We start from the raw sequence: 56,116 nt of genomic DNA on the forward strand, positions 1-56,116 counted from the left end.
TGCCCCGCAGTTTGCAGAACACCGTGGCGGCTTCGATGGCCTTGTAGGCAACGCTGTTGAGTTTGCCGAATAACGCGGCGCGACTGATTTCACCCATGCTCCGGGCTCCTTGAATGGTGGGCCGAGGTGGCCTGATCGGCGTAGTGCCGGGCCAGGATCAGGTCCTTGGCGTCTTCTTGGGGTTGGCCGAGCCAGGTGTTGAAACCCAGGCGGAATTGGCCGTTGAGTTGCAGCTTGGGCACTTGCGGTTGTTCCAGGACCAGGTTCAGGTCCCAATCCAGCTCGTGCCCCAGGTATTCGGCGACCCAGGCCACCAGGTGGCGGAAGGGTTCACCGTCGGGCAGCAGGCCCATGTAGTCGGCCAGCTTGAGCGGGCCGACGCGGATGCGGAATTTGTGCTGGCGGTCCCAGACATGCCGGCCCAGGCAGAAGTCGACACCCAACTGATTCGCGCTGACACCGACGCGGCTGCGCTCCGGCAGGTGCAGCCATTGGCCGACGTATTCCTCGATCTGCACCGGCAGCCCGAAATACTCCTGGAGGATGGCACGCAGGCCGTCCGGGTAGCGGGTCTGGGCGGCGAGGTGGCCGCTGAAATGCAGCTTGGCGGTGTCCGGGATCAGCCCCTGTTTCAGCAGGCTGGGCATGCCCCGGCCACTCAGGGCGGCGAGCCGCGCGGACCAGTAGTCGTCGTCCGGGCGGTCATGGCTGACGGTCGGCCGCGCCTCGGCCCAGGCCCGATAGAACAGGCTTAGCAGGCGATGGTGGAACACATCGAGGAAACGCTTGCTGGTGCTGTCGGCGTTGTTGCGCTGGCGCTCGCGCATGTACTCGGTCAGGTGCAGCGGCAACGGGCCGTTGGGCCCGCCGAGGCCGAAGAAGAACTGCTCCAGCCGGGCCGGCGTGGTGTCACTGGCCGGGGTCATGGAGGCCAACGTGGCCGGGGCGAAGGCACAGTCAAGCTGCTGGCCGAGGCGCAACGGGTCGTCGGCCAGGCGCTGGGAATGACCGAAGCGCGGCAGCTGCGGCGATTCGCACTCGATACGGCGCAATGCCTGGAAGAAATCGTACTCCCAGGGTTCGGCCTGCATCGCTGTGAGCGTGCTCACAGGGTCGGACGGCGTCCGGGCTTGGCTTTCCATCGCATGATCTCGCCGCGTTCGGTGGTACGGATCACCGTCTCGGTAAAACTGTTGATCGACACATAGCGTGCCAGGAAGCGTTCGAACACCGCGCCGAGGAGAAACACCCCGGTGCCGCGAAACGCGTTTTCATCGAATTCCAGGGTGATCTCCAGGCCACGGCCGAAGACGATCGGCCCGGGCATCGGCAGGCGCCGGGTGCAGGGCTTGCTGCTGACCTCGCGCAGGCCCTCGATTTGCAATTGCAGGGCGGCGTCGTTGCTTTCGCCATACAGGCGCAGCAGTTCGCGCAGAGCGGCGGCACCCTGGCCGGCTTCACTCAGCGACAGGTAGTTCAGTGACAGTTGGCTGATCAGGCGCCAGGCCTGGTTGTCGTGGGCATGGCTGGCCTTTGGGCGGCTGGGCCCGGCCAGGCAGCGGATCGCCGAGACCGGGGCGCTGTCGGCCAGGGTGAAGTCGCTCTTGCCGCTGCCGACGTTCATGAACAGCGGCAGGTCGCGGTTGGTGCACAGCGCGCTGACGCCCAGTTGGCGCAGGTCGTGACCGTAGGGCGCCTGGCGGTTGTCCACCAGGCTGATGAAGGTTTCACTGCCGACGTAGGTCGAGCGGGTGCCTTTGCGTCGTTGTTCGCTGGACAGCACCCGCGGTTCGCGGCGCAGGCTGTAGTAGGCCTGGTCACGACCGTAGCGGGACGGATCGCGCACGGCATAGAACGGCAGGAACGGCTGGTCGGGCCCGGTGCCGTGGCCGGTGACGGCGGTCAGCGAGTGGATCTCGAAGTCCATGGGCCGGGTGCGGTCGGCGATCACATGGTGTTCATTGACCCGTTCGGATAGGTGGATACGGTCCACCCGACGCGGAAACAGGTTGATCGCCGGGGTGCAGAACGGCACGAACTGGGCGGCACCGACGCTGCTTTCCAGGCTCGGGTCGAAGCGCTCGAACAGCACGATCAGTTCCAACTCCTGGCCGGCGCAGCGTTTGACCGCGCGACCCAGTTCGGCGAATTCGACGAACAGGTAACGCTGGGGCAGGGCGAAGTATTCCTGCAGCAATCGATAACCCTGGAAGGCTTGGGCCACCACCGGCATCGCCGCTTCGCGGTCGTCGAAGCCACAGGCGCGCAGGGCATCGGCGGGCAGGCGTTCGACCCAGTCGCCGCCCGGGGCACGGGCGAACACCGCGCAGGCATTGCCCAGCAGTTGCTCGTAGAGGCGAAACGGTTGCTCGTCGGCACCGTTGAGGTACAGCGGCAGGCTGTCCAGTTCGAGCTGGTTGAACGGCAACTCGGCGCCGGTACGCAAGGTCAGGCGCAGGCCGGCCTTGGCTTTCGGCTCGCTGGCGGCCAGGCGCCCAAGCACCGCCGACGGGTTGCCGAAGTACTCGGCCTGGCTGACCTGCAATGGCCACAGCGTCACCGCATGGGCGCTGCGGTATTCGCAGGAGGTCTGGGTGTCCTTGCCCAGGGTGGCGCGCAATACGCTGTCGCGGGGCAGGGTGAAACCGCCAGCCAGGGAGCCTTCGTCCGGATCGGTCTGCAGTTGCACCACGGTCATCGATGGCGTTGGCGCCAGGTAATGCGGGTAGGCGATTTCCAGCAGGTTGTGGGTGAAGGTCGGGTACTCGGCATTGAGCTTGAGCTGGACCCGCGCGGTGAGGTAGGCGAAGCCTTCCAGCAGGCGCTCGACATAAGGGTCGGCGCAGTCGAGCCCGGACAGCGTCAGGCGCCCGGCGATCTTCGGATATTCCTTGGCGAACTCGGCGGCGCTTTCGCGCACGTGTTGCAGCTCCTGGTTGTACAGGTCGAGCAGGCGCGGGTTCATGAGCGTCTCCGTTGCTCGGCGGGGACCACGCGCACATGGCCGGATTCCAGATCGAGGTCGGTGCGCAGCAGCAGCGGCAATGAGGCCGGCAATGCCCAGAGATCGCCTTCGATCTCGAAGCTCAGGGCGTTGTGGTTCATCTCGCCGTGGGCGACCTGGGCCCGGACCCGCAGCGTATGGCTGAGGATGCGCGGTTCGAAGGTGGTGATGGCGGTGTGGATCAGGCCTTCGAGGGCGACCACATCGATGCTCGACGCACTGTTGCCCGCCAGCGCCGGCAGGCCGTAGTTGATCACCGAAGTGCCGGCCGGGGTGTGCAGGGTGGCGTCGGCGTCGAGCAGGCTGGTGCTGTTGAGCAGCCAGGTCAGGTCACGCAGCACTGAGGCCTTGAGTTGACTCAGGGACAGCACGCGCTTGTCGCTGCCTTCCTGGAGAGTGCCCGGCTCGTCGTCGGTCAGGCGGTCGAGCAGCGACGGCTGCAGGCGTTCGCGCAGGGTGAGGTCGCCCGGCACGTTGCTCATCGCGCGACGTCACAGGGGCTGGACACTGCGGGGCGGCAGCGCCACTGAACGGGAAACGAAGGCTTGGCCATGCTTGGACACCGGCAATGAATCGAATTCGGGGTAACGCCAGATGCCCCCGACACTGAGCGTCGGGGGCACGGGGATCAGCGCTTGGTGTTCGAGCGGATGTTCCAGCCGAACTTGACCGGGCCGCCTTGCTTGGAGCCGTCGGCTTTCTGTTCCTGATACTCGACCATGACCTGGGCGAAGTTCAGGGTGACGTTTTCGGTCAGGCGATCATCGCTGCCCGAACCGCCGGTGCTCAGGGAGGTGACCAGCACTTCTTCCAGGTCGATTTTCATGTACTCGACCTGGCTTTCGCCACCGGCCTTGCGCACCACCAGGGTGACCTTGTCGATGTGCTTGCCGCTGGCGCAATGCATCATCAGGTTCGGCGAGGCCTTGTCGACGTACTTGGTCAGCGACAGGTCCTGGATATTGACCTTGCCGGCGCCGCCGCCACCGCCCATGTGCATGTTGCCGGACTGGGACATGCCCCAGCTCCAGTTGAGGACATCGATTTCCTCTTTGTGGGCCTTGTCCTGGGACTCGCCCTTGATGTCGCCGATCTTGATGAAGATATCAACAGCCATGTTTTCTCCAGTGTGGTCTTCACCACGATGTTGTTAGCCAGGACCCGCCGGGTAGGGGTGGGTTCACTGTTGTTGCGGATGACGCGGTCCCTTGTAGGAGCCAGCTTGCTGGCGATCGACCGCGAAGCGGTCGTAAATCCTGAGTACAGGGTCTTTCAGGAAGACCGCGTTCTCCGGTTTTGCGAGTGCTGCGCACTCGATCGCGAGCAAGCTCGGCTCCTACAAGGCGTGGTGTTGCCCACAAGGTTCGGGGTTATGCCCCTTTCGCCGACGGCAGTTTCGACACCAGGCGCAACGACACCGTCAGGCCTTCGAGTTGGTAGTGCGGGCGCAGGAAGAACTTGGAGGTGTAGTAACCCGGGTTGCCCTCGACGTCCTCGACCACCACTTCCGCCGCCGCCAATGGGTGCTGGGCCTTGGTGGTTTCGGTGGAGTGGGCCGGATCGCCGTCCACGTAGTTGAGGATCCAGTCCTGCAACCAGCGCTGCATCTCGTCCTTCTCTTTGAACGAGCCGATCTTGTCGCGCACGATGCACTTGAGGTAATGGGCAAAGCGGCAAGTGGCGAACAGGTACGGCAGGCGCGCGGCCAGGTTGGCGTTGGCGGTGGCGTCCGGGTCGTCGTATTCGGCCGGTTTCTGCAGCGACTGGGCGCCGATGAACGCGGCGAAATCGGTGTTCTTCTTGTGCAGCAGCGGCATGAAACCGTTTTTCGCCAACTCGGCTTCGCGACGGTCGGAGATCGCGATTTCGGTCGGGCACTTCATGTCCACGCCACCGTCGTCGGTGGGGAAGGTGTGGGCCGGCAGGTTCTGCACTTCGCCGCCGGATTCGACGCCGCGAATCCGCGAACACCAGCCGTAGTGCTTGAACGAACGGTTGATGTTCGCCGCCATGGCGTAGGCCGCGTTGGCCCAGGTGTACTTGGCGCTGTCGGCGCCGTCGGTGTCTTCTTCGAAGGCGAAGGCTTCCACCGGGTCGGTCTTGGCGCCATAGGGTAGGCGCGCCAGGAAGCGCGGCATGGTCAGGCCGATGTAGCGCGAGTCTTCCGATTCACGCAGCGAGCGCCAGCCGGCGTATTCCGGGGTGGTGAAAATCTTGGTCAGGTCGCGCGGGTTCGACAGCTCCTGCCACGAGCCCATGCCCATCACGGTCGGCGAGGCGGCGGCAATGAACGGCGCGTGCATCGCCGCGCAGACCTTGGACAGCTCGCCGAGCAGCTCGACATCCGGCGGCGACTGGTCGAAGTAGTAGTCGCCCACCAGGCAGCCGTAGGGCTCGCCGCCGAACTGGCCGTATTCTTCTTCGTACATCTTCTTGAAGATCGGGCTCTGGTCCCAGGCCGTGCCCTTGAATTTCTTCAGGGTCTTGTGCAGTTCCGGCTTGGCAATGTTCAGCACGCGGATCTTCAGCTGTTCGTCGCTTTCGGTGTTGTTGACCAGGTAATGCAGACCGCGCCAGGCGCTTTCCAGTTGCTGGAACTCAGGGTGATGGATCACCTGGTTGACCTGCGCGGTGAGCTTGGCGTCGATGGCGGCGATGATCGACTCGATCGACTTGATGGCGTCGTTGGACACCAGGTCGGTCTGCGCCAGGGCCTGTTCGGCCAGGGTGCGCACGGCGCCCTCGACGGCTTCGCGGGCACGCTCGGTCTTGGGTTTGAATTCCTGCATCAGCAGGTTGGCGAATTCGCTGGGCTCGGTGGTGGTGCCGGGCAACGTCTGATTGTCTTGCTGCAACTGGGTCATGATCGTTCGTCCTGATTAAGCGCTGGGCTCGGAGTCCTGGGGCTTTGGCGCACTTGCCAGGGCCTGGAGCAACGCCGGATCCTTGATGGCCTTCATGATGATTTCTTCGGCGCCGGTCTTGCCGTCCATGTAGGTCAGCAGGTTGGCCAGTTGGGTACGGGCTTCGAGCAGCTTGTTCAGGGCATCGACCTTGCGCGCGACGTTGGCCGGGCTGAAGTCGTCCAGGCTTTCGAAGGTGATGTCCAGGCTCAGGTTGCCTTCACCGGTCAGTTCGTTCGGTACGTGGAACGCCACCCGTGGCTGCATGGCCTTGAGGCGCGAGTCGAAGTTGTCGACGTCGATTTCCAGGAACTTGCGGTCAGCCACCGGTGCCAGGGGCTCGACGGGCTTGCCGGCGAGGTCGGCCATCACGCCCATGACGAAAGGCAACTGGACCTTTTTCTCGGCGCCGTAGAGTTCTACGTCGTACTCGATCTGGACCCGTGGCGCGCGGTTGCGCGCAATAAATTTCTGAGAGCTGGTGTTCGCCACGTTGTTGCTCCTGGTCGCTCAAGCGACGGTGTTGGCGTTATCGGTGGTTGCCGTTAACTAAGCGGCGCGGTCTCGACGGGCTTATTCGCCCTCGGGGCCCCGCAGGTTTTCAAATTGGGACAGACCGTCGGGAATCAGGTTGCGCACAATGGTCGCGAAGTCGGCGTGCACCAGGTTCTTGGCCCGGTTCAACAGCACCGGCAACGGGCTCGAGGGCTCGTGGCGGGCGTAGTAACTCAGCAGCCGTTCCAGGCTGCGCAGGACGTCGTCGCGGTTGCCGATCTCGCCCGGCGGCGCGCTGCGCGTGACGATCGGGGCGGCGCTGTCGCTGCCATGCACGGCGGGCTCCGCCTCGTATTCGGTCACGGTCGATTCGCCGGTGTCAGTGCCGGGCGCGTATTCGGCAAGGATCTGCAAGGCCAGCTTGAGCGGTTGGCGCAGGGCGCCAAGATCCACGCCCTCGGCCGAGCCGACCTGGTCGCTGACGAAACGCTCGATGGCGTCGACGGCGCTGCGGGCTTCGCTGAGCGCCGCGCGCATGGCGACCAGTTGCTCGGGGTCGCTGTCGCGCAGGGCGCCGGACAGTTCGTCGGTGTTCAGGCTTTCGTCGGAGAAGCCTTGCAGGCCGCTGGCATTCAACGCGGCGCGCAGGGTCACGGTGCCGAAGGCCCGGGAGCGGGTCAGCACACTTTCGCGCAGCAGGCGGATATTGGTCTCGCAGGCCAGACCCGAGAGCGCGTTGATCCGCACCGTGGGGTCGTTGTCGTCATCGGCGTCAAGCAGCGGATAGAGTTCGGCCCAGTATCGCTGGAGCATCTGGCTGACCAGGGTCAGGGCGTTGGCGAACCCGGGCAGGCCGTCGAGGGCCAGGGCACTTTGCACGAGGAAATGGGTGATGCGCAGGTCTTTGCTGCGTTGCAGGAGCGCCGTGCTCGACTGCTCGATGGCGCGCCACGCCGGTGGTTCGGCCGCTTGCACTGAGTCGCCCATGATGCGCTCGGGTTTACCTTGGGCATCACGCTCCAATTGCAAGAATTGCGCGTCATATTCCAGGTCCTCGCCACAGGGCGAGTTCGCTGAAACAGCGGCGAGCAACAACGACACATCCACCAAATTCGATCTCCTTATCGGCCTGCTGGATAGTCAGGCATCTGTCCCGAAAGTTCCTTCGGAAAGCTCTCATATTTCTTGTTGGCATATACAGCGTGATATCATTGAGCTATCACTTGTAAACAAGAAGTTGTGCATTTTTGGTGTAGTAGTTATAGCTTGTCAAGGTAAGCTATCGGCCCTTTGTTACCGTTGTGACACAATCGTCAAGGCTGTCGACCGCTGAGTCGGACCGTGTGCGTTTTTCATCATTTTGTAGGTAGAATCCGCTAGATTCGGCGAACTGGCTGAAATAGATAGGTTTTTTCCAGGATTCTCATGGCCCTGGCGAGGCCTGGCGCAAGGTGTTTGCGCTGGGTGGCTCGTGCGTGGATGTACTGCAAGGAGGCGCAATGTCGCTGTGTTTGACTATCACTAGTTATCACAAGATCACCCCTGGTCAATGTCCGGAGAAATCCATGGATACCGGGATGATGGCGATTGGCCGTAGTTCCGAGAATGACTGGGTTCTACCTGATCCGGAGCGGCTAGTTTCCTCGAAACATTGCGTTATTCAATACAAGGACGGTCGTTACTATCTGACCGATAACAGTACCAATGGCGTGGAGTTGGTTCAGGCCGGTATTCGTTTGCGTCGAGGTAACAGCGAACCGTTGCAGGACGGCGAAATCATCCGCATCGGTGAGTACGAGATCCGCGTGCGCATCGATTTCAACCTGCAACTGGCCCATGAAAGCCTGTCGGGGGGCGATTCGTCCAACAGTTTCGAAGCGCTGATGGGGCGGGCGGCCGCGGTGCCGGTAGTATCGCCGGTGAACATTCCGGCCGCGCATTTCCAGGGCGGTTCGGCGATGGACACGCTGCCTGATCTGTTCGATTTCCTGGCGCCGTCGAGCGTTCCACCGGCGACCCAGTCGGACCACGTGCCGGCCCAGCAGCATGACTTTCGTCCGCCGACTCCGGTGATCAGCCCGGCCCCGCTGGTCGTGCCGAAAGCGCCGGGTGCGGGGGTGATTCCCGAGGATTGGGATCTGTTCGGCGACACGCCCAAGGCGCCGGTCAGTACGCCGATAGCCATGCCTGTTGCCGAGGCTATCGTCGAGCCGACACCGACACCGACACCGACACCGATTCCCACGCCCACGGTCACGCCGGCAGTGGCCCCGGTTAGTCCGCCGGCCCCCGTGGCGGTGTCGAGCGGTACCGCTCAAGCCGATCTGCTGCAAGCCTTCCTGCGCGGTGCCGGCCTTGACCAGTTGCGACTCGACACCGCCCAGGTGGAGGCGCAGATGGAAGCCATCGGCCGCAGCTACCGGCTGATGGTCGAGGGCCTGATCGATGTGCTGCGGGCCCGTAGCAGTCTCAAGGGCGAGTTCCGCATGCAGCAGACGCTGATTCGCCCGGTGGAAAACAACCCGTTGAAATTCGCCCCGAATGCCGATGAAGCGCTGCTCTTGCTGCTGCGTCACGGCAACCAGGCGTTCATGGCTCCGGACCAGGCGGTCAGCGACAGTTTCGATGACCTGCGGGCGCACCAGATGGCGGTGATGGCTGGGGTGGAGGCGGCGATCAAGCACCTGCTCAAGCGTTTCGAACCGTCGGAGCTTGAGACCCGCATGGGCAAGCCCGGCGGTTTGTCGAACCTGTTCAGCGGTTCGCGCCAGGCCCAGTACTGGCAGCAGTTCACCGAGCTGTACACGAATATTTCCCGTGAGGCCGAAGAGGATTTCCAGGATTTGTTTGGGCGGGAGTTCAGTCGGGCGTATGAGGAACACAGTGCGCGGTTGCGCAAGAGTTTGTAGCTGCGGGGGTTGTCTGAGCGGTGGGAGGCGGGCTTGAGGGCCTCTTCGCGGGCAAGCTCCGCTCCCACAGTAGAACGAGTCGTACGCAGGTTTTGTGTACGGCTCAAAACCTGTGGGAGCGGAGCTTGCCCGCGAAGAGGCCAGTACCGCCACCACAGTTCCAACGGTTGGTCGCAAAACAGGATTTAACGGAAAGTTCATAACGTCATTGAGGACGCAGGATGATTCACCGAGTTTTACTGGCCGCAGCCCTCACGCTGCTGCTCGGCGCATGTGCCAAGGACGCGGCAGCCCCAACCCCAGCGCCCGCCGACGCGCCTGTTGCCGATAGCGCTACCGCTTCTCTGCATTTCCATGCCATTGCCGGGCTCAACCCCGGTGCCGATGGCGTGCCCGCCCCCGTGCGCGTGCGGATTTTCGAGCTGAAGAACAGCGCCAACTTCAACCGCGCCGACTACTTCGCCCTGGCCGACCGCGCCCAGGCGACCCTCGGCGTGGACCTGATCGATCAGGATGAAGTTCTGGTCCAGCCCGGCGAGCAGTTGGACATCGAGCGGGTACTCAACCCCGCGACCCGCCAGGTCGGCCTGGTGGTGGGCTACCGCGAAATCGACCAGGCGCTCTGGCGCACGTTGCTGACCATCGTGCCCAAGCAGCTCAACGACTATCAGATCAGCCTCGATGTGCGCGCCGTGCGCAGCGCCATCGTCGTGACCCCAACCCGCACCGCCCCCTAGGCAAACGGAGAAGCCATGTCCTGGAACAATCGAGTGGTCTGGTCGGAAGGCATGTTCATTGGAACGCAGCACTTCCAGCAGCATGACCGTTATCTGGAAAACCTGATCGACGCGCGCAGCCGGCCCCTGACCGTCGGCGCCTGGGGTTTTTCCGAGCTGCTGATCGACCAGGGCCTGCTGGCCCAGGGCAAGCTGGCCATCGTCTCGGCCCGGGGCCTGCTGCCGGACGGCACGCCGTTCAACATCCCTCACGATGATCTGGCGCCGAGCCCGCTGACCATCGATGCAAGCCTGCGCGACGGCCTGGTCTACCTGGCCTTGCCGCTCAAGCGTGCGGGCTCGCGGGACACCGTCGACGAAGGCGAGGCACTGGGTGGCGCACGTTACCTGAGCCAGGTCCGCGAAGTCCGCGACGACAACGCGCCATTCGAGAACCGCGCGCCGGTAGCCTTGGGTTCGCGGGCCTTGCGCCTGCTGACCGCCGAGGATGGCCTGGGCGACTACGCCGCCATCGGTCTGGTGCGGGTCAAGGAGAAACGCGCCGACCGCGCCCTGGTCCTCGACGACAGCTATGTGCCGCCAGTGCTCGATGTGGCCGCGAGCAAACCGCTGACGGCGTTCCGCAGTGAACTGCTGGGCCTGCTGCACCAGCGTGGCGAAGCCCTGGCCGGGCGGGTGGTGGCCTCGGGCGCCGGCGGTGCCTCGGAGATTGCCGATTTCATGCTGTTGCAACTGGTCAACCGCGCCCAGCCATTGATTAGCCATTTGAACCAGATCAGCCCCTTGCACCCGGAGCGCTTGTACAGCGAACTGGTGAGCCTGGCCGGCGAGTTTTCCACGTTCTCCAGCAGCGCTCGGCGCCCGGCCGCGTTCCCGGTGTATCAACACGACGACCTGGCGTTGAGCTTTGCGCCGGTCATGCAGGCCCTGCGCGAAGCCCTGTCGATGCTGATCGACAGCAAGGCGACGCCGATTCCGATTGTCGAGAAAGCCTACGGTATCCACGTGGCGATGCTGGCCGATCGCAGCCTGATCGACAGCGCCAGCTTCATCCTCGTGGTGCGCGCCGATATCCCCAGCGAAACCCTGCGCGGGCGCTTCGCCCAGCAGAGCAAGGTGGGTTCGGTGGAGCACATCCGCGACCTGGTCAACCTGCAGCTGCCGGGCATCGGCCTGCTGCCGTTGCCGGTGGCGCCGCGGCAGATTCCGTTCCATGCCGGGTCCACCTACTACGAACTCGACCGCGGCAGCGAGCACTGGAAGCAACTGGTGAACTCCGGCGGTTTCGCCTTCCATGTCGCCGGCGATTTTCCCGGCTTGAACCTGGCCTTCTGGGCAATCCGAGGATAAGCCGCGATGAATGCCAATGATGATCCGTCGGGCCAAGCGCTGCCCGCCAACGACCGTACCCAGTTCATGCCGCGTCCCGGTGGCCGGGCGCCGGAGCCCGCCCGCGCCGAACCGGTGGCGCCACTGTCGGTGCCGGCCGCGCCGCTGCCGATCGGTCAGTCCCAAGGCCTGAACCCCTTGGAGAGCGCCGCCGGCCCCTTGCTGGCCTTGCTGACGCGCCTGCGTAACACCATCGCGCACCCGGCGCCGGCCAGCCTGCGGGCGCAGTTGCTGGCTTACCTGCGCCAGTTCGAGGAACGTGCCGAAGGCGCCGGGGTGGCGCGCAACGATGTGTTGCTGGCGCGCTACGCGCTGTGCACGGCCCTTGACGAGGCGGTGCTGAGCACGCCTTGGGGCAGTGCCGGCGACTGGGGCAAGCAGAGCCTGCTGATCACCGTGCACAACGAAGCCTGGGGCGGCGAGAAGGTCTTCCAGTTGCTCGACCATTGCCTGCAGAGCCCGCGCGAGCGCCTGTACCTGCTGGAGCTGTTGTACCTGTGTATCTGCCTGGGCTTCGAAGGCCGTTACCGGGTGATGATCGACGGTCGCAGCCAGCTCGATGCCCTGCGCGAACGGACCAGCGCGGCGATCCGCAGTGCCCGTGGCGAGTATGAGCGCGAGCTGTCGCCGCATTGGCGCGGCCTGACGGTGGTGCGTGATCGCCTGAGTCAGTTCATGCCACCTTGGGTCGGCATCGCCATTGGCTTGGCGCTGTTGCTGGCCCTGCTGTTCGGTCTGCGCCTGAAGCTGGCCGCTGACGCCGAGCCGGTGTTTCGCAATATCCATGCCCTGGGCGAGATCCCGGTGCAGACCATCGACCGTCCGGTGGTACAGCCCAAGGTGGTGGAGCGACCACGTCTGGCCGGTTTCCTCGCCGATGACATCAAGGCCGGCAAGGTCGCCGTGGAAGACAAGGTCGACCGCTCGGTGGTGACTATTCGCGGCGACGAACTGTTCGCCTCGGCCAGCTCCAGCATCGTCGACGACTACCAGCCACTGATGCTGCGCATCGCCGATGCCATTCGCAAAGTGAAGGGCCAGGTGCGGATCACTGGGCACAGTGATAACCGGCCCATCGCGACCCTGCGCTTCCCGTCCAATTGGGCGCTGTCCCAGGCCCGAGCCGAGCAGGTGTTGCAGATCCTCGTGGCGAAGACCGGCCAGCCGGAGCGCTTCGGCGCCGAAGGGCGTAGCGACACCGAGCCGCTGGCTTCGAATGCCACGGCCGAGGGCCGGGCGAAGAATCGTCGGGTGGAAATCACAGTCTTGGCGGAGGGAGTCGAGTGAAGGCGTTTTTCGGTTTTGTCATTCGCTGGGTGATCCCGCTGCTGGGGCTGATCGCCCTGAGCCTGATCATCTGGTTCGTCGGTCCGCTGCTGGAAGTGCTGGTGCCGGAAGGTCGGCGCTGGACGCTGATCGTGCTGATCTTCGCGGTATGGATCGGCTACCGCGTGTTCCGTCTGATCCAGGCCCGGCGCCAGGCAGCCAAGGTCATGCAGAGCCTGGCCGCGGAAACCCCGCCGGACCCCGCCAGTGTCGCCACCGCCGAAGAGTTGGCGACCCTGCGTCAGCGCATGGCCGAGGCCCTGGCGCTGCTCAAGAAAGCCAAGCTCGGCGGCGACGAACGCCGCAACCTCTACGAGCTGCCGTGGTACGTGATCATTGGCCCACCGGGTTCGGGCAAGACCACCGCGCTGGTCAACTCCGGGCTGCATTTTCCCCTGGCTGCGCAGTTCGGCGCCGGGGCGATTCGCGGTGTCGGCGGTACGCGCAACTGCGACTGGTGGTTTACCGACGAAGCCGTGCTGCTGGACACCGCCGGCCGCTACACCACCCAGGACAGCCATGCCCAGGTGGACAAGGCGGCCTGGCTGGGTTTCCTCGATCTGCTGAAAACCCAGCGTTCGCGGCGGCCTATCGATGGTGCCTTTATCGCCATCAGCCTGTCGGACCTGTTGCTCAGCACCGAGGCCGAGCGCGCCGCCCATGCCACGGCGATCCGTGCGCGGATCCAGGAGCTGTATACCCAGCTCGGCGTGCGTTTCCCGATCTACCTGATGTTGACCAAGCTCGACCTGGTGCCGGGGTTCATGGAGTTCTTCGATGCCCTGAGCAAGGAAGAGCGGGCCCAGGTCTGGGGCATGACCTTCGAGCTGGACGACGGCAAGAACGCCGCCGGTCCGCTGGTGCGTTTTCAAGAAGAGTTCATGGGGCTCGAACAACGTCTCAACGCACGGCTGGTGGAGCGTCTGCAACAGGAACGTGACCCGGCGCGGCGCGACCTGATCTACGGTTTTCCGCAGCAGTTCGGCGCGTTGAAGACCTGCCTGGAGGATTTCCTCGACGGCGTGTTCAAGCCCAATGCCTATGAAGATCGCGCCTTGTTGCGTGGGGTGTACTTCACCAGCGGCACCCAGGAAGGCAGCCCCATCGACCGCCTGATCGGTGCCATGGCCCAGAGCATGAACCTGGATCGCCAGCAGCTGGCGCGCCAGAGCGGTAGCGGGCGCAGCTACTTCATCGAGAAGCTGTTCACCGCCGTGGCTTTCGCCGAGCGTGGGCTGGTGGGGGTCAATCCCAAGGTCGAGCAGCGCCGCAAATGGCTGGCTCGCGCGGTGCTGGCGACCACGGTCGCGGTGGTGCTGGTGGTCGGCGCCCTCTGGTGGGTGAGCTTCCGCGCCAACGAGGCCTATATCGCCCAGGTCGACCAGAAGGTCGCGCCCCTGGGCCAGAGCGTGCAGAACCTCAGCCCGGCGCAACGCGAGGTGCTCGCGGTGTTGCCGTTGCTCAATACGGTCAAGCACCTGGCCGGTGATGCGCCGGGCTGGGCCGAAGGCCTGGGCCTGTACCAGGGCGACATGCTTGAAGCCGAGTCCGCCAGCGTCTATCGCAAATTGCTGATCGCGGTGTTCGCGCCGCGCCTGCTGACCCGGGTCGAGGAGCAACTGCACGGCGGCGGCAATTCGGACTTCCTTTACGAGGGCCTGAAAGCCTACCTGATGCTGGCCGACAACGAGCATTACGACCCGCAGTTCATCAAGGCCTGGATCGCCCTCGACTGGGACCGCAGCCTGCCGCGGGATCTGCCGCCGGAGCAGCGCGTGGCCCTGGGCGAGCACCTGCAAGCGCTGTTTGATCGCCGTCCACCGAATGCTCGGTTGGACGAGCGGCTGATCGACGACCTGCGCCGCCAACTGCAACAACTGCCGGTGGCGCAGCGGGTCTATGACCGGGTCAAGCGCCAGAAGCTGCCGGACGGCGTGCCGGACTTCCGTCTGAACGAGGCCGCCGGGCGTGATGCGGCGCTGGTGTTCAGTCGCAAGAGCGGCAAGCCCCTGGGCGATCCGCTGAGCGGCTTCTTCACCGTCAAGGGCTATCGGCAGGCCTTCCTGCTGACCAGCCTGAACCAGGCCAATACCGTGGCCGAAGAACAATGGGTGCTGGGCCGTGACCCGGCCGAACAGCAGAATGTCGCCAGCCTGGCGGCGGATGTGCGGCGCCTGTATTTCCAGGACTACCTGCGCCAGTGGGATGCCTTGCTCGCCGATATCGACTTCGTGCCGATCACCAGCGTGGCCCAGGCCTCCGATGTGCTGCGGGTGATTTCCGGGCCGACCTCGCCGCTGAAGAAGCTGCTGCTGGCGGTGGCCAAGGAAACCGATCTGCAACAGGAAGAACGCTTGCTGGCGGCCCAGGGCAAACCGGTCGAAGGCAATGTCGACCAGCTCAAGCAACGCCTGGGCTCTTTGTTGGGTCAGGAACAGCCGGCGGGCAACAGCGCGCCAGTGGAAACGCAGGACCCGGTGAGCGCGCACTTCGCCGAACTCAATGCCCTGGTCAACAAGGGCGAAGGCGAGCCAGCGGCGATCGATGCCTTGCTGGCGGACCTGAATGCGCTCTATGTGCAGGTCAGCGCCATGTCCGGCGCCAGCGGCGATGCCCTGCTCGGCGAGGCGAAGAACCAGGCCTCGGCCGCCGCCACGCGGGTCAGCCTGAACGCCGAGCGCCAGCCGCCGCTGGTCCAGGGCTTGGTCAAGTCGGTGGTCAGCTCGACCACCAACAGCATGATGGGCGGGGTGCGCAACCAACTGAACGCGGCCTGGACCAGCGAAGTGGTCAACGTCTACCGGCAATCCCTCAGCGGCCGTTATCCGTTGGCCCCCGGCAGTGCCCGGGATGCGACGCTGGAGGACTTCGGCCTGTTCTTCGGGGTCGGCGGGGTGATGGACAACTATTTCCGCAAGTACCTGCAGCCTTACGTCGACACCTCGGCGACCCCTTGGCGCTGGCAGCCGGGGGCGGCGCAGAAACTCGGTATTGCGCCGGGCGTGCTGCAGACCTTCCAGCGCGCCGCGGCGATTCGCGATGCGTTCTTCCGCTCGGGCGGCACCCAGCCGACCGTACGTTTCGAACTCAAGCCGGTGGCGATGGACGCCTCCATCACCCAGTTCCAGCTCGAACTCGACGGCCAGCAGGTCGGCTATGACCACGGCCCGAGCCGGCCGGTGGCGATGCAATGGCCGAACCCCGGCAGCGTCGGCGTGGTGCGTTTGTCGATTTCGCCACCTTCGTCCAGCGGGCGCTCCGCGATCACCCTGGACGGACCTTGGGCCTGGTTCCGTCTGCTGGAGCAATCGGACCTGGTGGCCGGCAATGCGCCGGATCGTTTCAACCTGCGGTTGCGGGTGGACGGCGCGAGCATCTCCTACGAGTTGCGTGCCAGCAGCGCCTTCAACCCTTTCAAGAGCCGCGTGCTCAATGGCTTCAGCCTGCCGGAGCGGTTATGACGACGGTGGGTTTCTACGGCAAGCTGGCCAGTCGCGGCGACTTTGTCAGCCGCGGCCTGCCGCAGAGCTTTATCCAGCCTTGGGATGCCTGGCTGGCTTCGGGGTTGCTCGCCAGCCAGCAGCAACTCGGTGCTGACTGGCTGAACGTCTACCTGGTCAGCCCGCTCTGGCGCTTTGTGCTGGCGCCGGGTGTCTGCGGGCCGGACGCGGTGGCCGGGGTGTTGATGCCGAGCATCGACCGGGTCGGCCGCTACTTTCCGTTGACCGTGGCCCAGTCCCTCGATCCCGGCCACGCCCTGGCGGCGGTGGTCGGCGGCGCGGACGCCTGGTTCGAGCAGGTCGAGGTCCTGTTGCTGGCGACCCTGGAAGAAGGCGCCGGGTTCGAGGTGTTTGATCAGGCGATCGAGGCGCTGGGTGGTCTGCCGTTCGCCAACCGGGCACCCTCCAGCGATTTTGCCGGGTTGCAACGCCTGGCTGCGCTCGATGCGTTGAGCCGCGTCAACGCCCTGGCCGAACAGGCCTGTATCGGCAGCAGCCTCTGGTGGGGACGTGGTTCGCAGCGGATCGAGGCGGGCCTGATGCGCTGCGCGGGTCTGCCGGCGACCGTCGATTTCGGCAGTTTCCTTCTGGGCAAGGGGGCATCGACCTAGATGGCTCACGCACCTGCAATCACTTACCAGTCGGCCAGCTACAGCCATGTCGGCATGGTCCGCCAGATCAACGAAGACGCCTTCCTGGAATTGCCCGGCGCCGGGCTCTGGGTAGTGGCCGACGGCATGGGCGGGCACGCGGCGGGGGACTATGTCAGTAGCCTGATTGTCGACACCCTGCGCCGCATCCCACCTTCGGACTCCCTGGCGGTCTACACCTCGGCCTTGCGTACGCGGCTGGCCGAGGTCAACGCTGCCGTGCGCGAGGAAACCGCCAACCGCGGCGTGGCGATGATGGGCAGTACCGTGGTGCTGTTGGCGGTACGCGGGAGCGAGGGCGTTTGCCTGTGGGCCGGCGACAGTCGCCTGTATCGCCTGCGTGACGGTCAGTTGGAGGGCGTTTCCCGCGATCACAGCTACGTCCAGGACCTGCAGGACAGTGGCCTGCTCAGCGAGGCCGAGGCACGGGTGCACCCACGGGCGAATATCGTCACCCGGGCGATTGGCGTGGAAGCGCAACTGGAGCTGTCGATGGTGCCGTTTCAGGTACTGCCCGGCGACACCTATCTGTTATGCAGCGACGGCCTGAACAAGACCGCCGAAGACGCCGAGATCCGCGATGTACTGGTGCATGCCGACCCCTACGACGTGGTCCGCAGCCTGGTGCACCTGGGCCTGACCCGGGGCGCCCCCGACAACATCACGGCGATTGTCGTCAAAGCCATCTGAAGACCCCCGACACCATGGAAATTCTGATTCCCGGATTCGATATAGGCGAGGAGATTGGCGAAGGCGCCATGGCAACCGTCTACCTGGCGACCCAACGGTCGCTGGAGCGCAAGGTGGCGCTGAAAGTGATGGCGGCCGCGCTGGCCGCCGACTCGACCTTCTGCGAGCGTTTCCTGCGCGAAGGCCGGACCCTGGCGCGGCTGTCACATCCGAACACGGTGACCATCCACGACATCGGCAATGTCGGCGAGCTCTACTACATGGCCATGGAGTACCTGCCCAACGGTACGCTCAAAGAGCGGATCGCGGCCGGGTTGAACCCGGAGCATGGCCTGGTGTATGTCCGCCAGATCGCTTCGGCCCTGGGCTATGCCCATGCCCTCGGGCTGGTGCACCGCGATGTGAAACCGGCCAACATCCTGTTTCGCGCCGACGGCGCGGCGGTGCTCTCGGACTTCGGTATCGCCAAGTCACTGGATGACCGCACCCAGTTCACCCAGGCCGGGTTTGCCGTGGGCACGCCAAGCTATATGAGCCCGGAGCAGGCCCGGGGGCAGGATCTCGACGGGCGTTCCGACCTGTATGCGCTAGGGGTGGTGCTCTATGAAATCCTGGTCGGCAAGTTGCCTTATATCGGCACCGACGCGCTGTCCACGGCCCTGGCGCACCTGACCGAGCCAATGCCGGAGTTGCCGCTCCAGCATGGGCGCTACCAGGAGATCCTGCGCCAGTTGCTGGCCAAGGACCCGGCGGAGCGTTTCGCCGATGCGGCGGCCTTGCTGCGGGCGCTGGATAACCTGCCGGCGGACAACCTCGACGCGACCCTGGTCCAGCCATTGGCGATTGTGTCGCGGACCCCGACTGCGGCCGGCGATCTGGGCGGGCTGACACCAGTGTCGATCGAGATTCCCACTGCGGCCCCGACACCTGCGCCGACTCCACGACCCGCTGCAACGCCGGTGCTCGACCATTCCGCCGAGTCCGGACAACGGCGCGGCCCGGTGCTGACGCTGGTCGCCGTGGCGGTGGCTGCCGCCCTTGGTTTGGCGGGCGCCGGTTACTGGTGGTTGGGGCGTGACAGTCATCCCGCGACGCCGAGCACGGCGGCGCAGCCTCCGGCAAAAACGCCGTTGGTATCGAATCCACCACCGGCTTCCAACCCGCCGCCGGCCCAGCCGCCCAACGTGACCCAGTCCGTGGCGGCAGATCTCGACGGCGGCCTGCGCCCCTTGTTGATGGCCGGCAAGAAAACCCTGTTCCAGCGGGTCCTGAGCAAGCCCGGGGCGAGTTTTGCCAGCGAGCCGGGGGCCAGGTCGGACAAGCCACTGCCGGCGTTCTCGGTGCTCTACGTGTACCAGCGCAAGACCGTCGATGGCAGCACCTGGCTGCGGGTCGGCGCGGCCAGCGACGGGCGCAGTGAAGGCTGGTTGCCGCAGGACGCGGTCAGCGACTGGAAACAGAGCCTGGTCCTGAAATTCACCGAACGTTCCGGGCGCGCGCCGGTGATGTTCCTGCGTGATGCCGCCGATATCGACAAGTTGCTGGCCAACCCTTCGGCGGCGAAAAATCTGCTGCTCAATGCGCAGAAAAATCCGCAGGACGACCAGCGTGTCCTGGCCCTGGAACCGGCGGCCAGCGCGGTACCACAGAACCAGTTCTACCTGCTGCCGATTTTCGATTCGCGCGAAAGCCTGGATGAAAACGGCCAGTCGGTTCAGTTGCTCAATGTCGCCTCCATCGACCCCGGCAGCACGCCGAAAGCCCTCGGCAACGGTGGCGCCCCGGCCGTTGCGGCCGACACATTCCGCACGGCCATCGTGCTGGTGGTGGACACCACGGAGTCGATGCAGCCGTATATCGATCAGGTCCGCGACGTGGTCCACGAGCTGCAAAGCCAGATTGCCCAGCGTGGCGAGTTGGACAGCGTGAGCTTCGGCCTGATCGGCTTTCGCAACAATATCCAGAAAACCCCGGGCCTGCAGTACCTGACCAAGACCCTGGTGACCCTCGACCAAGGCCGCGACCCGGAGCGCTTCCTGGAGTTGGCGCGGGATGTGAAAGCGTCGACGATCTCCAGTCATTCGTTCAACGAGGACTCCTTCGCCGGGGTCATGCAGGCGGTCGACGGCATGGACTGGTCGGGCTACGGCGGCCGGCTGATCCTGCTGGTCACCGATGCCGGTTCGTTGCGCAAGAACGACCCCTACAGCAGCACCAAGATGAACGAAGCGGAGATCCGCCAGGCCGCGCTGGGCAAGCAGATCAAGATCTATGCGCTGCACCTGCGCAGCGATGCCGGGAAGAAGAACCATGCCTTCGCCGAGCAGCAGTACCGGACCCTGACCGCCGATGCCAACCCGCAGATCGGCGACCTGTATATCCCGGTCCAGGGCGGCGACGTGCACAAGCTGGGCGAGCGGGTAGGCGAGATCGGCTCGGTGTTCGCCAACCTGGTGCACCAGGTGCGCAGCAACCAGACCCAGGCCGTGCCGCTGTTGGCAGCGTCGCCGAGCCTGGCGGACAAAACGGCGGCCATCGGTTATGCGATGCACATGGATTTCCTTGGCCACAAGGCCGCCAGCCAGGCGCCGCAACTGGTCAGCGCCTGGACCGCCGACCGCGACCTGACCAACCCGGCGCTGCCGGCGTTCCAGGTCTGCGTGATGCTGACCAAGCTGCAGCTCAACGAGCTGCAACAGTCGCTGAAACTGATCGTCGAGGCGGCGCGCAAGACCCAGACCTCGCCCAAGGATTTCTTCCAGGAAATCGCCAGCGCCAGTGCCTACATGAGCCGCGATCCGCAGGCCTTGCGCAAGGGCGGCAATCTGGCCGACGGCGGCATTCTCGGCGAGTACCTGGAAGGCCTGCCGTACCGCAGCAAGTCGCTGAACATGACCCAGGACCTCTGGCTGTCGCTGAGTGTGGCCGAGCAGGAAGACTTTATCGACGAACTGGACTCGAAGATCCGCCTCTACGAAACCTTCCACAACGATGTGGCCAACTGGGTCCGGTTCGGCGATGCCGAGCCGGGTGACGCGCTGTACCGCGTGCCTTTGTCGACGTTGCCGTGATGATCAGTCTGCGCGAGGTGCGCAAGACGCGGGGCGAGGGCGCCCAGCGCTACAGCCTGGAGGTGCCGCGTCTGAGCCTGGTACCCGGCGCGCAATGGGCGGTGGTCGGGCCTAGCGGTTGTGGCAAAAGCACCTTGCTCGATCTGTTGGCGCTGGTCTTGGCGCCGGACCGGGCCGGGTTGTTTGTCTTCGACGATTCGGCGGGGGCGCAGGATATCGCCGCGCTTTGGCGCCAGGGCCAGCACGAGCGCCTGGCGACCCTGCGCAGCCAGCAGCTCGGCTATGTGCTGCAGACCGGCGGCCTGCTCGGCTTTCTCGATGTGCGCGGGAATATCGCCTTGTCGCGTCGACTGTTGGGCCTGAAGGAGGACGGCAGCGTCCAGCGGCTCGCCGAGCAGCTGGAGATCGCCGATCAGTTGGACAAGAAGCCCCAGGCGCTTTCCGTCGGCCAGCGCCAGCGGGTCAGTTGTGCCCGGGCGCTGGCCCATGGGCCACGGCTGCTGCTGGCCGATGAACCGACCGCCGCCCTTGATCCGCTGAATGCCGGGCGGGTCATGCAATTGCTGTTGAACCAAGCCCGGGAGCAGGGCGCCTGTTGCGTGATTGCGACCCACGACGAAGCCCTGGTGCGCGAACTGGGTGTGCCGGTGTTGCGCATCGCCTGCCGGCGCGATGGCGATGGCGGCGTCACCGCGACCCTGGAGGTGACGCCATGACCCGCGCTGTCCTGGTCGCCAGCCTGGCCTGGCAGGATTATCGCGTCGACTGGCGGCTGTCGGCTTGCGCGGTGTTGGCGCTGGTGGCGGTGATCGCGCCGTTGCTGGTGCTGTTCGGCCTCAAGTTCGGCCTGGTCAGCAGCCTCACCGAACGCCTGGAGCGTGACCCGACGGTGCGCGAGATCATTCCCCTTGGCGGCGGGCGCTTCAGTGCGGCGTTTATCGCCGGGCTGGGGCGGCGTGAGGATGTCGCCTTTGCCCTGCCGCGGACCCGGCAGATCGCCGCGACCGCCGACCTGTCGAGCAGCGCCCAGGACCCGGTGGTCAACGTAGAAATGTTGCCCACCGCCGATGGCGATCCATTGCTTGGCAGCGTGCCCGCGCCAGTGGGCCTGGCGGCGATGCTGCTCAGCCAGACGGCGGCGGAGAAGCTCGGGGTGAAGGCCGGCGATTGGTTGCAGGTGTCTTTCGGCCGGCAAGTGGCCGGTCGCCTGGAAAGCCGCCACACGCAGATCCAGGTGCAGGCGGTGCTGCCGCTGGAAGCGTTCGAACGTGATGCGTTGTTCGCCCCTTTGGGCCTGCTGGAGGCCGCCGAGGATTATCGCGACGGCCGTGGCGTGCCGGTGCTCGGCTGGGCCGGCGAGCCGGCGGGCACCGCCGCGCAGCGGGTCTATCCGGGGTTTCGCCTGTATGCCCGCGGGCTGACCGATGTCGAGCCACTGCGGCGTTATTTTGCCGAGCGCAACCTGCTGGTTTCAACCCAGGCCCAGGCCATCGCCCAGGTGCAGTCGCTGAGTCGCAACTTGTCCATCGTGTTCTGGGTGATCGCCAGCCTGGCGCTGGTGGGGGCCTTCGCGGCGATCTTCGCCGGTGCCCTGGCGGCGGTCGAGCGCAAGCGCCGCGAGTTGTCGGTGTTGCGCTTGCTCGGTCTCGGCACTGCCGCGCTGTTGCTGTTTGTGGTCCTGCAAGCGCTGTACAGCGGCCTGCTGGCGGCGTTGTTGAGCGGTGTGCTCTACAGCGCGGCGGAGTGGGGCCTGAACCGTTTATTCGTGCAGGCGGCCGGCGAGTACGCCAGCCACCTGCTGTTGCCGCATTACCTGCTGGCACTTTTCAGCGTGTTGGCGGTCTGTGCTCTGGCTGCCGCCCTGGGGGGCTGGCGCGTGGCGCGGATAGAAGCTTCGGAAGGAATCAGAGATGTATAAGTTGCGCAGCGCGGCCCTGGCGGTTCTCGTCGCTTCCCTGTGCCTGGGTTCCTGGGCGCGGGCCGATGAGGACAGCGAAAAGCTCGACAACCCCAAGCCCCTGGCCGATGACATCAGCCTGCCGCTGCCCTGCGAGGGCGAGCTGGTCTTTCGCGCGGTCTATGTGTTGGCGCGCGGTACCCTCGACGACCGTGAGATCAGCCTTGGCTATCCGTTCAGCGAGGACGAACCGGGCTACAAGCAGTCGTTTATTTCCGGCTATCGCCGCGACTTTATCAACGGTCAGTTCACCCTCAAGGACCTGCCCGGCGCCTGGCAGAAATCGATTGCCCCGACCTTGCCGAAGACCGATGCCGACTCGCCGCTCAAACCGATGTTCTATTTCATCGGCAAGTACCCGGTGACGGCGCGCCAGTACGCCCTGGTGATGGCCCAGGCCCCCGCCCTGGCCAGCGGCGAACCGGCGCCGGCCTGCGATGCACCGAGCGGTGTGGCCGGGCGCTTGCCCAAGGTCAAGGTGTCGCGTTTCGACGCCGAGCGTTTCTCGGCGGTCTACAGCGCCTGGTTGATGAAGTATCACCGTGACCTGCTGCCGGTCAGCGGCCGTGGCTCGGCGGCCGAGGACGGCGGTTTGGGTTTTGTCCGCCTGCCTACCGAGGTCGAGTGGGAGTTCGCGGCCCGTGGTGCCCAGGCGGTCAGTCGCCAGGACCTGGAAGGGCGCTTGTTCCCCCGGCGGGTAGCGGGTAGCGACAGCGATGGGCCGCTGTCCGACTACGCGGTGTTCAACCAGGTGGCCGGCGGCACCGGTCAGGCGGCACGGCTGATGCCGATTGGCACCAAGTTGCCCAACCCCATCGGGATGTTCGACGTGATCGGCAACGCCGCGCAAATGGTCCAGGAGTCGTTCCAGCTGGTGCATGCCGGACGCCGTCAGGGCACCTATGGCGGTTTCGTGGTCAAGGGCGGCAACTACCTGGAAGGTGAAGGCACGCTGTTTACCGGCATGCGCCGCGAGTATCCGTTGTTCGCCGCCGATGGTACCGAGCAGAGCAACGAGACCACCGGTTTCCGCGTGGCCGTCGGCGCGCTTTCGGCGCCGCGTTCGCGCTACAAGGAACTGTTCAGCCAATGGCAGCAGGAAGGCCGACTGGCGTCCCTGACCGACGCCATCGACGATGCCCAGGACCCGACCAAGCGCCTGGATGGGATCATTTCCGCCAGCACCGATCCGAAGCTGCAGGCCGAGTTGGGGCTGGTCAACGAAGAGCTCAAGCGCAACGTCTCGTTGATCGCCCGCCAGCGTGAAGAAGCCGCCGGCAACCTGATCCAGTCGGCGGCCCTGGTGGCCGAGACCGTGAATAACTACAACATTCGCCTGACCAATCTGAAGAAGAGCCGCCAGCAGGCCGTGGATGCCAAGGACGAGACCGCCGCCAAGCTGTTCGCCGTGGCCATCGAGAACGGCAGCAGTGCGCTGGATGGCGCGGTGGCGATCTATATCGACAACCTGGCCACGGCCACGCGCTACACCGATGCGGTGATCCAGGCGCAGTTCCAGCGGGTCAAGGAAGAACTCAATCGCAAACCCGTGCTCGGCAATAGCCTGGTCGCACGGGCCACCTTGTTCGTTCGTCATGTCGGGGATTACCGCAAGCAACAGCGGGCCGATCCGGCGGCGATCTTGAAAGCGTTACTCGCGTCGACCGCCCAGCAGTCATGAGCGGTCGGTATCCGGCGAGTGTAGAGGGGACTCGGACGGCAGGGTGCCGTACCGGGCAAGTCAAACCAAAAAAGGGAACATGAACATGATCTTCTCCAGCAAACCCCTTGTTTCGACCTCCAAGTGCCGTGCCGCGTTGTGGGTTGCCGCCGGATTCAGCACCGTGCTGATGGGCGGTTGCGCCACTTCGCCGACCTCGAAAGTCGGCGCGACCACCAAGGTCGAGTACTACCCGACCTGCTACGAGCCGGTGCAGCACCTGCGCGCCACTGACTCGGACATGACCAAGTCCGTCGCCACTGGCGCGGTGCTTGGTGCGTTGGGCGGTGCGGCCCTTGGCGCGCTGACCGGCGACGACTCCGCCAAGCGCGGGCGCAATGCGGCCATCGGCGCGGCTGGCGGCGCGTTGGTGGGTGGTGCGGCGGGCTACTACACCGAGAAACAGAAGCAGATCACCGATGACAACCAGCGCATCGGCTCCTATGCCCAGGACATCAACAAAAGCGCCGCCGACATGGATCGCAACACGGCCTACGCCAAGGCCTCGCAGAGCTGCTACCAGCGTGAGTTCGCCAACCTGGTCTCGGCGCGCAAGGCCAAGACCATCGGCGACGCCGAAGGCCGCAAGCGCCTGGCGGAAATCGTCTCGGGCCTGAAAGAGTCCAATGACCTGATCGTCGCCGTGAACGGGCGCGCCTCCGAAGACCTGAACAACTACACCCAGGCTTACGAGAAGGACCTGCAGCAGGTCGGCGTACAGCGTACCGACGTGGTCACCGTGGCGACCGCCGACACCAACCCGGTTGTCGCGCCGACCACCACCAAGGGCAAGAAGGTGAAAGTGGCGAAGAAGCCGGTGCTACCGACCGTGCCGAAAGAAGCCGTGGCCACCGAGAAGACCCTGCAGGACGCCAATGCCAAGAAAGCCGCGAGCCAGGACGTGGCCACCAGCGGTCAGTCCCAGGTCAACAGCATGTGCAAGAACCCGGACCTGGGCGATTGGGCACCGGTTCCTTGCCCGAACGCGTGATGGACGGATCGTCTGACAATTTGTCGGTATAAGCGTTAAACGCCAGTCGATCTCCCGGGTAAAACGGGAGATCGGTGGCGTTCTTCAAGTAACGCGCTACACTGCGCCGGCTGTTTATCTTTTCTGCCGAGGTTGTGTGCATGAAATTTCGTTTTCTTCTCTGGGCACTGGGTCTGTTGATGGCCCGGGCCAGCCGTAAAAACCCCGCCTTCCAGCAGCAATTGGCCGACAAGGGCCTGGTGTTCCAACTGCAGACGCTCGACGGCAAGGTCGCCCGTCACTTTATCGTCAAGGATCAGCGCATCAGCAGCCAGTCCGGGGTGTATCCGGAGCCGGCGTTTGCCATCGCCTTCAAGGACGCCGCCTATGGCTTCGCCACGTTGCAGGCGAAGAACAAGCAACTGGCGTTTATGACGGGGATTCAGGACAAGTCGATCCAGATCAAGGGTAATCCGGCGCTGGTGATCTGGTTCCAGGGCTTGATGAAGTACCTCAAGCCGCGGAAGAAGGCCTGAGCTGCAGGTGTCTTGCGCAGCCTTGTGGGAGCCGGCTTGCCGGCGATGAGGTCTTCAGGTTTTGCGCTGGCTGTGCGGGCGCCATCGCTGGCAAGCCAGCTCCCACAGGTTCAGCGTCGATCACAGGTTGTGTAGACGCCCCGGACACTGTAGGAGCCGGCTTGCCGGCGATAGCGGTGTTCCAGGCGCCGCTTTAGCCCTGGCTGAACTGCGAAGCCAGTTCGCGCAACAGCACTTCGGCTTCCAGCACCTTGTTCACCACATCATCGGCCTTGTCGCGGGTCAGTCCCAGGCGCTCAAGCAAGGCATCCGGAATTTCTTCGTCGGGGCCCGAGCCGATATTGCGGCTGCGCAGCAGGCGCACGGCCAGGCACACCAGGTTCGGATAGGCGGCATAGTCGCCGTCGTAGCCCGGGTCATGCTGGAAGCGCAGCGCGGTGGACAGTTCCTCCGGCATATCCCAATAGCGCATCAGCCAGGCCCCGATCTGCTCGCGGCTGATGCCCAGCAAATGCTGCTCGATATAGCTGTGGCACAGGTGCGGGTTGACCTCCAGGTGTCGGCAGATCAGCGAGAAATGCGGCGGGAAAACATGGGCCAGCAGCAGGTAGCCGAAGTTGTGCAGCAACCCGGCCAGGTAGGTCAGGCCGGCTTCCGGGCGTTGGGCGCGCGGCATGGCACGGGTCAGGCCTTCGATCACCGCGGCGGTGTAGATCGATTGCTGCCAGTAAGGCGTGCTGTGTTGCGGGTGGTCCTTGGGCAGGCTCAGGGTCTTGCCCAGGGCCAGGCCCAGCGCCAGGTTGATCACCAGATCGAAACCGAGCACGCGGACAATCGCGTCTTCCACCGAACGGATCTTGCCCGGCGAGGCGTAGTAGGGTGAAGCCGCCCAACTCACCACCTGGGCCGCCAGCGACGGGTCGGTTTCGACCACGCCGGTGATGTCGTCGATGGTCGCGTCGGGGTCGACCCGCAGCTTGATGATCTTTTGCGCGGTTTCCGCCAGTGGCGGAATCTCGATGGTCGCTTCCAGACGCTGCTGGATCCTCCGCGCGGTGAAGGCTTGCACGGCCTGGGTGATTTCCTCGCGGTCATCGTGCGGGCGGTCGAGGTTGGGGCGGATATCGGCCACGGACTCGCCGAAACTGGCGGCGCTGGCCTTGCTCAGCATGCTCTTGAAGTCGTCGCTGGAGATTTCCAGCAGCAGCCCGGCTTCGCCAGAGTCGATCAGCAGGTTCGGTTCACGCAGCAACTGCTCTTCGTACAGGCACGGTGAGCTGGTCAGTCCAGGCAGGCCCGGCAGCAGGTGCAGGTTGTGTTTGCCGAGCATGCGCTCCATGCGTTCGGTGGGCACCGCTGTCAGGCGCCGGCCGGTCAATTCGGTCAGGCGATTGAGATCGAGCAGTTGGTCCTGGGGAAACAGGACCATGAGTGCGCCGACTGCATCGTCGAGCAGCACGGCCTGGACCTTGCGCGCGGCCGGCAGACCAAGGTGGTCCGGGACCTCGCTATAGCGGATGGCGAGCTTGTCGAGCAGCAGCCGGACCACAGACGGGGTGTGCGGGGTTGCATCGATGAAGGCAACTTCTGTCATGGTCTGTATCCGGGTTCCTACAATTTTCCCAGTATAACCAGCTTGGCCGCCCTAATGGTCCATAAACTGTGAGGTCTATCACACTTGGCCGTATTGCTGGCCGTGGCGCAGCCAGCGCTCCAGGAGCGGGCTGACATGCTGCGGCCAGCGTGTCATCAGGGCTTGCGCGGCATCGCGGACCGCTGGCAGCAGGTCGGCGTCGCGCATCAGGTCGGCGACCTTGAATTGCAGGAGCCCGGTCTGGCGAGTGCCGAGCATTTCCCCGGGGCCGCGCAGCTCCAGATCCTTCTCGGCGATGATGAAGCCGTCGTTGGTCTCGCGCATGATACCCAGGCGTTGGCGCCCGATCTGTGACAGCGGCGGATGGTAGAGCAGCACGCAGTGGCTGGCGGCGCTACCGCGGCCGACCCGGCCACGCAGTTGGTGCAGTTGCGCCAGGCCCAGGCGTTCGGGGTTCTCGATGATCATCAGGCTGGCGTTGGGTACGTCGACGCCGACCTCGATCACCGTGGTCGCCACCAGCAGTTGCAGGGCGCCGGCCTTGAATTCGGCCATCACCGCCGCCTTTTCCGCCGGTTTCATGCGGCCGTGGATCAATCCGACGCGCAATTCACCGAGGGCCGCGGTGAGCTCTTCGAAGGTGGTTTCGGCGGCCTGGCAGGTGAGCTCTTCGGACTCTTCGATCAAGGTGCAGACCCAATAGGCCTGGCGGCCTTCGGCGCAGGCGGCCCGCACCCGCTCCACCACTTCGAAACGCCGACTGTCGGTCACCAGCACGGTGTTCACCGGCGTGCGGCCTGGCGGCAGTTCGTCGAGGATCGAGGTATCGAGGTCGGCATAGGCGCTCATGGCCAGCGTCCGTGGGATGGGCGTGGCAGTCATGATCAACTGGTGCGGGCACATCCGCCCGCCGACGCCTTTCTGGCGTAGCGCCAGGCGCTGCTGGACGCCAAAGCGGTGCTGTTCGTCGATGATCGCCAGGGCCAGGTTCTTGAACTGCACTTCGTCCTGGAACAGCGCGTGGGTACCGACCACCATCGGCGTACCGCCGCTGATCTGCTCCAGGGCGGCGACGCGGGCCTTGCCCTTGAGCTTGCCGGCCAGCCAGGCAGTTTCGATGCCCAGCGGTGCCAGCCAGCGCTGGAAGTTGAGGAAGTGTTGTTCGGCGAGGATCTCGGTCGGCGCCATCAGGGCCACCTGGTAACCGGCTTCCAAGGCCTGCAAGGCGGCCAGGGCGGCGACCACGGTCTTGCCGGCGCCAACATCGCCCTGGATCAGGCGCAGCATCGGTTCCGGCTGGCTGAGGTCGTAGGCCACTTCGTTGCCGACCCGTTGCTGGGCGCCGGTCGGCGGGAAACCGAGGTTGGCGAGAAACTGCCCGGGCAGCCGTTGCGCTTTCGGCAGGGCCGGTGCGCGCAGGGCTCGCAGGCTTTCGCGCAGGCGTTGCTGGGACAACTGATGCGTCAGCAATTCTTCGAAAGCCAGGCGGTGTTGGGCCCAGTGATGGCCGAGGGCGAGTTCATCGACGTCGGCATCCGCGGGCGGCTGGTGCAGGTAGCGGATGGCTTCGTCCAGCGGTGCCAACTGGTAGTCGCGGGCCAGTTCCTGCGGCAGCCAGTCCGGCAGGCTGCGCGGGCCGAGCATTGCCAGGCTTTGCAGGCAGAGCTGACGCAGGCGTTGCTGGGTCAGACCTTCGGTCAGCGGGTAGATCGGCGTCAGGGTGCTGTCCACCGGCGGCGGTTCGTCGCCGCTGATGGCGCGGTATTCCGGGTGGTAGATTTCCAGGCCGGAGGCGCCGGGGCGGGCTTCGCCATAGCAGCGCAGGTGGGTGCCACGCTTGAGGCCGTCCTTTTGCGCGGTGCTGAAATGGTAGAAGCGCAGGCTCAGGCTGCCGGTGCCGTCGTTGAGGCGCACCAACAGGCTGCGGCGCTTGCCCATGACCACGTCGGCGCCGCTGACCACGCCTTCGATCACCGCGTCCTGGCCCGGGCGCAAGGCACCGATGGGCACCACGCGCGTGCGGTCCTGGTAGCGCAGGGGCAGGTGGAACAGCACGTCCTGGATATTCTCCAGGCCGACCTTGGCCAGCTTCTCGGCCATGGCCGCGCCGACGCCCTTGAGCGCCGTGACCGACACTTGCGACAGTTCAGCCACGTCGATCAGCTCGCTACGGGAGGTTTGACCACCGAGCACAGGCGGATCGAGTCAGCGAGGATTTCAATCGCCTTGGGCCGCGGGAAGCTGGCGCGCCAGGCGATGGCCACGGTGCGGAACGGCACCGGTGGCGTCAGCGGACGCACTTCGATCACGCCAGCGGCGTAGTGATGGCTGTCCACCGCCGACAGCGGCAGGACCGAAATGCCCAGGCCAGAGGCGACCATGTGGCGGATGGTTTCCAGGGAACTGGACTCAACCGTGGTGTGCTTGGCGGCGTCGCCGCCCTTGCCCAGGGTCGGACAGGCTTCGAGGACCTGGTCGCGGAAGCAGTGGCCTTCGCCCAGCAGCAGCAGGCTCTTGTCGTTGAGCAGGGCGCTGTCGATGGTTTCCTTCTTGGTCCAGGGGTGCGAGGCCGGCATCAATACGTAGAACGGCTCGTCGTAGAGCGGCAGGGTCAGCACGTCGGCTTCATTGAACGGCAGGGCGATGATCACCGCGTCCAGTTCGCCGTTGCGCAGCTTGTCGCGCAGCACGTGGGTGAAATTTTCCTCGATGTACAACGGCATCTGCGGGGCGACCCGGTGCAGTTGCGGGATCAGGTGCGGGAACAGGTAGGGGCCGACGGTGTAGATCGCGCCGACTTTCAGCGGGGCGGTCAGCTGGTTTTTCCCGGCCTGGGCCAGTTCACGGATGCCTTGGGCCTGTTCAAGGACCTTCTGCGCCTGGGCAACGATGGTTTCGCCGACGGGGGTCAGGCGCACGGCACTCTTGCTGCGCTCGAAAATCAGCACACCGAGTTCGTCCTCGAGCTTTTTCACGCCTACCGACAGGGTCGGCTGACTGACGTGACAACGCTCGGCCGCGTGGCCAAAGTGTTGTTCCTGGGCAAGAGTGACGATATAGCGTAGTTCTGTAAGAGTCATAGCGAGCGTCCATGAGGTTGCCGGGCCAAGCATAACGGCTGCAATCGATAGACGCACGTTATCAGACGCAGGAAGAACGACGATTGTCGTTCATGTCGGTTTTAGTGGGTTTTTGTGCGGGTGATAGGACGCGAAACTGTGGAGGGCGGAGCTTTTGTGGGCGTGGAGCTTGCCCGCGAAGAGGCCGTCAAGACCGCTAAAAGCTTCGTGGGCAAGCTCCGCTCCCACAGCAACCCTGCTCCCACCAGGCGCCAGGCCTGCTGTTGTGCGGTTCCCGCCTGTTTACAGGCGCCTAGCGGGAGCGCTTGTCGATGGAGTAGACGAACGGCGCGACGATCTCGATGCTGCCGTTGGTCAGCATATCGGCCGGCGGCTTGGGCAGCGGTTGGGCGCGACGGATCATTTCCAGGGTGGCCCGGTCCAGATCAGCGTTGCCCGAACGGCCCACCAACTCATACGAAAGCACCTTGCCTTCGGCATCGACCACGAAGCGCAGACGGTTCAGACCTTCCTTGCCGCGTGATTGCGCCGCCGGCGGGTACTTCTTGTACTTGCCCAGGTGGGCTAGCAAGGTGCCTTCCCAACTGGCTTTCGCGGCGACCTGCTGGGGCGCAGGGCCTGGCGCCGGCGCCGCGGATTTTTCCGCTGGCGCCTGGGTTGGCGGCGTGTCGGCGGGTTTCTCTTCGGTCGGTTTTTCCTTCACCGGCTCCGGTTTCACCTGCGGCTTGGGCGGCTGTGGCTTGGGTTTCGGCTTGACCGGCTTGGGCACCGAAATCGTCGGTTTCGGTGCTTCGGCCAGCTTGGGCAACGGCAACTCTTCCACGGGCGCGGGCGGCGGTGGCGGGGTGAGCACCTTGGGCGGTGCTGGCGGCGGCGGGGCTGGGGGCAGTGGGGCCAGTTCGACCATCATCGCCTGGGGTGGCAGCTCGATGGGCTTGGACACCGACCAGTTCAGCGTGGCGATGATCGCCAGCGCATGAATGCCCAGCACCAAGCCCAGGCTGGCGCCGTAACGCGTCAGCTTTTGGCGGGTATTGGTCATTGCTTGGCTGCCGTCTCGAGCCCGACCAGGCCGACCTTCAGGTAACCGGCGGCGCGCAGGGCATCCATCACGCGCATCAGGTCGCCGTAATCCACGCCTTTATCGGCCTGGAAGAAAATGGTCGTGTCCTTCTTGCCGTGGGTCCGGGCGTCGAGGGTCGGGCCCAGGGCCTCGGCCTTGACTTCGTCTTCACCGAGAAACAGACGCTGGTCGGCCTTGACGCTGAGGAACACCGGCTTTTCCGGTCGCGGTGCCGGCTTGGCGCTGGAGGCGGGCAGGTCGACCTTGATGTCGACGGTGGCCAGGGGGGCGGCGACCATGAAGATGATCAGCAGTACCAGCATCACGTCGATAAACGGCGTGACGTTGATTTCGTGGTTTTCGGCGAGATCGTCGCCGCCTTCGTTCAAATGCAGGCCCATGGCTGATTACCCCACTTTCACCATATGCGGCGTTTGCGTGGAGCGCTCGGGCGGCAGGTGGTCGAGGTCGCGGCTGACCAGCAGCAGGACCTGGGCCGAAGCGTCGGAGACCTGGGCCTTGTAACCGGCGATGGAGCGGGCGAAGACGTTGTAGATCACCACGGCCGGGATGGCCGCGACCAGGCCCAGGGCGGTGGCCAGCAGGGCTTCGGCGATCCCCGGGGCGACCACGGCAAGGTTGGTGGTCTGGGTCTTGGCGATACCGATGAAGCTGTTCATGATGCCCCACACGGTACCGAACAGGCCGACGAAGGGCGCGGTGGAACCGATGGTGGCGAGCACGCCGGTGCCGCTGCTCATATTGCGACCGCAGGCGGCGACCAGGCGCTCGAGGCGGAAGCTGACACGCTCCTTGATGCCTTCTTTCTCGCGGCAGTTGACCGACAGGCGAATTTCTTCCAGGGCGTCATGCACCAGCAGGTGGGCAAGGGTGCCCTGCTGGTTGGCGGTGTCGCTGGCTTCCTTGAGGGTGCGGGCCTTTTTCAGGGCGAGCGTCTCACGGCGCAGGCGACGCTTGGCGCCCAGCAGTTCGAAGCCTTTGGCAATCCAGAGGGTCCAGGTGATGATCGAGGCGATGGCCAGGCCGATCATCACGATCTTGACGATGATGTCGGCGTTCTTGTACATGCCCCAAGGGGACAGGTCGTGGGCCATGCCCAGGCTGTTGTCTTCGGCCGGCAGGGCGTCGGCATCCGTAGCGTCGCTCGCTGTGGCATTCTCGGCCTGGAGCGGAGTCATGGCGGTTGGGGTGGCGACAGGTGCGGCATGATCGACCGGGGTCGGGGCGACAGCCGCCGCTGGGGCGTGCGCTGCTGCTTCATCGGCGAATGTCACGGTCGGCGCCAGCACCAGGCTGAGCAGCAAGACCGCTGTCGAGCGCCAGGCGCGCGATGAGCTGTGGGGCAGGGGTGACGAAGCGAGGCGTTTATTGCGTGTCATGCTGGCCGGACCTGAGAGAAGATATGAAGAGGGTCTTGTCCTTCCAGGCCTCGTGGGGCCGAGAACATTGGGTCGTGCATTATTGCAAATACTTCTTGTTAACAAAAGCAATAGCTTCTCTTTTTTTCTTCCATTGCTAATTGCTGGTCAATTTCCAGCGCTGGTTCGTGGCTTTTTTCCTGGAGATCCGTGATGTCTGCTCCTTCTGTTCTGATTGCCGGTTGCGGCGATGTCGGTAGCCGCCTGGCGACGCAGTTGCTCGCTCAAGGTTGGCGGGTACATGGCCTGCGCCGTTCGGTCGCGCGTTTGCCGGAGGGTGTCCTGGGGGTGGCGGCTGATCTGTTCGTCGAGCAACGACCCGCTACCTGGCCGGACGGCCCGCTGGATTACCTGGTGTATTGCGCCGCCGCGACCGAGCACGATGAGGCCGGTTATCGAGCAGCCTACGTCGATGGTTTGCGGCATGTATTGAGTTGGCTCAGGCAGTCGGGCCAGCAGCCGCGACGCCTGCTGTTCGTATCCAGCAGCAGTGTGTATGTACAGCAGGCGGGCGAGTGGGTCGACGAGACGGCACCGACCGAAGCCGACGGCTATTCCGGGCGTTTGATGCTGGAGGCCGAGCAGGTAGCGTTGGACAGCGGCATTCCGGCGACCCGGGTGCGCCTGACCGGCATCTACGGTCCGGGTCGCGAGTGGTTGTTGACCCAGGTCCGGCGCGGTTATCGGGTGGCGGTCGAGCCGCCTTTATATGGCAATCGGATTCACGTCGACGATGCGGCCGGGTTGTTGGCGTTCCTGTTGGAGGCTGATCATGCCGGGAAGGCACTGGAGGACTGCTACATCGGTGTTGATGATGCGCCGGCGCCGTTGGCCGAGGTGGTGGGCTGGCTGCGCGAGTACTTGGGGGTGACCGAGTGGGCGGAGGATGCCAGCGTGCGCCGCACCGGCAGCAAGCGCTGCAGCAATGCACGGGCGCGGGCCCTGGGTTGGGCACCGCGTTATCCGAGTTTCCGCGAGGGCTATGCGGCGATTCTTGAAGGCCGTTGCTAGTTGAAGCGAAACCCGCCCGTGTAGGAGCCGGCTTGCCGGCGATGGCGGCCGTAAGGCCGATGCAAGGCTCAAGGGCCTCATCGCCGGCAAGCCGGCTCCCACAGGGTGTGCGGCACGGCGCGTAGGATTATTTCTCCAGCAACCACTGGCGAGGGCCCGGGTTGAGCTGCGGCTGTTCATCGGGCTGGGCCGAGTTCAGCGCCTGGAAGATTTCCAGTTGCTTGCCCTTGCGCACGAAGATCCAGGCGGCGCCCTTGCTGCCTTGCTGCAACCAGATGCTGTCGTTCTCACCGCTCATGGAGGCGCAATCGCCAGCCAGGCACAGTGCATAGCGGTCGGCGCCGGGCAGGCCTTCGAGGCGTCCGTCCGCGAGGAATTTCACCTGGCCGCCTTCGCCCGGGCCGTTGCTGATCTTCCAGTTGCCACCCATGTAGGCTGCGTACAAGGCCTGTTCGAAGCTGGCGCCCACCGGGGCGTTGGCCGGTAGTTCGGTTTCGGCGCGCACGAACGGCTGTTCAGGCTCCGAATCGCTGGCGCCCTGGATCAGTTCCTTGCCGTCGCGGGTCAGTGCAGTACCGGCGCTGCCATAGAAATCGACATGCCATTGCTTGCCGTCCGCGCGTACATGACCCTCGGGGCGCTCGAAACCGTTGCTGTAGCGGGCCTGGCCGTTACGGGTGTCGATGCTCCATTCCAGGTTCGGCCCATAGGTTTCCAGGGCTTCGCGCAAGCTGCCCTTTTTAACGGCGGCATCGATGGCGACCTGGTTGATCCAGGTGCCGCTGATGTCGTATTTGGCGGGGTCGCTGGCGCAGCCGCCAAGCAGGAGGGCAAACACCGAGAAGGCAAGCGCTTTGCGCATGGTGGAATCCTTTGCAGACGAAGCTGGTGCAGCGCAAGAAGCGGCACCAGGCAGTGCGGGGTTGTTCGAGGGCGGCGTGGCTGGCAGTTACTCGAGGACCAGGATCGCGTCCATCTCGACTTGCGAGCCGCGTGGCAGGGCGGCAACGCCGATGGCGGCGCGGGCCGGGTAGGGCTGTTGGAAGTACTTGCCCATGATCTCGTTGACCTTGGCGAAGTGGCTCAGGTCGGTGAGGAAGATGTTCAGCTTGACGATGTCCTTGAACGAACCGCCCGCTGCTTCGGCCACGGCCTTGAGGTTTTCGAAGACCTGCACGGTCTGGGCTTCGAAGCCCTCCACCAGTTCCATGGTCTTCGGGTCCAGGGGAATCTGGCCGGACATGTAGACGGTATTGCCGGCCTTGATCGCCTGGGAGTAGGTGCCGATGGCGGCTGGGGCTTTGTCGCTGCTGATAACGGTCTTGCTCATGAACAGGTTCCTTGTAATGGGCGGCTACGTGGACAGGCTATATAAGTGAGCTATGCGCGCATGCGGGTGATACGGATCACCCCGGTCAGGGCGCGCAGTTTCTTGATCACGCGGGCCAGGTGCACGCGGTCGTGCACGCTGACCACCAGTTGGACCACGCTGATACGACCATCGCGTTCGTCCATGCTGATTTTCTCGATATTGCCATCGGCGGCATTGACGCTGCTGGCCAGCAGGGCGATCAGACCGCGCTGGTGTTCCAGCTCGACGCGCAGCTCGACGTTGAATTCGCCGGTGACATCCTTGGCCCAGGAGAGCTGGATGCATTTTTCCGGATTGTGGCGGATTTCGCTGATATTGCGGCAGTTGTCCAGGTGCACCACCATGCCTTTGCCGGCGGACAGGTGGCCGACAATCGGGTCGCCCGGGATCGGCGTGCAGCACTTGGCGTAGCTGAGCACCAGGCCTTCGGTGCCGCGGATCGCCAGCGGGCCTTCGGGGCTGGGCAGTTGTTCGCCTTCGCCGAGCAGGCGGCGGGCGACCACATAGGCCATGCGATTGCCCAGGCCGATGTCTTCCAGCAGGTCTTCGATCAGTTCCAGGCGGTATTCGTGAAGCATGGCTTGCACGCGCTCGCCCGGGATCTTCTCCAGGGCGCTGTCGAAACCGTTGAGCACCTTGTTCAGCAGGCGCTCGCCCAGGCTGATGGATTCGGAGCGGCGTTGCAGTTTCAGGGCGTGGCGGATATGCGTACGCGCCTTGCCGGTGACCACGAAGTTCAGCCAGGCCGGGTTCGGGCGCGCGCCGGGGGCGCTGACGATCTCGACCGTGGAGCCGCTTTGCAGCGGTTCGGACAGCGGTGCGAGACGGCGATTGATCCGGCAGGCAATGCAGCTGTTGCCGACGTCGGTGTGCACCGCGTAGGCAAAGTCCACCGCCGTGGAGCCTTTTGGCAGCTCCATGATCCGGCCCTTGGGCGTGAACACATAGACCTCGTCCGGGAACAGGTCGATCTTCACGCTTTCGATGAATTCCAGGGAGTTGCCGGCCCGTTGCTGCATTTCCAGCACGCCCTTGACCCACTGGCGGGCCCGGGCATGGGTGCCCTTGGGCTGCTCGTCGCCGCTGGACTTGTACAGCCAGTGGGCGGCGATGCCGTTGTTGGCCATCTCTTCCATTTCGCGGGTGCGAATCTGGATCTCGATCGGCACGCCGTGCATGCCGAACAGCGTGGTGTGCAGCGACTGGTAGCCGTTGGCCTTGGGAATCGCGATGTAGTCCTTGAAGCGCCCGGGCAGGGGTTTGTACAAGTTATGTACCGCACCGAGGACCCGATAGCAGGTGTCGACCTTGTCGACGATGATCCGGAACGCGTAGACGTCCATGATCTCGTTGAAAGCCCGGCGCTTGCCGCGCATCTTGGTGTAGATACCGTACAGGTGCTTCTGCCGTCCGCTGACCTCGCCCTGGATTTCATCGACGGCCAGGCAGTGGCTCAGGGACTCTTCGATCTTGTTGACGATTTCCTTGCGGTTGCCCCGGGCGCGTTTGACCGCCTGGTAGATCCGCGCGGAACGCATCGGGTGCATGGCCTTGAAGCCGAGGTCTTCGAATTCGATGCGGATTGCATGCATGCCCAGCCGGTTGGCGATGGGCGCATAGATCTCGAGGGTTTCCTTGGCGATGCGCCGGCGCTTTTCGCCGGACAGCACTTCGAGGGTGCGCATGTTGTGCAGGCGGTCGGCCAGCTTGACCAGGATCACGCGAATGTCGCGGGCCATGGCCATGGCCATTTTCTGGAAGTTTTCCGCCTGGGCTTCGGCCTTGGTCTCGAAATTCATCTGGGTCAGTTTGCTGACCCCGTCGACCAGTTCGGCCACGGTTTCACCGAACTGCGCTTGCAGCGCTTCCTTGGCGATACCGGTGTCTTCGATCACGTCATGGAGCATGGCGGCCATCAGGCTCTGATGGTCCATGTGCATGTCGGCAAGAATATTGGCCACCGCCAGCGGATGCGTGACGTAGGCTTCGCCGCTGCGACGGCGTTGACCGTCATGGGCTTGTTCGGCGTAAAAGTACGCCCGGCGGACCAGGTTGACCTGGTCGGCGCCGAGGTAGGTCGATAAGCGATCGGCGAGGGCGTCTATGCTCGGCATGAGGTTTCCCCCGACCGAAGCCTTGTACCCTGCGCCGTGCTCCGTCGACCAGGCATAGGCTTAGACGGCCTCGTTGGACTCGTCCTCGAAGGCGGCGAAGACCGGGTCTTCATGGACGATATCCTGTTCAGCGATGAACTCGTACGTCACGTAGCCTTCGGCGATTTCCCGCAGCGCCATTACGGTTGGTTTGTCATTTTCCCACGCCAGCTTCGGCTCTTTGCCGCCGGTCGCCAGTTGACGAGCACGCTTGGTGGAGAGCATGACCAGCTCAAAACGGTTAGCCACATGTTCTAGGCAGTCTTCAACGGTTACGCGGGCCATGGTGTTCCTCGTAGCAAATGCGGTAATCACGCTACCCGGATGGGCGAGCGGACTGAACAGTTTAAAAAATCACCAGCGTTTAGGGAAGCGCTGATTTTCCCAGCCGGCTTGCCAACGCGCTACGAGTACCAATGTAAAGCCCTCGCGGCGCTTTTGGGAAGTGTTGCTTATGCCAGCAATTCACTCAATAGCTGAGTGAAATGTTGTTGCTGGGGCAGCTGTTGCAAGCGATTGGCGCGGAAAATCGCCTTCAGATCGTCCAGTGCGTGGGCAAAATCGTCGTTGATGATCAGGAAATCGTACTCGACGTAGTGGCTCATTTCGCTGACCGCTTCGCGCATCCGCCCTTCGATGATCGCGTCGCTGTCCTGGCCACGGTTGGTCAGGCGCTGGCGCAGGGCTTGCTGGCTCGGCGGCAGGATAAAGATGGAGCGAGCCGCGGGCATTTGCCGGCGCACTTGCTCGGCGCCCTGCCAGTCGATTTCCAGGATCAGGTCGTGGCCTTCGTCCAGGGTCTGCTGCAGGTGGCTCTGGGAGGTGCCGTAGAGGTTGCCGAAGACTTCGGCCTGTTCGAGGAAATCGCCGTGCTCGACCATACGCACGAACTCGGCGCGGTCGACGAAGTGGTAGTTCACGCCGTTGGCTTCACCCGGGCGCATGGCGCGGGTGGTGTGCGAGACCGAGACGCGGATCTGCGGTTCGGCATCGATCAGGGCCTTGACCAGGCTGGTCTTGCCCGCGCCCGACGGTGCGGAAATGATGTAGAGGGTGCCAGTGCTGTGGGTCATGTCGGGTTAGCCTTACTCGATGTTCTGTACTTGTTCGCGCATTTGCTCGATCAACACCTTGAGGTTGACCGCCGCCTGGGTGCTGCGCGGGTCGAAGGCCTTGGAGCCTAGGGTGTTGGCTTCGCGGTTGAGTTCCTGCATCAGGAAGTCCAGGCGTCGGCCGGCCGCGCCGCCGGACTTGAGGACCCGGCGGACTTCGATGATATGGGTGGCGAGGCGGTCGAGTTCTTCGGCCACGTCGCTTTTCTGCGCCAGCAGGAGCATTTCCTGCTCCAGGCGGGTCGGATCCAGCTCGGCCTTCATGTCGGCGAAGCGGTCGAGGACTTTCTGGCGCTGGCTGGCGAGCATCTGCGGGACCTGTTCGCGCAGGGTCGCGACGTCGCCCTCGATGGCGTCCAGGCGCTCGACGATCAAGCGGGCCAACTCCGCGCCTTCGCGCTGGCGGCCGTTCTTGAGTTCCTTGAGGCCCAGGTTGAACAGGGCCAGGGCTTCATTGTTCAGGGCCTGCGGGTCGCTGGCGTCGGCCACCAGCACGCCGGGCCAGGCGAGGACTTCCAGCGGGTTCAGCGCGGCGGGCTGCTTGATCAGGGCGGCGACGGTTTCGGCGGCGGCGATCAGTTGGGTGGCGCGCTCGCGGTCAATCTGCAGGGCCTTGCCGGTGGTTTCCTCGGTGAAGCGCAGGGTGCATTCCAACTTGCCGCGGGACAGGCCCTGGCGCAGGGCTTCGCGAACCGCGCCTTCGAGGTCGCGGAACGATTCCGGCAAGCGCAGGTGGGGTTCCAGGTAGCGGCTGTTGACCGAGCGCAGTTCCCAGCTCAGGGTGCCCTGGCTGACGGCGCTTTCGACACGGGCGAAGGCGGTCATGCTGTGGACCATGGAAGTACCTCGCGATTCAGGTTTGCCGCCGCGTGGGCGGGCAAGACCGATGAATGAATTAAAGCCGACAGGCAGCAAAGGCGCAGGATTGTAGCGCAGTGCGGCCGTTGCCCCCAAACACCTGTAGGAGCGAGCTTGCTCGCGATGGGCGTTAACGATAACGCGGTGCGCCTGATGCCCCTCGGTGCCTGTGCCACCCTCGTGAGCAAGCTCGCTCCTACAGAGGGGTTGGTGGTGTGAGGTATTTAGAGGTGCCCAGCACAGTCCCGGGCCTCTATAATGCTCGGTAGATTTCCGTCCTCGTACAGGTATTCCCAGATGAAACGTCCAAGTGGTCGCGCTGCCGATCAGCTCCGCTCGATCCGCATCACCCGCAACTACACCAAACACGCCGAGGGATCCGTACTGGTCGAGTTCGGTGATACCAAAGTGATCTGCACGGTCAGCGTCGAGAACGGTGTCCCGCGTTTCCTCAAGGGTCAGGGCCAGGGTTGGTTGACTGCCGAGTACGGCATGCTGCCGCGCGCCACCGGCGAGCGTAACCAGCGTGAAGCCAGTCGTGGCAAGCAAGGCGGCCGCACCCTGGAGATCCAGCGCCTGATCGGCCGTTCGCTGCGTGCCGCGCTGGATATGTCCAAGCTGGGCGACGTGACCCTGTATGTCGACTGCGATGTGATCCAGGCCGACGGCGGCACCCGCACCGCGTCCATCACGGGTGCCATGGTCGCGCTGGTCGATGCCCTGGCGGTGATCAAGAAGCGTGGCGGCCTGAAAGGCGGTAGCCCGCTCAAGCAGATGATCGCAGCAGTATCGGTGGGCATGTATCAGGGCGAGCCGGTGCTTGACCTGGACTACCTGGAAGACTCGGCGGCCGAGACCGACCTGAACGTGGTCATGACCAGCACCGGTGGTTTCATCGAAGTCCAGGGCACGGCCGAAGGCGCGCCGTTCCAGCCTGAAGACCTGAACGCGATGCTGGCGTTGGCGCAGAAAGGCATGAACGAAATCTTCGAATTGCAGAACGCCGCCTTGGCCGACTGAGGATTCGAACCGTTTTCAGCATAAGGAGCGCGCGATGAATGACGACCAGCTACCCGTAACCACCCCGAGCCAGGAGGTCAGGCAATGGGCGATGTTCTGTCATTTGTCGGCGTTTCTCGGCTACTGGTTTCCGTTCGGCAGCCTGATCGGGCCGCTGATTCTGTGGCAGATGAAGCGCGAACAGGACCCCTTTATCGATGCCCAGGGCAAGGAAGCGCTGAATTTCCAGATCACCGTGGCGGTGGCGGCGATGGTCTGTATCCCGCTGATGTTTGTCCTGATTGGCATTCCGCTGTTCGGCTTGCTGGTGATCGCGGCGGTGGTGTTGACCATCATTGCCGGGGTCAAGGCCAATGAGGGTGTAGCTTACCGCTATCCCTTCACCTGGCGGCCGGTCAAGTAGCGCCTGGCGCCGACACGCAAAAAAGCCGACGTGAAGTCGGCTTTTTTGTCACTGCGAAAAGACGCTTTAGATAGTCAGCGTCCAGTCGTAGTCGACGATCAGCGGCGCGTGCTGCGAGAAACGCGGCTGGCGCGGCAGCCGTGCGCTACGGACGAAGCGGCGCAGGCCCGGGGTCAGCAGCTGATAGTCGAAACGCCAGCCGAGGTTGAGCATCTCGGCCTGTTCGTTATCCGGCCACCAGCTGTACTGGTCGCCTTCGCGGCTGACTTCGCGCAGGGCATCGACATAACCCATGTTGCCGACAATCTCGTCCATCCAGGCCCGTTCCGGCGCCAGGAAGCCCGGGGATTGCTGGCTGTCACGCCAGTTCTTGATATCCAGCTTCTGTTGCGCGACGTACAGCGAGCCACAGTAGATGTATTCGCGCCGTTTGCGCCGCTGTTTATCCAGATAGCGGGCGAAGTCGTCCATAAGCTTGAACTTCTGGTTCAAGTCTTCATCGCCGTTCTGCCCCGAGGGAAGCAGCAAGGTCGCGATGCTGACCTTGTCGAAATCGGCTTGCAGGTAGCGCCCGTAGCGGTCTGCCGTCTCGAAACCGAGACCGCTGATGACAGCCTTCGGTTGCAACCGCGAATACAAGGCCACGCCACCTTGGGCGGGGACTTCGGCATCGCAGGCATAAAGGAAGTAGCCATCCAGTTGGAAGGCTGGGTCGTCCAGTTCAAAGGCGGAGGCGCGGGTGTCCTGCAGGCAGATGACGTCGGCATTCTGAGCTTGCAGCCAACTGAGCAAACCACGCTCGACTGCGGCCTGAATACCATTGACGTTCACACTGATGATCCGCATAAATGGCCCCAAAAATCACGTGCGTGTATGATACCCCAAGGTCTACCTAATTAGCTAAATCCGTGGTATTTGGGGCTTTTTTCATGCAGGCGTATCAACGCGATTTCATTCGTTTTGCCATCGATCGCGGGGTTTTGCGCTTCGGTGAGTTCACTCTGAAGTCCGGGCGGACCAGCCCTTACTTCTTCAATGCCGGCCTGTTCAACAGCGGTTCGGCCCTGGCCCAGCTGGGGCGTTTCTATGCCGCGGCGATCGTCGAGAGCGGTATTGCGTTTGACGTGCTGTTCGGTCCGGCCTACAAAGGCATCCCCCTGGCAGCGACCACCGCCGTGGCTCTGGCCGAGCATCACGGGCTGGATCTGCCCTGGTGCTTCAACCGCAAGGAAGCCAAGGCCCACGGCGAAGGCGGCAGCCTGGTCGGCGCGCCATTGGCTGGCGATGTGCTGATCATCGATGACGTGATCACCGCCGGCACCGCGATCCGCGAGGTGATGCAGATCATCCAGGCCCAGGGCGCCAAGCCTGCCGGCGTGCTGATCGCGCTCAACCGCCAGGAACGCGGCAATGGCGAGCTGTCGGCGATCCAGGAAGTCGAGCGTGACTTCGCGATTCCGGTGGTCAGCATTGTCTCCCTGACCCAGGTCCTGCAGTTCCTCGCCGACGATGAGCAACTCAAGCAGCATCTGCCTGCGGTTGAGGCTTATCGCGCGCAATACGGGATCTGACCTCTCTTGCGCCGCGGGTCTTGGTGGTTGCCTCTGATGCTCTGTGTGTCTTTTGCCGCGCAGGCCGAGGATGCGTCCGGCGTGCTGCTGTATCGCTATGTGGACGGCAAGGGCGTCACCGTGCTCGACCGCCAGGTGCCTCCGGAGTACGCGGGCAAGGGTTATCAGGTGCTGAATTCGCGGGGGCGGGTGGTGCAGACGATCGCGCCGGCGCCGACGGCCGAGGAGTTGGCGCGCCTGCAGGCGCAGAAAGCCCAGGCCGATGCCAATGCGCAGCTGTTGCAGCGTTACTCCAGCGTGGGTGAGGTCGACAAGGCCCAGGCCCGAAAGCTCGCCGAGCTGGACGCGATGATCGCGAGCATCCAGACCAATCTCCAGGCCTTGCTGGCACAGCAGGCCAGCTTGCAAGGCCAGGCGGCGGAGCAGGAGCGGGCGGGGCACGAGGTGGCGCCGCAGTTGCTGGGGCAACTCGCGGGGCTGCGGGATGAACAGGCGCGGATGAGGGCGGATATTGCCCGCTACCAGGCGGCACGGGTCCAGGCGCAGCAGGATTTCGCGGTGGATCGGGCGCGGGTTGAGCAGTTGACGCGCTGAGGCGTGGTCAGCGTGAGCCTTTAAATACGGTCTTGCCCTTCGCTCGTAACAACGGCTGACGCGATCACTGTGGGAGCCGGCTTGCCGGCGATGAGGCCCTTGAGTCTTGCAGAGATCTTGCGGGCCTTATCGCTGGCAAGCCAGCTCCTACAGAGGGGTGTTGCGTTTTCGAGTCTGTTCGGCTTGATCAGTGACGCTTGCGATTGCTGATCAGAGTGCCCATGCCGGTATCGGTGAAGATCTCCAGCAGCACCGCATTCGGCACGCGACCGTCGATGATCAGCGAGCTACCGACCCCACCCTGTACCGCTTCCAGCGCACAACGAATCTTCGGCAGCATGCCACCGTAGATGGTGCCGTCGGCAATCAGATCGTCGACCTGGGTGGTGCTCAGGCCGGTCAGGACCTTGCCTTCCTTGTCCATCAGACCGGCAATGTTGGTCAGCAGCATCAACTTCTCGGCCTTCAGGGCCTCGGCGATCTTGCCCGCCACCAGGTCGGCGTTGATGTTGTAGGACTCGCCGTTGGCGCCGACGCCGATCGGCGCGATCACCGGGATGAAGTCGCCCTTGACCAGCAGGTTCAGCAGATCGGTGTTGATCCCGACCACTTCGCCGACCTGGCCGATGTCGATGATTTCCGGCTGGGTCATTTCCGGGGTCTGGCGGGTCACGGTGAGCTTTTTCGCGCGGATCAGCTCGGCGTCCTTGCCGGTCAGGCCGATGGCGCTGCCGCCGTGACGGTTGATCAGGTTGACGATGCTCTTGTTCACCTGCCCGCCGAGAACCATCTCCACCACGTCCATGGTCTGGGCGTCGGTCACGCGCATACCGTCGATAAAGTGGCTCTCGATGGACAGGCGCTTGAGCAGGTCACCGATCTGCGGGCCACCGCCGTGGACCACCACCGGGTTGATCCCCACCGCTTTCATCAACACGATGTCGCGGGCAAAACCGGTTTTCAGCTCTTCGCTTTCCATGGCGTTGCCGCCGTACTTGATCACCAGCGTCTTGCCGACGTATCGGCGGATGTAAGGCAACGCTTCGGAAAGAACCTTGGCGGTATTGGCAGCGGCATCGCGTTCGAGGGTCATTCAGGGCTCCGGTGGAACAAGTGGTCGGATGGTGCAAAGGCTACGCTTTTACACCGTCCAAAGGTCAGAACGGTAGTTGGAGGTCAGGTGCAACACGTTTCAATTGGGCGTGGAACACGTCCTTGATGCGCTGCAATTCGGCTTCGCTGTCGGCCTCGAAGCGCAGCACCAGCACCGGCGTGGTGTTGGAGGCGCGGACCAGGCCCCAGCCCTGGGGATAGTCGACCCGCACACCGTCGATGGTGGTCAGGTTGGCGTCGCCCCAGTCGGCGTCGCGTTGCAGTGCATCAATGATGCTGAATTTGCCCTCGTCGGTCACATTGATATTGATTTCCGGCGTGGAAATATCGTTCGGGAAGGTCGCGAACAGCTCCTCGGCCGTGGATTTCTCCTGGCTGAGGATCTCCAGCAGGCGCGCGGCGCTGTAGATGCCGTCGTCGAAACCGAACCAGCGCTCCTTGAAGAAGATGTGACCGCTCATTTCGCCGGCGAGCAGCGCGCCGCTTTCCTTCATTTTTTTCTTGATCAGCGAGTGGCCGGTTTTCCACATCACCGGACGACCGCCATATTCGCGGATCAAAGGGGTCAGGCGGCGAGTGCATTTGACGTCGAAAATGATATCCGCACCCGGGTTGCGCGCCACCACGTCCTTGGCGAACAGCATCAGCAGGCGGTCGGGAAAGACGATATTGCCGGTGTTGGTCACCACGCCGACGCGGTCGCCGTCGCCGTCGAAGGCCAGGCCCAGGTCGGCATGGCTTTCCTTGACCTTGGCGATCAGGTCCACCAGGTTCTCGGGTTTGCCCGGGTCCGGGTGGTGATTGGGGAAGTGCCCGTCGACCTCTTCGAACAGCGAGATCACTTCGCAGCCCAGGGCTTCGATCAGCTTGGGGGCGATGACCCCGGCGGCACCGTTGCCGCAGTCGACCACGACCTTGAGCTTCTTCGCCAGCACGATGTCGTTGCAGATCTGCTCGAAGTACGGGGTGAGGATGTCGACTTTCTCGACACTGCCCTTGCCGCTGCTCAGGTCATTGCTCTTGAGGCGGGTGTGCAGGGCCTGGATTTGCTCGTTGGCCAGGGTATCGCCGGCGATGACGATCTTGAAGCCGTTGTAGTTCGACGGGTTGTGGCTACCGGTGAGCATTACCCCGGACTTGCCGGTCAGCACGTTGGCGGCGTAGTACAGCGCCGGGGTCGGCACCAGGCCGACATCGCTGACGTGGCAGCCGCTGTCGTGCAGACCCTGGATCAACTGCTGGACCAGCTCCGGCCCGGACAAGCGCCCGTCACGGCCGACCGACACGTTGGGTTCGCCCTGGGCCAGGCTTTGGGCGCCGATGGCACGGCCGATCCAGTAGGCGGTTTCGCCGTTCAGGGTCTCCGGAATCGTGCCGCGGATGTCGTAGGCGCGGAAGATGCTGTCAGGGAAGCTCGGGATGGCAGGTGCGATGCTGTTCATGCTGTGGGGGGGCTCCGTTCCCAGGAAATCCTGGTGTTCGTCGAGAATATCGATATCGAGAATGTCGCTATCTTGGAACAGCGGATCGGCCCAGACAGTACTTGGCGTCGCGGCCTGGATCGGCGCTGCGGTGCCGCGGATCGCAATGTCTGGATCACTGCCGGCTGGTTCGGGGTGACTATTGCGCAAGGAAAAGCGCGCCAGTTCCTGAGCCAGTCCATTGAGGGGCGGCAGGCTCAAGCTGAAGGCTTTGACGGCTTTCCCGCCGGAGAGTTCGCGAAACAGTTGCTCCAGCTGTCGGGCATCGCCATCGAGGCGGCTTTGCAGGCGTTTGTGCGGCAGGTAGATGCCCAGCAGGGTGCCGCCGAGGGCGAGCAAGGCGGCGAGGGCCGTCAATGCGTAGGCGCTCAGGGGGTAGGACTGCTTGAGCAAGGGGCCGGGGCTAAATCTCAGTACCCAGTTGGGGTTGCCGGTGCTAAAGGCCACGCTGTCGTCCGCTACCGCCGTTCCGCGCAGGTCCAACACTTGTTCCGGGCTGCCGAGGACGCTTTGCGTCAGGCGCAGCTCGCCGGTTTCCGGGTGCCAGGTGCTGAAGGGCTGGAGCAGTCGTTGCAGGTCGAAGACCTGCAGCAGGGTGCCGCCGCTTTGGCTGTTGGCCGGGGCCTTGAGCGAGGCCACGCTATAGACCAGCCAGCGTTGGCCGATCTTGTAGGCTTCCGGTGCCGGGTGGGCACCTCGCTCGGCGCGGGTGATCAGGTCCAGGGCGGAAAAATTCAGCGGTGCGTCGTGGTCATGGGTCGGTTGGGCCTGGCCGGGCAGGTAGAGTTGGGCGTCCACCAGGCCGTTGGCGAAGCGCAGGCCGGCTTCCGCGGCCCTGATCTGGTCGGCGTTCTGGCTTTGCAAGGCCTTGAGCAGCGAAGGATCAAGGGCCGCCGCCTCGGTCTGCGCGATCAGGTCGCTGGTCGCCTGGCTCAGGCCCGCGGCCACCACGGCGCCGGGATACTGCGTCAGGCTGCCGCGCAGCGTCTGGTTCCACGGCGCGACCACGCCAAACCACAGCAGCACAACGGCCAGGGCCAGCCCGCCCAGGGCAAGCTGCAAGCCCGGTAACAGCGGCTTGGTGACGTTGCTTGGAGGCGGATGGCCGTTGCTCTCATGCCCGCCGGCGGTCTGTGCACTGCGCTTGAAGCCTTTCAAATACTGCCTCCGCGAGGATCATCCTGAAATTCAACGCGCACCGTTCGCACCGGGCCTGGATCAGCTTAGGTCAATGGCTGCCTGAATGCCCGAAGCCACCGGCACCGCGCTGGCTTTCGTCGAAGGTTTCGACCAGTTCGAAGTGCGCCTGGACCACAGGCACCAGCACCAGTTGGGCAATACGCTCACCGACAACAATGTTGAAGGCGGTCTGGCCACGGTTCCAGCAAGACACCATCAGTTCGCCCTGGTAGTCGGAATCGATCAGGCCCACCAGGTTGCCCAGCACGATGCCGTGTTTGTGGCCCAGGCCGGAGCGCGGCAGGATCAGGGCGGCGAGGCCCGGATCGCCGATGTACACCGACAGGCCGGTGGGGATCAGCAAGGTCTGGCCCGGCTCCAGTACGGTGTCCTGCTGGAGCATGGCACGCAGGTCGAGGCCGGCGGAGCCGGGGGTGGCGTACTGCGGCAGCGGGAATTCGCCGCCGATGCGTGGGTCGAGGATCTTGGCTTGCAAAGCGTGCATGAAAATTAAACCTGGTTCAGTCGTTCGGCGATAAAGGACACCAGCTGGCGGGCAATTTTGCCCTTGCTGGTCTGGGCGAAGAGTGTCGCGTGGAGCTCGCGGTCGATCACGCTGCAGGCGTTTTCCTCGCTGTTGAAGCCAATGCTCGGGTTGGCCACGTCATTGGCGACGATCAGGTCGAGGTTCTTGTCCTTGAGCTTGCGTGCGGCATAGTCGAGCAGGTGTTCGGTTTCGGCGGCGAAACCGACGCTGAACGGGCGATCGGGGCGGCTGGCGATAGTGGCCAGGATGTCCGGGTTACGCACCATCTGCAGCAGCAGGCCGTCGCCGTTCGTAGGGTCTTTCTTGAGTTTTTGCGGGGCAACGACTTCCGGGCGGTAGTCCGCGACTGCGGCCGAGGCGATAAACAGGTCGCAGGGCATGGCGGCTTCGCAGGCGGCGAGCATGTCGCGGGCGCTGACCACGTCGATGCGGGTCACCCGGTCCGGGGTCGGCAGGTGCACCGGGCCGGTGATCAGGGTCACCCGGGCACCGGCTTCGACCGCGGCTTCGGCCAGGGCGAAACCCATTTTTCCGGAGCTGTGGTTGGTGATGTAGCGTACCGGGTCGATGTTTTCCTGGGTCGGGCCGGCGGTGATCAGCACGTGTTTACCGGTCATGGCCAGGTGCTGGAAGCAATCGGCGGCGCACTGCGCCAGGTCCGTGGCTTCGAGCATGCGCCCCAGGCCGACGTCGCCGCAGGCCTGGCTGCCGGAGGCCGGGCCGAAGACTTTGAGGCCACGGCTTTGCAGCAATTGGGTGTTGGCCTGGGTGGCCGGGTCGCGCCACATGGCCTGGTTCATCGCCGGGGCGATGGCCACGGTGGCGTCGGTGGCGAGCACCAGGGTGGTCAGCAGGTCATTGGCGATGCCCTGGGCCAGGCGCGCGATCAGGTCGGCGGTGGCTGGGGCGATCAACACCAGGTCGGCCCATTTCGCCAGCTCGATATGGCCCATGGCGGCTTCAGCGGCCGGGTCGAGCAGGTCCAGGTGCACCGGATGCCCGGACAGCGCCTGCATGGTCAGGGGGGTGATGAACTCGCTGCCGCCACGGGTCATGACCACGCGCACTTCGGCGCCCTGGTCGAGGAGTCGGCGAACCAGGTCGGCGCTCTTGTAGGCAGCAATGCCGCCGCCGACGCCGAGAACGATGCGTTTCCGATACAGCCGCTGCATAGACCTGCCTTTTAGTCCGGTGATGGCTACCCCCCGACGACGCCTCCCCAGGCCAGATCAGGGGTAAAAATGATGGGCTAAGATAACACAGCGACCGCCAGGGAACAGCGGCGCCACAAGGACAGGGAGGTGTAATGAGTATTCGTGATTGGCCGGCGGCGGAGCGGCCGCGGGAGAAGTTGCTGGAGCAGGGCGCGGCGAGCCTGTCGGACGCCGAGTTGCTGGCGATCTTTCTGCGTACCGGGGTTTCCGGCAAGAGCGCGGTGGACCTGGCCCGGCACTTGTTGAGTCGGTTCGGCAGCCTGCGCAAGTTACTGGAGTCCGACCAGCAGACGTTTGCTCGCCAGTTGGGCCTGGGGCCGGCCAAGTTTGCGCAATTGCAGGCGGTGCTGGAGATGGCCCGTCGGCATCTGGCCGAGCGCCTGCGCCGTGACTCGGTGCTGGAAAGCCCACGGGCGGTGCGCGATTACCTCAAGGCGATGTTGCGCCATGAGCCCCATGAGGTGTTCGCCTGCCTGTTTCTCGACAGCAAACACCGGGTGCTGGCGTTCGAGTCGCTGTTTCATGGCTCCATCGACAACACCAGCGTCTATCCGCGGCAGGTGGTCAAGCGGGCGCTGGCACACAACGCGGCGGCGTTGATCCTCTGTCACAACCACCCTTCGGGGGTTGCCGAGCCCAGCCAGGCCGATCATGTGCTGACCAAGCGGCTGAAAACGGCACTGGAATTCGTCGATGTGCGGGTGCTCGATCACTTTATCGTCGGCGAGGGCGAGCCGTTGTCGATGATGGAGCGCGGCTGGATGTAACGGGATCGAGCTAACACCGCGATCTTTTGTAGGGGCCGTGCCCGCTGCCATAATGTTGTCTCGGTCAGGGTTTGATGCTGACCTTGGAGAAATCCTGCCGCCCAAACGGGCTCACTTCATAGCCCTGGACGCTCTTGCGCAGCAAGGCGAAGGCCGTCGGGTGCGCCAGCGGTACCCACAACGCCTGTTGCTGGATCTGCGTCTGGGCCTGCTCGTACAGCTTGCTGCGCACCCCTTGCTCGCTGGTGGTCTTGCCGGCGCCGATCAGTTTGTCCAGGCCCGCGTCGCAGTAGCGGGCGAAGTTGGTGCCCGATTTCACCGCCGCGCAGGAGAATTGCGGGGTCAGGAAGTTGTCCGGGTCACCGTTGTCACCGGCCCAGCCCATGAACAGCAGGTCATGTTCGCCGGCCTTGGCCCGCCGGATCAGTTCGCCCCATTCGATCACACGGATCTGCGCCTGGATGCCGACTTCGGCGAGGTCGGCTTGTAGCAACTGGGCGCCGAGACTCGGGTTGGGGTTGAGCAGGCTGCCCGACGGGCGCGTCCAGATGGTGGTCTGGAAGCCGTCCTTGAGTCCGGCCTTGGCCAGCAGGGCCTTGGCTTTTTCCGGGTCGTGAGCGTAGCCGGGCAAGTCCTTGGCGTAACTCCAGGTGTTGGGCGGATAGGGGCCGTTGGCGGCCTCGGCGGTTTGTTCGAACACGGCCTTGAGGTAGCTGGTCTTGTCGACGGCAAGGTTGATGGCTTGGCGTACTTCCGGCTTGTCCAGCGGCGGATGCTGGCTGTTGATGGCGACGAACGCGGTCATGAAGGCCGCGGTTCTTTCCACCTTGAGTGTCGGTTCCTTGCTGGCGGCCACGACATCCAGGGGCTTGGGCGAGAGCGCGATCTGGCATTCATTGCGCCGCAGCTTCTGCAGGCGGACGTTGGCATCCGGGGTGATGGCGAAGACCAGGCTGTCGACCGCCGGCTTGCCGGCAAAGTAGTCCGGGTTGGCGCTATAGCGGATCGAGGCGTCTTTCTGGAAACGGCCGAACACGAACGGGCCGGTGCCGATGGGCTGGCTGTTAAGTTTTTCCGGGGTGCCCGCGGTCATCAGCTTGTCGGCGTATTCCTCCGAATAGATCGAGGCGAAGCCCATGCTCAGTGCGGCGAGGAAGGTCGAGTCGGGATGATCGAGGGTGAAACGCACGGTCAGCGGATCGCTGGCCTCGATCCGTTTGATCAGGCTCGGCAGTTGCAGCGACTGGGCGTGGGGGAAGCCGCTCTGGGCGATCTGGTGCCACGGGTTGGCCGGGTCGAGCATGCGTTCGAAACTGAAGCGCACATCGGCGGCGGTCAGGTCGCGGGTCGGTTTGAAATAGTCGGTGTGGTGGAATTTCACCCCTGGATGCAGTTTGAACTCGTAGATCAGGCCGTCGTCGGACACGCTCCAACTGTCCGCGAGGCTGGGCACCAGCTTGCCGCTGGTGGTGTCGAAGTCCACCAGGCGGTTCATCAGCACGTCGGCCGAGGCGTTGGTAGTGGTCAGCGAGTTATACTGCACCACGTCGAACCCCTCGGGGCTGGCTTCGGTGCAGACGCTCAGGGAGCTGGCGGCCTGGGCCGACAACCCGAGGAAGGGGACGAGCAATAGCGGTAGGGCAGCGAGACGCATATTCAGTATCCTTTGCAGGTCGTTGTCCCATCTGCGAGTGCAGTCTGGAAAAGTCCTACCCTAGAGGTATGGACGGTAATTGACTATCCCGTTTTTATCGAGTTTTTCAGTTTGCCTGCTTCCCCCGGTATTTTCACCGCACGGTTGCGGGCCTTTTGGGCCGGCGAGCGGTATTGTGCGACGAGCGGCCTTTCAGGGCGCCAGCCCGCGTTGCTGGCGTCCTGGCCAGTCATTTGCGCTGCACCACCGAGGTTTTAATCGCACTTGATGTTGTTGCGCCTGAGTCTTTCTGGTATAAAGCAGCGCTCTTTTCTAGGGGCCCGGTTCCTTCGCTTGTAGGTGTAGCCGGTAAGACCCTTAAAGAAACGCGGCGCCTGGCGCCAAATGACTGAGAGATTAAGCGGCCAACCCATGCCGGGTTGGGCATGTGGTTTTAGAGGGCTGAGGCATGTCTAGAGTCTGTCAAGTTACCGGTAAGGGTCCGGTGACTGGGAATAACATTTCCCACGCAAACAACAAAACCCGTCGTCGTTTCCTGCCGAACCTGCAGCATCACCGCTTCTGGGTCGAGTCCGAGAAGCGTTTTGTGCGTCTGCGCGTATCCGCCAAGGGCATGCGTATCATCGACAAGCGCGGCATTGATGTCGTGCTGGCCGAACTTCGTCGCGATGGCAAGGTATAAGGGAGCTAAATCATGCGTGAATTGATTCGTTTGATCTCGAGCGCCGGTACTGGTCATTTCTACACGACTGACAAGAACAAGCGCACTACTCCGGACAAAATCGAGATCAAGAAATATGATCCGGTTGTTCGTAAGCACGTGATCTACAAGGAAGGCAAAATCAAGTAATTGATTTTGTTTTTCGAGAAAAGCCCCGACTTGTTCGGGGTTTTTTTTCGCCTTTTTTCGGCCAGCTCCCGCCTGTTGTGTGCCTGATTCCTACATTTTTCCCGTTGCACCTTTCCTAGACTGGGGTGAACACCGAAAGGATGCGGATGTGGAGAGCGCTCAATGATGATGGCGAGAATGTGTGGAGTCCTGCTGTTGGTGGTATTGGCGGCGGGCAGTATCGCGGTTCAGGCCGCGGACCGGGCCAGTACCGAGGCCTATGTGCGACGCATGACCGAGGCGACGCTCGTGGCCTGGCCGCTGCTGGCGAAAATGTTCCAGACGACCCGGGTGTTTGCCGATGTCCAGTTGCTGGTCAGCGACGGACAGCGGGCATGGCTGATGAATGCCCGGGGTGGGCATGAACTCGACATGCCCGCTGTTGAGGCCCTGGGGCTGCCCTTCGACTACCGGCGCTTTGAAAAGATCGAGTGGCAGGGCCGTCCGGCGGTCTTTATCGGCCTGGGGCGAGACCTGCCTGATGCCGAACTTCAGCGGCTCAAGCACCCGGAAGCGGTGCCGGAGCTGTTCGACCTGGCGACCCACGAAGCCTTTCATTTCTACGCTGAAGACGATTGGGTGCACGGCCCGCTGTCGGAGCGCAGCACCTTGTACCCGGCGGTCGTCGAGCCGCGTTTGTACCGCAACCGGGTCATTCGCCATTTGCTGGCCGCGACTCGTGGTGAGCCCGATGCGTTGGGCCGCGCCAGTTACTGGTATCGCCGCTGGCTGAACGAGTTCGCCGATGAGGTTGAGCGTATCCGCGATACCGATCGCTCCGAAGGGAGCGCGCGTTATGTGGAGTCGATCGCGCAGTTGCTGGCAATGGGGCTTGAGCCCCGCAGTCCAGAGTGGGAGGCGCGGTTGTTGAGGCAGTTGATCCCACTGGGGCGTGCCGACTACCTGGCGGTCGATCATGAGAGCTACACACTGGGCCTTCTGGCCGGATACCTGCTCGATCGTCAGCGGTTGGACTGGTTGCCCCGTGTCGCGCAGGGGGAAACCCCCCTGGGGCTGCTGCTGGGGCCGGTCTTGCCACTCGGTGATTCGCCTGATGAGCCGTTGGGCCGGCGTCTCCGGGAGTCCCTGGCTGGGGTGAACGGTCAGGCGGCCAAGGTGCTCGAACCGTTCCTCCAGCGCTTCCACGATCCGGCAAGCCGACATCTGCTGGTGCCGGGTACGGCAATGAAAGGCAGTTTCGGTAGCGTCCACTCCTTCCGTCTTGCCGGGATGCCGGAGACCGTCGAAACCGGGGTTGATGCGCTGTTTACGCTCAAGGGTGGGCACATCGGCTTCCGTGCGGCGACGGTGGCGACGCAGGTCAAGAGCAGCTGCGGTCGGGAGGATCTCTATTGGCTGCTGGCTTTGACCGAGGCTGATTTCCAGGGCAGTGCCCACGGCCGTCTTCGCGTCAGGCGTGACGGCATCGATGTGGATATTCCCTCCCCGGCGAGGGCTGTCGACAGCGAGCGCTCCTGGTGCGTCCAGGTCTGATCAGGTCTTCTGCTCGAACACCACATAGATCTTGCGGCAGTGTTCCAGCACTTCCCAGGTGCCCTTGAAGCCCGCCGGAATCACAAAACGATCGCCGACGCGCAAGGTCTTGGCGTTGCCCTCGGCGTCGCGCAGTACCGAGACGCCCTGGACGATTTCGCAGTATTCATGCTCGCTGTAGTTCACCGTCCACTGGCCCACCGCGCCTTCCCAGACGCCGGCATTCATCTGCCCGCAGGGGCTGCCATAGTGGTTGTAGATAGTCTGCTCGGGATCGCCCTTGAACACTTTCTCCGCTGCCGGGCGAAAGCGTTCCGGCGCGGGGGTGGCTTCGCTGAAATCGACGATATCCTGGATATTCATGGTGCTCTTCCTCTGCGGTGACGGGCCTTGGGACGGAAGCACCGAGTCTATGTTTATTAAAACGAACATGGCAACGCCGTTTGGCGACCTTGTGTCAAATATATTGAAACTTCAGGTGCCGCTGGTTTAGGGTGGTGGGTGCCATGGGCCCAAATCGGGGCTCGTTGGGCAGAATTCCGAACGGTGCTGGTGCAAGAGCGCACGGCGCCCGTATTTCAATAAGAGGAGGACACTCGAATGACCACCCTGACTCGTGCTGACTGGGAACAACGTGCCCGTGAGCTGAAGATTGAAGGCCGCGCCTACATCCATGGTGAATACACCGCCGCGGTCTCGAATGAGACATTCGAGTGCATCAGCCCGGTCGATGGCCGCCTGCTGACCCGCGTCGCCAGCTGCGATGCGGCAGATGCCCAGCGCGCCGTCGAAAGTGCCCGGGCGACCTTCAATTCCGGTGTCTGGTCGCGCCTGGCCCCGGCCAAGCGCAAGTCGGCGATGATTCGTTTCGCCGCATTGCTGAAGGTCAACGCCGAGGAACTGGCCCTGCTGGAAACCCTCGACATGGGCAAGCCGATCAGCGATTCGCTGCATATCGACGTGCCCGGCGCGGCCCAGGCCCTGAGTTGGAGCGGCGAGGCCATCGACAAGATCTATGACGAAGTGGCCGCCACTCCGCATGATCAGTTGGGCCTGGTGACCCGTGAGCCAGTGGGCGTGGTCGCGGCCATCGTGCCGTGGAACTTCCCCCTGATGATGGCCTGCTGGAAGCTCGGGCCGGCGCTGTCCACGGGTAACTCGGTGATCCTCAAACCATCGGAAAAATCCCCGCTGACGGCTATCCGCATCGCTGCCCTGGCGGTTGAAGCCGGTATTCCGGCGGGCGTGCTGAACGTGCTGCCCGGTTACGGTCACACCGTCGGCAAGGCCCTGGCCCTGCACATGGATGTCGACACCCTGGTGTTCACCGGCTCGACCAAGATCGCCAAGCAACTGATGATCTACTCCGGTGAGTCGAACATGAAGCGCGTCTGGCTCGAAGCCGGTGGCAAGAGCCCGAATATCGTCTTTGCCGACGCACCTGACCTGCAGGCCGCCGCCGAATCCGCGGCCAGCGCCATCGCCTTCAACCAGGGCGAAGTCTGCACCGCCGGTTCGCGCCTGCTGGTGGAACGTTCGATCAAGGAGCGCTTCCTGCCGCTGGTGATCGAAGCGCTGAAGGCCTGGAAACCGGGCAACCCGCTGGATCCGGACACCAATGTCGGTGCCCTGGTGGATACCCAGCAGATGAACACCGTGCTGTCGTACATCGAGTCTGGTCATGCCGATGGCGCCAAGCTGGTGGCCGGTGGCAAGCGGACGCTGCAGGAAACCGGTGGGACCTACGTCGAACCGACCATCTTTGACGGCGTGAGCAACGCGATGAAGATCGCCCAGGAAGAAATCTTCGGCCCGGTGCTGTCGGTCATCACCTTCGACAGCGTGGAAGAGGCGATCAACATTGCCAACGACACGCCGTATGGCCTGGCGGCGGCGGTCTGGACCGCGAATATCTCCAAGGCGCACCTGACCGCCAAGGCCCTGCGAGCCGGCAGCGTGTGGGTGAACCAGTACGATGGCGGCGACATGACCGCGCCGTTCGGTGGCTTCAAGCAGTCGGGTAACGGCCGTGACAAGTCGCTGCATGCGTTCGACAAGTACACGGAGTTGAAGGCGACCTGGATCAAGCTGTGAGGCCCCAGATCTTGAGACCGCAGCGAAACTTGTGGGAGCCGGCTTGCCGGCGATGGCGTCTGTAAGGGCAATGCAAGGCCTGAGGGCCTCATCGCTGGCAAGCCAGCTCCTACAGGTCGGCGTTCGATCAAGGATTTTGTGTCCGTGATCGGGCAGCCCAAAAAACACAGCCGGACTCTCCGCAAGGAAGTCCGGCTGTGTCGTCTTGAACAAAAACTGTCCACAGGAGAGTGGAACATGCGTTGGGCGACTTATTTCGCCGTCCTGGCTTCGGTACTCAGCGTCGGCCTGGCACTCGGCGTGAGCATGCCATTGGTGTCTCTGCGGCTGGAAAGCTGGGGTTATGGTGCCTTCGCCATTGGTGTGATGGCGGCGATGCCGGCTATCGGTGTGTTGCTGGGGGCCAGCGTCTCCAGTCATCTGGCGGCACGCTTCGGCAGCGCCCGGCTTATGGCTCTTTGCCTGTGGGCCGGGGCCTTGTCCATCGGTCTGCTGGCGCTGTTGCCCAGCTACCCGGTGTGGCTGGTGCTGCGGCTGATGATCGGGGTGATCCTGAC

At 63.9% G+C, this 56,116-nt stretch carries 52 protein-coding genes (2 of these 52 only partly in view); 24 read left to right on the plus strand and 28 right to left on the minus strand.

The annotated features are described in order from the left end of the window. From tssH to tssA, 9 genes are all read right to left on the minus strand, one after another. On the minus strand, positions 1-97 hold the 5' end (the start) of the coding sequence (gene tssH, locus AC07VG_RS17645; protein WP_495021612.1) for a type VI secretion system ATPase TssH. 2,579 nt of this gene lie to the left of the window's left edge; only the first 97 of its 2,676 coding nucleotides appear in the window; it begins with the start codon at positions 95-97; the stop codon falls past the left edge of the window. Further along, positions 90-1,142 carry a type VI secretion system baseplate subunit TssG gene (gene tssG / locus AC07VG_RS17650; RefSeq protein ID WP_495000155.1) on the minus strand — a complete coding sequence of 351 codons (1,053 nt, stop codon included), beginning with the start codon at positions 1,140-1,142 and terminating at the stop codon, positions 90-92. The genes tssH and tssG overlap by 8 nt, the downstream gene beginning before the upstream one ends. Continuing rightward, a complete protein-coding gene (tssF, locus tag AC07VG_RS17655; protein WP_495000154.1) occupies positions 1,106-2,965 on the minus strand; it encodes a type VI secretion system baseplate subunit TssF in 1,860 nt (619 codons plus the stop codon). The genes tssG and tssF overlap by 37 nt, the downstream gene beginning before the upstream one ends. Next, positions 2,962-3,486 (minus strand): type VI secretion system baseplate subunit TssE, encoded by a 525-nt coding sequence (gene tssE / locus AC07VG_RS17660; protein ID WP_495021613.1) that lies wholly within the window; start codon positions 3,484-3,486, stop codon positions 2,962-2,964. The genes tssF and tssE overlap by 4 nt, the downstream gene beginning before the upstream one ends. 146 nt (positions 3,487-3,632) lie before the next feature. Next, entirely contained in the window at positions 3,633-4,121 is a 489-nt protein-coding gene (locus tag AC07VG_RS17665; protein WP_177094000.1) for an Hcp family type VI secretion system effector, read from the minus strand. 63 nt (positions 4,122-4,184) lie between these two features. After that, on the minus strand, positions 4,185-4,331 hold the full coding sequence (locus tag AC07VG_RS17670; protein WP_495000152.1) for a hypothetical protein: 147 nt from the start codon (positions 4,329-4,331) through the stop codon (positions 4,185-4,187). A gap of 43 nt (positions 4,332-4,374) precedes the next feature. Continuing rightward, positions 4,375-5,868: a type VI secretion system contractile sheath large subunit gene (gene tssC / locus AC07VG_RS17675; protein ID WP_495000151.1), complete on the minus strand. Its 1,494-nt coding sequence runs from the start codon at positions 5,866-5,868 to the stop codon at positions 4,375-4,377. Between the two features lie 15 nt (positions 5,869-5,883). Further along, positions 5,884-6,399, minus strand: coding sequence for a type VI secretion system contractile sheath small subunit (gene tssB / locus AC07VG_RS17680; RefSeq protein ID WP_495000150.1), 516 nt, complete (start codon positions 6,397-6,399; stop codon positions 5,884-5,886). Positions 6,400-6,480: 81 nt separating this feature from the next. Continuing rightward, positions 6,481-7,509 carry a type VI secretion system protein TssA gene (tssA, locus tag AC07VG_RS17685; RefSeq protein WP_495021614.1) on the minus strand — a complete coding sequence of 343 codons (1,029 nt, stop codon included), beginning with the start codon at positions 7,507-7,509 and terminating at the stop codon, positions 6,481-6,483. A gap of 392 nt (positions 7,510-7,901) precedes the next feature. On the opposite strand from tssA, the gene tagH reads away from it, so the two are divergent. The 13 genes from tagH (at position 7,902) to AC07VG_RS17750 (ending at position 25,857) form a co-directional block, all read left to right on the plus strand. Next, the gene (gene tagH, locus AC07VG_RS17690) at positions 7,902-9,311 is read left to right on the plus strand and encodes a type VI secretion system-associated FHA domain protein TagH (RefSeq protein ID WP_495000148.1); all 1,410 of its coding nucleotides are present in this window, start codon (positions 7,902-7,904) and stop codon (positions 9,309-9,311) included. A 221-nt stretch (positions 9,312-9,532) separates the two neighbouring features. Further along, complete coding sequence (gene tssJ, locus AC07VG_RS17695; RefSeq protein WP_495000147.1) at positions 9,533-10,048, plus strand: type VI secretion system lipoprotein TssJ; 516 nt, start codon at positions 9,533-9,535, stop codon at positions 10,046-10,048. Positions 10,049-10,063: 15 nt separating this feature from the next. After that, positions 10,064-11,398, plus strand: coding sequence for a type VI secretion system baseplate subunit TssK (gene tssK / locus AC07VG_RS17700; protein ID WP_495000146.1), 1,335 nt, complete (start codon positions 10,064-10,066; stop codon positions 11,396-11,398). A gap of 6 nt (positions 11,399-11,404) precedes the next feature. Then, on the plus strand, positions 11,405-12,724 hold the full coding sequence (locus tag AC07VG_RS17705) for a DotU family type VI secretion system protein (protein ID WP_495000145.1): 1,320 nt from the start codon (positions 11,405-11,407) through the stop codon (positions 12,722-12,724). Beyond that, positions 12,721-16,224, plus strand: coding sequence for a type VI secretion system membrane subunit TssM (gene tssM / locus AC07VG_RS17710; RefSeq protein WP_495000144.1), 3,504 nt, complete (start codon positions 12,721-12,723; stop codon positions 16,222-16,224). Before AC07VG_RS17705 ends, tssM begins: the two co-directional genes overlap by 4 nt. Beyond that, on the plus strand, positions 16,221-16,874 hold the full coding sequence (gene tagF / locus AC07VG_RS17715) for a type VI secretion system-associated protein TagF (RefSeq protein WP_495000143.1): 654 nt from the start codon (positions 16,221-16,223) through the stop codon (positions 16,872-16,874). Before tssM ends, tagF begins: the two co-directional genes overlap by 4 nt. Beyond that, complete coding sequence (locus AC07VG_RS17720) at positions 16,875-17,603, plus strand: PP2C family protein-serine/threonine phosphatase (RefSeq protein WP_495000142.1); 729 nt, start codon at positions 16,875-16,877, stop codon at positions 17,601-17,603. It begins immediately after the preceding gene. Positions 17,604-17,617: 14 nt separating this feature from the next. Then, positions 17,618-20,674 (plus strand): serine/threonine-protein kinase, encoded by a 3,057-nt coding sequence (locus tag AC07VG_RS17725; protein WP_495021615.1) that lies wholly within the window; start codon positions 17,618-17,620, stop codon positions 20,672-20,674. Further along, positions 20,674-21,390, plus strand: a complete 717-nt coding sequence (locus tag AC07VG_RS17730; RefSeq protein ID WP_495000300.1) for an ABC transporter ATP-binding protein — start codon at positions 20,674-20,676, stop codon at positions 21,388-21,390. The genes AC07VG_RS17725 and AC07VG_RS17730 overlap by 1 nt, the downstream gene beginning before the upstream one ends. Beyond that, positions 21,387-22,592, plus strand: coding sequence for an FtsX-like permease family protein (locus tag AC07VG_RS17735; RefSeq protein ID WP_495000140.1), 1,206 nt, complete (start codon positions 21,387-21,389; stop codon positions 22,590-22,592). Before AC07VG_RS17730 ends, AC07VG_RS17735 begins: the two co-directional genes overlap by 4 nt. Next, positions 22,585-24,312 (plus strand): formylglycine-generating enzyme family protein, encoded by a 1,728-nt coding sequence (locus AC07VG_RS17740; protein ID WP_495000139.1) that lies wholly within the window; start codon positions 22,585-22,587, stop codon positions 24,310-24,312. The genes AC07VG_RS17735 and AC07VG_RS17740 overlap by 8 nt, the downstream gene beginning before the upstream one ends. A gap of 85 nt (positions 24,313-24,397) precedes the next feature. Further along, entirely contained in the window at positions 24,398-25,342 is a 945-nt protein-coding gene (gene tagQ / locus AC07VG_RS17745; RefSeq protein ID WP_495000138.1) for a type VI secretion system-associated lipoprotein TagQ, read from the plus strand. 140 nt (positions 25,343-25,482) lie between these two features. Beyond that, on the plus strand, positions 25,483-25,857 hold the full coding sequence (locus AC07VG_RS17750) for a helicase (protein ID WP_495000137.1): 375 nt from the start codon (positions 25,483-25,485) through the stop codon (positions 25,855-25,857). Positions 25,858-26,050: 193 nt separating this feature from the next. Here the strand turns inward: AC07VG_RS17750 and AC07VG_RS17755 are convergent, their stop codons facing one another. From AC07VG_RS17755 to exbB, 6 genes are all read right to left on the minus strand, one after another. Beyond that, positions 26,051-27,451 (minus strand): aminoacyl-tRNA deacylase and HDOD domain-containing protein, encoded by a 1,401-nt coding sequence (locus AC07VG_RS17755; RefSeq protein WP_495000136.1) that lies wholly within the window; start codon positions 27,449-27,451, stop codon positions 26,051-26,053. Positions 27,452-27,529: 78 nt separating this feature from the next. Then, positions 27,530-29,605: an ATP-dependent DNA helicase RecG gene (recG, locus tag AC07VG_RS17760; RefSeq protein ID WP_495021633.1), complete on the minus strand. Its 2,076-nt coding sequence runs from the start codon at positions 29,603-29,605 to the stop codon at positions 27,530-27,532. A 5-nt stretch (positions 29,606-29,610) separates the two neighbouring features. Next, positions 29,611-30,531: a hydrogen peroxide-inducible genes activator gene (locus AC07VG_RS17765; RefSeq protein ID WP_495000135.1), complete on the minus strand. Its 921-nt coding sequence runs from the start codon at positions 30,529-30,531 to the stop codon at positions 29,611-29,613. Positions 30,532-30,823: 292 nt separating this feature from the next. Continuing rightward, positions 30,824-31,573, minus strand: coding sequence for an energy transducer TonB family protein (locus tag AC07VG_RS17770; protein ID WP_495000134.1), 750 nt, complete (start codon positions 31,571-31,573; stop codon positions 30,824-30,826). Continuing rightward, positions 31,570-31,995 carry a TonB system transport protein ExbD gene (gene exbD, locus AC07VG_RS17775; protein WP_495000133.1) on the minus strand — a complete coding sequence of 142 codons (426 nt, stop codon included), beginning with the start codon at positions 31,993-31,995 and terminating at the stop codon, positions 31,570-31,572. Before exbD ends, AC07VG_RS17770 begins: the two co-directional genes overlap by 4 nt. Before the next feature lie 6 nt (positions 31,996-32,001). Then, positions 32,002-32,994, minus strand: coding sequence for a tonB-system energizer ExbB (gene exbB, locus AC07VG_RS17780; RefSeq protein WP_495000132.1), 993 nt, complete (start codon positions 32,992-32,994; stop codon positions 32,002-32,004). Positions 32,995-33,186: 192 nt separating this feature from the next. On the opposite strand from exbB, the gene AC07VG_RS17785 reads away from it, so the two are divergent. Continuing rightward, complete coding sequence (locus tag AC07VG_RS17785) at positions 33,187-34,044, plus strand: SDR family oxidoreductase (RefSeq protein ID WP_495000131.1); 858 nt, start codon at positions 33,187-33,189, stop codon at positions 34,042-34,044. A 127-nt stretch (positions 34,045-34,171) separates the two neighbouring features. Here the strand turns inward: AC07VG_RS17785 and AC07VG_RS17790 are convergent, their stop codons facing one another. The 6 genes from AC07VG_RS17790 to AC07VG_RS17815 form a co-directional block, all read right to left on the minus strand. After that, positions 34,172-34,906, minus strand: a complete 735-nt coding sequence (locus AC07VG_RS17790) for a putative periplasmic lipoprotein (RefSeq protein WP_495021616.1) — start codon at positions 34,904-34,906, stop codon at positions 34,172-34,174. 87 nt (positions 34,907-34,993) lie between these two features. After that, positions 34,994-35,374, minus strand: coding sequence for a RidA family protein (locus AC07VG_RS17795; protein ID WP_040071713.1), 381 nt, complete (start codon positions 35,372-35,374; stop codon positions 34,994-34,996). Positions 35,375-35,424: 50 nt separating this feature from the next. Beyond that, positions 35,425-37,530, minus strand: a complete 2,106-nt coding sequence (gene spoT, locus AC07VG_RS17800) for a bifunctional GTP diphosphokinase/guanosine-3',5'-bis pyrophosphate 3'-pyrophosphohydrolase (protein ID WP_495000129.1) — start codon at positions 37,528-37,530, stop codon at positions 35,425-35,427. Between the two features lie 60 nt (positions 37,531-37,590). Continuing rightward, positions 37,591-37,854, minus strand: coding sequence for a DNA-directed RNA polymerase subunit omega (rpoZ, locus tag AC07VG_RS17805; RefSeq protein ID WP_100942187.1), 264 nt, complete (start codon positions 37,852-37,854; stop codon positions 37,591-37,593). A 167-nt stretch (positions 37,855-38,021) separates the two neighbouring features. Next, the gene (gmk, locus tag AC07VG_RS17810; RefSeq protein WP_103499222.1) at positions 38,022-38,642 is read right to left on the minus strand and encodes a guanylate kinase; all 621 of its coding nucleotides are present in this window, start codon (positions 38,640-38,642) and stop codon (positions 38,022-38,024) included. Between the two features lie 12 nt (positions 38,643-38,654). After that, positions 38,655-39,518, minus strand: coding sequence for a YicC/YloC family endoribonuclease (locus AC07VG_RS17815; RefSeq protein WP_495000128.1), 864 nt, complete (start codon positions 39,516-39,518; stop codon positions 38,655-38,657). A gap of 318 nt (positions 39,519-39,836) precedes the next feature. Between AC07VG_RS17815 and rph the strand changes: the two genes are divergently transcribed. Both rph and AC07VG_RS17825 read left to right on the plus strand, forming a co-directional pair. Beyond that, complete coding sequence (gene rph, locus AC07VG_RS17820; protein ID WP_442438297.1) at positions 39,837-40,559, plus strand: ribonuclease PH; 723 nt, start codon at positions 39,837-39,839, stop codon at positions 40,557-40,559. Between the two features lie 34 nt (positions 40,560-40,593). Further along, positions 40,594-40,962 (plus strand): DUF4870 domain-containing protein, encoded by a 369-nt coding sequence (locus AC07VG_RS17825; protein ID WP_495000127.1) that lies wholly within the window; start codon positions 40,594-40,596, stop codon positions 40,960-40,962. Positions 40,963-41,028: 66 nt separating this feature from the next. Here AC07VG_RS17825 and crc read toward each other — a convergent pair whose 3' ends face one another. Beyond that, positions 41,029-41,808, minus strand: a complete 780-nt coding sequence (crc, locus tag AC07VG_RS17830; RefSeq protein ID WP_003176915.1) for a catabolite repression control protein Crc — start codon at positions 41,806-41,808, stop codon at positions 41,029-41,031. 83 nt (positions 41,809-41,891) lie between these two features. Between crc and pyrE the strand changes: the two genes are divergently transcribed. Both pyrE and AC07VG_RS17840 read left to right on the plus strand, forming a co-directional pair. Beyond that, complete coding sequence (gene pyrE / locus AC07VG_RS17835; RefSeq protein WP_495000126.1) at positions 41,892-42,533, plus strand: orotate phosphoribosyltransferase; 642 nt, start codon at positions 41,892-41,894, stop codon at positions 42,531-42,533. Positions 42,534-42,569: 36 nt separating this feature from the next. Then, a complete protein-coding gene (locus AC07VG_RS17840; RefSeq protein ID WP_495000125.1) occupies positions 42,570-43,127 on the plus strand; it encodes a DUF4124 domain-containing protein in 558 nt (185 codons plus the stop codon). 187 nt (positions 43,128-43,314) lie between these two features. Here AC07VG_RS17840 and argB read toward each other — a convergent pair whose 3' ends face one another. The 4 genes from argB to coaBC form a co-directional block, all read right to left on the minus strand. Further along, the gene (gene argB / locus AC07VG_RS17845; RefSeq protein WP_177094030.1) at positions 43,315-44,220 is read right to left on the minus strand and encodes an acetylglutamate kinase; all 906 of its coding nucleotides are present in this window, start codon (positions 44,218-44,220) and stop codon (positions 43,315-43,317) included. 64 nt (positions 44,221-44,284) lie between these two features. Continuing rightward, positions 44,285-45,682, minus strand: a complete 1,398-nt coding sequence (locus AC07VG_RS17850; RefSeq protein ID WP_495000298.1) for a phosphomannomutase/phosphoglucomutase — start codon at positions 45,680-45,682, stop codon at positions 44,285-44,287. A 1,267-nt stretch (positions 45,683-46,949) separates the two neighbouring features. Continuing rightward, entirely contained in the window at positions 46,950-47,405 is a 456-nt protein-coding gene (gene dut / locus AC07VG_RS17855; RefSeq protein WP_100942178.1) for a dUTP diphosphatase, read from the minus strand. Positions 47,406-47,410: 5 nt separating this feature from the next. Continuing rightward, positions 47,411-48,619, minus strand: a complete 1,209-nt coding sequence (coaBC, locus tag AC07VG_RS17860; RefSeq protein ID WP_495000124.1) for a bifunctional phosphopantothenoylcysteine decarboxylase/phosphopantothenate--cysteine ligase CoaBC — start codon at positions 48,617-48,619, stop codon at positions 47,411-47,413. A 134-nt stretch (positions 48,620-48,753) separates the two neighbouring features. Between coaBC and radC the strand changes: the two genes are divergently transcribed. Continuing rightward, on the plus strand, positions 48,754-49,428 hold the full coding sequence (gene radC / locus AC07VG_RS17865) for a RadC family protein (RefSeq protein WP_495000123.1): 675 nt from the start codon (positions 48,754-48,756) through the stop codon (positions 49,426-49,428). 64 nt (positions 49,429-49,492) lie between these two features. Here radC and AC07VG_RS17870 read toward each other — a convergent pair whose 3' ends face one another. Next, positions 49,493-51,082, minus strand: a complete 1,590-nt coding sequence (locus AC07VG_RS17870; protein ID WP_495000122.1) for an ABC transporter substrate-binding protein — start codon at positions 51,080-51,082, stop codon at positions 49,493-49,495. A 448-nt stretch (positions 51,083-51,530) separates the two neighbouring features. Here AC07VG_RS17870 and rpmB point away from each other — a divergent pair, with 448 nt between their 5' ends. From rpmB to AC07VG_RS17885, 3 genes are all read left to right on the plus strand, one after another. Further along, positions 51,531-51,764, plus strand: a complete 234-nt coding sequence (gene rpmB, locus AC07VG_RS17875; RefSeq protein ID WP_007921114.1) for a 50S ribosomal protein L28 — start codon at positions 51,531-51,533, stop codon at positions 51,762-51,764. A gap of 12 nt (positions 51,765-51,776) precedes the next feature. Beyond that, positions 51,777-51,932, plus strand: coding sequence for a 50S ribosomal protein L33 (gene rpmG, locus AC07VG_RS17880; protein ID WP_003177274.1), 156 nt, complete (start codon positions 51,777-51,779; stop codon positions 51,930-51,932). Between the two features lie 162 nt (positions 51,933-52,094). Further along, entirely contained in the window at positions 52,095-53,465 is a 1,371-nt protein-coding gene (locus AC07VG_RS17885) for a hypothetical protein (protein WP_495000121.1), read from the plus strand. Here the strand turns inward: AC07VG_RS17885 and AC07VG_RS17890 are convergent, their stop codons facing one another. Beyond that, the gene (locus AC07VG_RS17890) at positions 53,466-53,828 is read right to left on the minus strand and encodes a cupin domain-containing protein (protein WP_495000120.1); all 363 of its coding nucleotides are present in this window, start codon (positions 53,826-53,828) and stop codon (positions 53,466-53,468) included. Between the two features lie 237 nt (positions 53,829-54,065). Between AC07VG_RS17890 and AC07VG_RS17895 the strand changes: the two genes are divergently transcribed. After that, a complete protein-coding gene (locus tag AC07VG_RS17895) occupies positions 54,066-55,559 on the plus strand; it encodes an aldehyde dehydrogenase (protein WP_495000119.1) in 1,494 nt (497 codons plus the stop codon). A gap of 237 nt (positions 55,560-55,796) precedes the next feature. Then, positions 55,797-56,116 carry the beginning of an MFS transporter gene (locus AC07VG_RS17900; RefSeq protein WP_495000118.1) on the plus strand. The gene runs 832 nt beyond the window's last position, so only the first 320 of its 1,152 coding nucleotides appear in the window; its start codon is at positions 55,797-55,799; its stop codon lies off the right edge, out of view.

This window comes from Pseudomonas sp. GW821-FHT03C07, from assembly GCF_059420925.1.

Excerpts from the sequence above, each read along its gene's own strand:
- AC07VG_RS17870 (WP_495000122.1), bottom strand. The coding sequence starts at position 51,082 with ATGCGTCTCGCTGCCCTACCGCTATTGCTCGTCCCCTTCCTCGGGTTG.
- tssJ (WP_495000147.1), top strand. The coding sequence starts at position 9,533 with ATGATTCACCGAGTTTTACTGGCCGCAGCCCTCACGCTGCTGCTCGGC.
- AC07VG_RS17750 (WP_495000137.1), top strand. The coding sequence starts at position 25,483 with ATGAAATTTCGTTTTCTTCTCTGGGCACTGGGTCTGTTGATGGCCCGG.
- AC07VG_RS17815 (WP_495000128.1), bottom strand. The coding sequence starts at position 39,518 with ATGGTCCACAGCATGACCGCCTTCGCCCGTGTCGAAAGCGCCGTCAGC.
- tssK (WP_495000146.1), top strand. The coding sequence starts at position 10,064 with ATGTCCTGGAACAATCGAGTGGTCTGGTCGGAAGGCATGTTCATTGGA.
- AC07VG_RS17720 (WP_495000142.1), top strand. The coding sequence starts at position 16,875 with ATGGCTCACGCACCTGCAATCACTTACCAGTCGGCCAGCTACAGCCAT.
- AC07VG_RS17890 (WP_495000120.1), bottom strand. The coding sequence starts at position 53,828 with ATGAATATCCAGGATATCGTCGATTTCAGCGAAGCCACCCCCGCGCCG.
- tssE (WP_495021613.1), bottom strand. The coding sequence starts at position 3,486 with ATGAGCAACGTGCCGGGCGACCTCACCCTGCGCGAACGCCTGCAGCCG.
- AC07VG_RS17770 (WP_495000134.1), bottom strand. The coding sequence starts at position 31,573 with ATGACCAATACCCGCCAAAAGCTGACGCGTTACGGCGCCAGCCTGGGC.
- dut (WP_100942178.1), bottom strand. The coding sequence starts at position 47,405 with ATGCACGCTTTGCAAGCCAAGATCCTCGACCCACGCATCGGCGGCGAA.
- AC07VG_RS17795 (WP_040071713.1), bottom strand. The coding sequence starts at position 35,374 with ATGAGCAAGACCGTTATCAGCAGCGACAAAGCCCCAGCCGCCATCGGC.
- argB (WP_177094030.1), bottom strand. The coding sequence starts at position 44,220 with ATGACCCTCGAACGCGATGCCGCTGCCAATACCGCCAAGGTTCTTTCC.
- AC07VG_RS17765 (WP_495000135.1), bottom strand. The coding sequence starts at position 30,531 with ATGACTCTTACAGAACTACGCTATATCGTCACTCTTGCCCAGGAACAA.
- tagQ (WP_495000138.1), top strand. The coding sequence starts at position 24,398 with ATGATCTTCTCCAGCAAACCCCTTGTTTCGACCTCCAAGTGCCGTGCC.
- tssG (WP_495000155.1), bottom strand. The coding sequence starts at position 1,142 with ATGGAAAGCCAAGCCCGGACGCCGTCCGACCCTGTGAGCACGCTCACA.
- AC07VG_RS17895 (WP_495000119.1), top strand. The coding sequence starts at position 54,066 with ATGACCACCCTGACTCGTGCTGACTGGGAACAACGTGCCCGTGAGCTG.
- AC07VG_RS17825 (WP_495000127.1), top strand. The coding sequence starts at position 40,594 with ATGAATGACGACCAGCTACCCGTAACCACCCCGAGCCAGGAGGTCAGG.
- AC07VG_RS17885 (WP_495000121.1), top strand. The coding sequence starts at position 52,095 with ATGATGATGGCGAGAATGTGTGGAGTCCTGCTGTTGGTGGTATTGGCG.
- tssF (WP_495000154.1), bottom strand. The coding sequence starts at position 2,965 with ATGAACCCGCGCCTGCTCGACCTGTACAACCAGGAGCTGCAACACGTG.
- tagF (WP_495000143.1), top strand. The coding sequence starts at position 16,221 with ATGACGACGGTGGGTTTCTACGGCAAGCTGGCCAGTCGCGGCGACTTT.
- pyrE (WP_495000126.1), top strand. The coding sequence starts at position 41,892 with ATGCAGGCGTATCAACGCGATTTCATTCGTTTTGCCATCGATCGCGGG.
- rpoZ (WP_100942187.1), bottom strand. The coding sequence starts at position 37,854 with ATGGCCCGCGTAACCGTTGAAGACTGCCTAGAACATGTGGCTAACCGT.
- spoT (WP_495000129.1), bottom strand. The coding sequence starts at position 37,530 with ATGCCGAGCATAGACGCCCTCGCCGATCGCTTATCGACCTACCTCGGC.
- gmk (WP_103499222.1), bottom strand. The coding sequence starts at position 38,642 with ATGACCCACAGCACTGGCACCCTCTACATCATTTCCGCACCGTCGGGC.
- tssC (WP_495000151.1), bottom strand. The coding sequence starts at position 5,868 with ATGACCCAGTTGCAGCAAGACAATCAGACGTTGCCCGGCACCACCACC.
- coaBC (WP_495000124.1), bottom strand. The coding sequence starts at position 48,619 with ATGCAGCGGCTGTATCGGAAACGCATCGTTCTCGGCGTCGGCGGCGGC.
- AC07VG_RS17850 (WP_495000298.1), bottom strand. The coding sequence starts at position 45,682 with ATGAACAGCATCGCACCTGCCATCCCGAGCTTCCCTGACAGCATCTTC.
- AC07VG_RS17840 (WP_495000125.1), top strand. The coding sequence starts at position 42,570 with ATGCTCTGTGTGTCTTTTGCCGCGCAGGCCGAGGATGCGTCCGGCGTG.
- AC07VG_RS17705 (WP_495000145.1), top strand. The coding sequence starts at position 11,405 with ATGAATGCCAATGATGATCCGTCGGGCCAAGCGCTGCCCGCCAACGAC.
- radC (WP_495000123.1), top strand. The coding sequence starts at position 48,754 with ATGAGTATTCGTGATTGGCCGGCGGCGGAGCGGCCGCGGGAGAAGTTG.
- AC07VG_RS17740 (WP_495000139.1), top strand. The coding sequence starts at position 22,585 with ATGTATAAGTTGCGCAGCGCGGCCCTGGCGGTTCTCGTCGCTTCCCTG.
- AC07VG_RS17735 (WP_495000140.1), top strand. The coding sequence starts at position 21,387 with ATGACCCGCGCTGTCCTGGTCGCCAGCCTGGCCTGGCAGGATTATCGC.
- rpmB (WP_007921114.1), top strand. The coding sequence starts at position 51,531 with ATGTCTAGAGTCTGTCAAGTTACCGGTAAGGGTCCGGTGACTGGGAAT.
- crc (WP_003176915.1), bottom strand. The coding sequence starts at position 41,808 with ATGCGGATCATCAGTGTGAACGTCAATGGTATTCAGGCCGCAGTCGAG.
- rph (WP_442438297.1), top strand. The coding sequence starts at position 39,837 with ATGAAACGTCCAAGTGGTCGCGCTGCCGATCAGCTCCGCTCGATCCGC.
- exbD (WP_495000133.1), bottom strand. The coding sequence starts at position 31,995 with ATGGGCCTGCATTTGAACGAAGGCGGCGACGATCTCGCCGAAAACCAC.
- AC07VG_RS17755 (WP_495000136.1), bottom strand. The coding sequence starts at position 27,451 with ATGACAGAAGTTGCCTTCATCGATGCAACCCCGCACACCCCGTCTGTG.
- rpmG (WP_003177274.1), top strand. The coding sequence starts at position 51,777 with ATGCGTGAATTGATTCGTTTGATCTCGAGCGCCGGTACTGGTCATTTC.
- AC07VG_RS17725 (WP_495021615.1), top strand. The coding sequence starts at position 17,618 with ATGGAAATTCTGATTCCCGGATTCGATATAGGCGAGGAGATTGGCGAA.
- tagH (WP_495000148.1), top strand. The coding sequence starts at position 7,902 with ATGTCGCTGTGTTTGACTATCACTAGTTATCACAAGATCACCCCTGGT.
- AC07VG_RS17785 (WP_495000131.1), top strand. The coding sequence starts at position 33,187 with ATGTCTGCTCCTTCTGTTCTGATTGCCGGTTGCGGCGATGTCGGTAGC.
- AC07VG_RS17665 (WP_177094000.1), bottom strand. The coding sequence starts at position 4,121 with ATGGCTGTTGATATCTTCATCAAGATCGGCGACATCAAGGGCGAGTCC.
- AC07VG_RS17730 (WP_495000300.1), top strand. The coding sequence starts at position 20,674 with ATGATCAGTCTGCGCGAGGTGCGCAAGACGCGGGGCGAGGGCGCCCAG.
- AC07VG_RS17790 (WP_495021616.1), bottom strand. The coding sequence starts at position 34,906 with ATGCGCAAAGCGCTTGCCTTCTCGGTGTTTGCCCTCCTGCTTGGCGGC.
- exbB (WP_495000132.1), bottom strand. The coding sequence starts at position 32,994 with ATGACACGCAATAAACGCCTCGCTTCGTCACCCCTGCCCCACAGCTCA.